Below are 57,671 nucleotides of genomic sequence, written 5' to 3' on the forward strand. Positions count from 1 at the left end.
AGACGGAATTTTCCCATTAAAATTTTTGAATTGATCTTGCTGAGGCTCAATAAAACATAACGCCCGGCTAAGGGGTTGACAACGCACCGCCGAACTTAAAAAACACACTGTAAACACTGAACTTCAATTTTGCACTAAAGTCGCCACGCGTTGGCAATCCCTCTTGAGCCGTTTGTTATATTGGTTTAGCCACCATAATACTGTTTACAAGATGGACACTTGTGACGACCAAAAGTACTGAATGTTCCTGTAACTTTGCTTAATCTAACTTGTTGATTTTTAGTTTCGTAACATGCTGAACAGAAAGGACCATCATCATTTGCACCATAGTACGCAAATTCTCTGAACTCTAACTGGCTTAAATTACTACCCTGAGAGTTTTTAAGCTCATTAACTTCAAGTTTTAGTTGTGAGTTTTGTTCTATTACATCTGCAAGTGCTAGTTTTGTATCCGCCAGTTCTAAGTTCAGATCTGCTAATAAGTTCTTAAACTCGGCATCTTCGATATTTTTACTAATCTCACGTAAACGCTTTGCCAGGCTGATAGCCTGACCAATTGAACTTAATACATCACTCATTTAAAGCTCCAAACTCAATTACCAATATAACGCCCGCTTAAGGGGCTGACAACGCTACTACCAAATTTCCGCATAACACCGTAATCACTTAAGCCAACGCATAATGAAAATGCCGCGCGTTGGAAGTCCCTCTTGAAGCGTTTGTTATGCGCGTTGCGAATATCCATACATTTGCATCACTAATAAGTGCAAACCTTCATCTGTGATTGATAATGTGCCTTTACGAGAGCTAAACTTGGTAGATCCCTCTAAAAATTCCACTCCCGTATGTCCCTCATCCCAATGTGCTATTGCATTACGGATGATAGTAATTGCTGTTACTCTAATGTCATCGTTTTGGTCAATTGAAATCTCTATGTGTTTCCACCACTTACATTTATCATCTTCAATTGGAGGTAGAGTATTTGAACGAACAAAAAAAATCATTCCTGATAGTAATGTTAATGTAGTTTCCTTACATGAGATACAATCTAATATGACGTTTGGTTCAAAAGATTTTCTTTGTGCAAATGAAGTAACTAAATATCTAGCGGCTTCATCCCCTTCTAAAAACTTCTCATCGATATAGTCTAATAGTTGGAAATTGATATAGCTTTTTAAAACACCCATTTGACGTATATTTTCCATTTTCATCTCCTTTAGTGCACCTTTAGCGCATAACGCCCGGTTAAGGGGTGAGCAACGCAACTACCAAATCACCGCACAACACCATAACCACTGAAATCAACGCATAATAAAAATGCCGAGCGTTGCGAATCCCTCTTTAACCGTTTGTTATGTGCGTGGTTGAGAGTGCGATTTGACGTACTTTTTCACCTTTTTCATCGCCATTTGACGCTTTAACGGTGAAAGATAATCAATGAATAAATTACCAGAAAGATGATCAATCTCATGCTGCATCACGATAGCCAGAAAATCATCACTTTCGATCGTGATTCGCTGACCTGTTCGATCTAACGCCGATACTACAACTGATGTATAACGCTCCACCTCTGCATAATAATCTGGAACTGAAAGACACCCCTCTTGACCTAAAGCTTTGTTGCTACCACTCACTACTTCAGGGTTAATCAATATCAATGGCTGATCTCGATTATCTGAAAGATCGATAATAACAACCGCTTCTTTACGACCCACTTGAACTGAAGCTAGACCTATACCATTATCAGTTGAATATAGGGTTTCCAACATATCATCGATTAATTTCTGAACCGATTCAATATCCTGAACTTTCTCTGCTGTAATCTTAAGATCTGGTGCTGTAAGAATTTCTAAAACTGCCATATTTACCTTTATACTTTAAGCACATAACGCCGCGTTAAGGGGTGAGTAACGCAACTACCAACTCACCGCATTGCACTAAAAACCAATAAAATCAACGCATAACGAAAATGCTACGCGTTGCGAATCCCTCTTGAACGCTTTGTTATGTGCGTGTTTCAGATTGACACAGAATCCCTAATTCAGCCTGCTTCTTTTTACTTAAACCACTTGATAGATAATAACGTAACTCATCATCAAGGCGACTTCCCGTTTCAGTTTGCTGAATCCATTTCATTCCTCGATTAGCAAAATATGGTGCTGGTCTGTAACCATCACAATTACTCAGAAAATCAAAGTTCAGGTCTGACACCTTAAAAGTAAATGCCGATTTCCCGTCAGAGCTCCAACCTCCGACCGCAAATACCTTATTGCCTACTTTCCATACATCAGAATTGCCCCATTGAACAACATGACTAGTAGCGGGGAAAGAGCCGCAAAATTCATTAAATTCATCGTAATTCATATTGTTCATCCTTGAAGCACATAACGCTTATTACACTGAAACATGCCGTCTTTTCTTCCACGCTACCGCCGCCTTTTTAGAGCAAAGGTCGAACAATCGTAACATAATAACCATCTGATTCATCATGTTATACACCATCGCAATGAGAAGCAGATCTAAATAAACGGCAAAATGCCACTTAGTTATTGACAGCCTATAAAACCCACATCACTGTATATAAAAACAGCAAAGGACTTATGTATGAAATCTCAATTTCTGCTTAGCGTAAAGGAATATATGCAAGTCAGGTATTATGCTAACAAAACTATAGAATCTTATATACATTGGATAACGCAATATGTGGTCTTTCATAATAAAACTCACCCTAATCTATTAGGCTCTCGTGATGTCGAACATTTTTTAACCTACTTAGCTGTTGAAAAAAAAGTAGCAACAAAAACACAATCATTGGCTTTGAATGCACTGAGTTTTTTGTATAGGGAGATCATCAAAGAGCCATTAACACTGGAAATGAAATTCCAAAAATCTCAATTGGAAAAAAAGCTACCGATCGTCATGACGCGAGAAGAAATAAAACGCTTCTTTAATCATGTTGATCCAAAATATCAGCTTCACATCAAACTACTTTATGGTTCAGGACTAAGATTGATGGAATGCGTTCGCTTACGTATACAAGATATCGATTTTGATTATGGAGCTTTGAGGATATGGCAGGGAAAAGGAGGGAAAAATCGAACAGTAACACTGGCCAAAGAGTTACACCCTTTAATCAAGGAACAAATATCACTCGCAAAACGATACTACGATAAAGATATGGAAACGAAAGGTTATGGTGGCGTATGGTTGCCTAACGCATTAAATAGCAAATATCCGACAGCACCATTCGAATTTCATTGGCATTACTTATTTCCATCTAACGCATTATCGGTTGATAAGGAAAGCAACTTATTACGTCGGCATCATATTAATGAAACCTCATTGCAACGAACCGTAAAAAGAGCAGTAAAAGAAGCTGAAATTAAAAAATCAGTATCTTGCCATACGCTAAGACACTCATTTGCGACCCATCTTCTCGAATCAGGAGCTGATATTCGAACGGTACAAGAGCAGCTTGGTCATTCTGACGTCTCAACGACACAAATTTATACTCATGTATTGGATAGAGGAGCAAACGGGGTATTGAGCCCTTTATCTCGCTTATAAAAAAGGAGAGCCTAAGCCCTCCTTTCGATTAAACAGTTAAAACTCTATTACAGAGCAGCTTTCGCTTTCTCAACAAGAACAGAAAATGCTGCTTTGTCGAATACTGCGATATCTGCGAGGATCTTACGATCGATCTCGATAGATGCTTTCTTAAGACCATTGATGAAACGGCTGTAAGATAGACCATTTTGACGAGATGCAGCGTTAATACGCGCGATCCATAGCTGACGGAACTGGCGCTTTTTAGTGCGACGGTCACGGTAAGCGTATTGGCCTGCTTTAGTAACGGCTTGGAAAGCTACGCGGTAAACACGTGAACGTGCACCATAGTAACCTTTAGCTTGTTTTAGAACTTTCTTATGACGTGCACGAGCTTGTACACCACGTTTTACGCGAGGCATTATGTCTCTCCTAAACTAAACGATAAATAAACTAAAAAGAATTAAGCGTATGGCAACATGCGCATAACACCAGCCACTTCACATTTCGGAAGGATTGAGTTAGGGCGTAGTTGACGCTTGTTCTTAGTAGTACGCTTAGTCAGGATGTGACGTTTAGTAGCGTGCTTGTACTTAATACCACCAGCTGTTTTCTTAAAACGCTTAGCAGCACCTTTGTTGGTTTTCATCTTAGGCATGATGAATAACTCCGCATTGTAGTAGTTTAATAACAATGTAATTAGGGCGAATAAAACCCAGCTTTTAATCACTAGGTTTTATTACTTGCAATGCCGTTAATTACTTCTTTTTAGGGGCAAGCATCATGATCATCTGACGTGCTTCAATTCTGCTCGGGAAAGATTCTACTACCGCGATATCAGCCGTATCTTCTTTCAGACGATTCAAAACATCAACACCGATTTCTTGGTGCGCCATCTCACGGCCACGGAAGCGAATAGTTACTTTCACTTTGTTGCCTTCTTCAAGGAAGCTAGTCAGGTTGCGTAGTTTTACCTGATAGTCTCCGATATCAGTTCCAGGACGGAATTTTATTTCCTTAATCTGGACCTGTTTTTGCTTCTTCTTCTGCTCTTTAGCAGCTTTACTCTTTTCAAAGAGGAATTTGCCATAGTCCATCACACGACAAACAGGTGGCTCGGCGTTAGGGCTGATCTCTACAAGATCCATACCAGCTTCTACGGCCGCTTCTAGTGCTTCGCTGATTGATACAACACCAACGGATTCACCATCTGCGCCAGTTAAACGAACTTCACGAACGCCACGAATTTCACCGTTTAAACGGTGCTGGTTTGGTTTGGCCGGCTGTTGGCCACGTCTTCCGCCTTTAATAGTTTATTCCTCCAGATTGAGCTGACGGCTAGAAACTTCGGCTTGGATGTGAGTTATAAAATCATCCAATTTAAATTTACCTAAGTCCTTGCCCTTTCGAGTACGTACTGCAATTTCACCAGCTTCCATTTCTTGGTCGCCACAAACGAGCATATACGGTACACGTTTTAAAGTATGTTCGCGGATTTTAAAGCCTATCTTCTCATTTCTCAAGTCCGCTTTCGCACGAATGCCACATTTTTGTAGCTTTTGTACGACTTCTTGAGCGTAATCAGCCTGTTTATCGGTGATATTGACTACCACGGCTTGTTCAGGAGCTAACCACGTTGGGAAGAAACCCGCATATTCTTCGATAAGAATACCGATAAAGCGCTCAAGAGAACCTAAAATCGCACGGTGAATCATAACCGGGACTAAGCGCTCATTACTTTCACCAACGTAGGTCGCGCCTAAACGTGATGGAAGATTGAAGTCCAATTGAACTGTGCCACATTGCCATGCTCTATCCAAGCAATCATACAAAGTGAATTCAATTTTAGGACCATAAAAAGCACCTTCACCTTCTTGAATCTCATAGGCAATACCCATTGCGTCAAGCGAGTGTTTCAGGGCCTCTTCAGACTTATCCCAAATCTCGTCACTGCCTACTCGTTTTTCAGGACGGGTAGATAGTTTAACCGCAATATTTTCAAAACCAAAGGTGTTATACGTGTCGTACACCATTTTAATGCACGATGTTACTTCTTGTTGTATTTGATCTTCAGTACAGAAAATATGCGCATCATCTTGAGTGAAACCACGCACACGCATAATACCATGTAATGAACCTGAAGGTTCGTTACGATGGCACGATCCAAATTCAGCCATGCGCAAGGGTAAATCACGATATGATTTCAAACCTTGATTAAAGATTTGTACGTGACCTGGGCAGTTCATCGGTTTAATCGCATATTCACGATTTTCTGATGATGTAGTGAACATCGCGTCCGCGTATTTATCCCAGTGACCAGAACGTTCCCATAGAACGCGATCCATCATCAATGGACCTTTCACTTCTTGGTAATCATATTCCGTTAATTTATGACGAATGAAAACTTCTAAATCACGGAAGATAGACCAGCCATTATGATGCCAGAAAACCATCCCCGGCGCTTCTTGCTGCATATGAAAAAGATCAAGCTGCTTACCAATTTTACGATGGTCACGCTTGGCCGCTTCTTCTAAACGAGTTAAATGAGCTTGTAGTGCTTTCTTATCATGAAAAGCCGTGCCATAAACGCGTTGTAACATTTTGTTGTCACTGTTACCACGCCAATACGCGCCAGCAACACTGAGCAGTTTAAAATGCTGACAAAAACCCATATGAGGTACGTGTGGACCACGACACATATCGATATATTCTTCGTGATGATAAAGACCAGGGCGATCATCACGAGCAACATTTTCGTCTAAGATTTCGATCTTATAAGGTTCACCACGAGATTCAAAAGTATCCCGAGCTTCCTGCCAACTGACTTTATGCTTAACAACCGCGTATTTGGTTTTAACCAAATCTTTCATTCGCTGTTCGATGCGCTCAAGATCTTCTTGTGAGAGCGAATGATCAAGATCGATATCGTAGTAAAAACCACTATCGATGGTTGGACCGATAGCCATTTTTGCTTGCGGATAAAGCTGCTTAAGAGCATGCCCTAATAAATGCGCGCAAGAGTGACGAACGATTTCTAATCCATCAGCCTCATCTTTAACCGTAATAATTTCAAGGCTTGCATCATGTTCAATCAGATCGCAAGCATCAACACGTCGGCCATCGATACGGCCTGCAATGGTTGCTTTAGCAAGACCAGGACCGATAGATTGAGCGACGTCCATGGTAGAGACAGGGTGATCAAATTGACGCTGACTGCCGTCAGGAAGAGTAATAATAGGCATGAATAATCCTTACAGTGGTGTTGCACACCAAGCAACACATGTTTTGTTTTTTATTCTTAAAAATCAATGCTTTATATCAAAAGCTTAATATTTAAAACTGATTTGGTACAAAATTTGGTACAAATACGGATGCACCTGTTCTTTAGTACCGACGCATTCTAACGTATGCGACTTAGATCGCAATATATTTCTTTTGATAAGTTCAACAAGAGCTCGATGCCATATTAAAACATAAAGGTTAGTTTTATCATAACTGATCGAACACTATTCTTTTGGCTGAACTAATGTAGCTATATCAATTAGTACTACTTGTAAAAATCATGACGACAAACAGATAAGCATGCGATTGCGCATAAAAGTTATATATACTTCGCAAAAATAGAACAGAATAAATAGTTAATAGTTGCGCGATATTCTCATAAGCAGTTAACTTGGCATCGACAGCTTTCGCTTGCACTGTCTGGAATTAGAAGCCCTCTGTTTAGTGGAGGGCTTTTCTATAAAAACTAAACCCCAAGTCTGCGTAAGAAGTTTTCTCGCGCTCGATCACTGTCAAACTCCCTGGTCAATGTTCGATGCCTACGCTCTTGCCTAGCCAGCTCATTTCTTCTTGATTTAGTCATCAAGCCTGCTGCGGTCGCTGCCTCAACATAAGCGCGATCCATCTCTATCATTTTCTGATAGTCTGAATCCGTTAAGTTATCTTCCGCCCATTTCAAGAACTCTGCTCGCTCACGAATTGACGGGCTTAAACTTACACGAATTGGCTGCGCTGAACGAATGGCCGATCGCATGCTAGTTAATGCGCTTTGTACTTCACTAGGCGTTTTTAGGCTTTCAAGATGTTTACGCACAATTGCTTTCATTCGCTCTGGTTGGCCGAGCAATGCTGCCTCAATTAATGCACCATTAATCGGTGACATTTCTGTCTTACCATAACGTTCTGGAGCTCTACGCTTACTTTCGAGACCAATATCATTACTGTACCGGCGAATGTAACGACGAATATCATTCCTATCTCGCCGAATGCCTTCCAATCGTGCAACGTCAAACCCCAAACCAACATTATCAGCCGCACCTAAAACACCGCGTTTAGTGGTTCGATAAATAGAAATCGTGTCGGCTAGTTTATCTATGTCTTTCTTTGTGATCGTACCTTGCTCGGCAAGAATTAATCCAAGTTCTGCAAAAGCTTTTACTGGCGCAAGCGCAGGTGGATCAATGGGAGATTTAACTCTTTGTCTATCGGCAACGTCTCTCGCCATTTGAATGTAGTTACCAAAGAAACCAAGTGCGCCGGTTGCCATCATAGAGTTCCAAGCTAGGCTTGCAGATAGCGCAACCGCTTTTGCTGTGTCATCGTTTGCTAGTGCTTTTTCTATCTCATCTAAATTTGGAGATGGATCATCGTAACCAAAAATAGCCGCCCTTAAAGCATTAAGCCCTGCACCGGCTAATATTGCCCCGCCAAAGAAATTCACCATAGGCATAAACGTTTTTACCCTAGCGGAATATTCCTTACCATCTTTGGTGTATTTTATCGTCTCGCCACCTTTGGTAACAGAATCAATAAAGGGTTTTAAATGGTTTATCCAGAACATACGAGACAACTGAGTGCCAAATTTTTGATACTTAAATAAGAACTTACCGATCGGCGAATCCACAAAGATAGGAGTTTGGTCGATTCGATAACTCCCCTGAGTCGTATTAACTACCTTGCGATAAAAGCGATTTGTCTCTGGCCCTTGGCCATTTTCAGCAATCAATGTATCAACATCAAAACCATTTCGTTGATACCACGCCATCTCTTTGAGTGACTTCTTGCTATCAATTTGTTGATTCCATGCAGCCAAACTTTCACGAAGCATATTTTTTGCAATCACATGTGAATGAGTACGGATAAACAGTTCCATTGGCGTATAGCCGCCCCACTTCATCATATTCGTAGCAAACTTCTGCAAGCTTTCGTTTACCCCTGCCTGGGTTGCGTCTTGTTGGAGCATCAAGTAATCATCAATTAAGATCCCAACTTTTCGCGCGTCTTTGATATTGCCAGACAAGTCTTTTAGCTCAGAAATCAATGCCTTGGTCGCCCTAACGGGACCGTAAGCCTGAAAGTTTAGCGCAGTACCACCAATCAGGTTTAGCAATGCCGTTGCCGGGTTACCTAACTGTAAGCCGGTAGCCAAGGTATTTAACGTTGCTGCGCCTCGAATATAACTATCGTTTGGAACAAGGTTATAAATCCTGTCTTGAGTTGCCCTTAAATACTTAAGCGTATTTTGGTCTGTAATACTCTCAGCAGTGGTATCAATCAGATCTTGCCCCGTCACCGCTCTTTGACCTAACGACTGGATACGCGCAGTAGCTTCTGCCCATTTATCCTTATACTGCATGGCGGCATCCCAAGTATAATCATAAAAGAACGCAGGCAGAGCTACGCCACGAGCTTGCTCGGTACCCGCAAAGTAATCGTTATGGCTGTCTTTAGGTAGCTTTGCCTGCTCCTTACCGATGTACTCTGAGGCCTTTTGGTAATCCACGCTATCAATCCGACCATCATCATAAAGTGCTTGGGCCATCGCTCGCCAAGTATCGTGATGATTTGCAGGGTCGGCTAAGGCTTGCTGAATTTCAGGACGCAGCTTACGTGGCCAGAAGTCTTTTGATAAAAAGCCGATGTCTCGCCACTCTTTGGCAACAACGTCATAAACCTTAACGCCAACCTCTTTGTTGATCCGGCCAGTAACATCAGCAACCTGCTCCCACGTTTCCACCAATTCACGAGTCATGTTTGACAGTTTGGCTTTATCGGGTGCATTACCACTCTCTTTAGCATGCATGTAATTCTCAAACTCTTTATCAACCGCTTTTTTGTCAGCTTTGTTAAGTTTTCGATACTTACTAAATGTAGGATCAATAATGGTATTAACAGTGCCCATGTGTTCACGAGTTAAGTCATAAAAGTTATCAATAGCCTCTGCAACGGGTTTAGTTGCATCGTTACGCCGTAACACATCGCTTGCAGAATCCCACCATCCTCTTAGCTTGGCTAACTCTTTCCAGCGAGGCGAAATTGCACCGGGATTGGTCACAAACGGCTGATCTAAGTTCGCAGAATCACCCATTCGTTTAGAAAACTTAATCTTCCCCGTATCATGCTCCTCTGAAACATTATTGACACCACTATCGTGCGTGGTTAATATTTCATCAGCTTCCGCAACTCTGCTAGTATTGTTATCGGGTTCTAGGGGAAGTAGGCGCGACCCTGAATCGTTGCCATCGGAAGCTAAAACATCTTTCTCGAAAGAGTGATCATAGTAAAATTTACCATCCGGCATCTCTCTTACATCAACAACTACATCGTGTACTTGACCTTCTAATTCGTATTTAATTCCGAAGTAATGATGGGCTTTAACATTAGCGTTTCCCTTGGCTTCGGGTTTGCTCCCAATATAAAGTGAATCTTCAATGATTCGATCTATATACTTCATTGATGAAAGCAAATGATCGAACGCCTTTCTCGACGTGGTGTGTTTAACTCCTGTTCGTCCAACCGTGATTTCAAAGCCACTATCTTTGTTAGTATAGATTCCGGCGCGACTAAATCCCTGCTGCTGGGCATAAAGGCGCTTTTCTTTCATTGTTGAGCCCTTAACTGGCTCCCCTTTAATGATGTCAGCATGCTCAGGAACCCGGCTTTTTTGAGAAAACAACGTTTGAGAAAGTCTGGTTTCAGTGTTTTTTGCCTCGGGCCTTGATTTGTCAGCCCACTGGTTGATTGACTTAATTCGATCGCTTAACGTATTGACGATGTTGTACATCTCCGATTTGGTCATATCACCAGGCGACATCAAGCCAACACGACGCAGCGCATGAGCTATTATTTCAACGATGCTATCAAACCAACGTTTAATGGCTGGTCGTTCTATTTCTGCAGCATGCGCTAGCACTTCTTCAACCTGATAAAGAGGCTCAAACCCTTTATAGTTTCTATCCACGGTATCCCAGAGTTCTTTGAGATGTGGTGAGTTTTTACCTTGAGCAATACGCTCCATGATCTTCATGTATTCCATATCACCCACCACAGCCCTAAGGCCGTGATGCACCAACACTTCATGGCGCAACTTTTGGCGTAAATCTTTGGCGTTTTCAATGTTGTCAGCCACGACGACCACAAGCCGTCTTGCATCGCTATACAAGGCGCTAACCACTGAGCCATCAAAGCTTGCGCCCATTATGGCCTCGGCTTCTGGTTGAGTTTTCACCACCTGAATTTTAACTCCTGCGCCACCCTTGTAGTTTTTCAACCATTGATCGGCAGCAAGTTCAGCACCTTTGACGGTCATTCCTTTTACTGGCGCTTGCTGCAAGAAGCTCTCACGGCTGTAAAGCAGGACACCATCACCGTCAGGCTTGTGCTTTAAGGTTTGGAAGAAGTGATCAAATGCTGGTTTAATCGCGTTTAATTCTGACTTGGTTGGATAGGCATAATCTAAGTCGGGATCTCTTCCATAACGAGACTGCCACTGCTCTTCCGAGAGAATATTAGCTAAATAATCGTTAGTAATATCCTTGCCCTTATTTTTATCTATCACATAAGATTCAAATGAACGCGCTAGCATCTCAACCATTGTTGACCAGTATGGCTTGCTTTTCATGGCGTCAAGCTTTGACGACCTATCACTGATGCCCGTTGCGTCAATAGCGTCTCTCAATAAAGAAAACGCTTCTGCCATCTCTTGCCTGATCTCGCCACGAAAATCCGCTGGCCGACGCGCATCGGTGGCAAACTCGCTATAACGAATACCTGCAGTCTTTCCAAAGTAATTATCTAACGCATGGAACCACTCATGCGCCAGTGATCCGGCTCCTTTGGTTTTGGTTAAGTTGATGACAACACTGCCAGGCTCGTAATGCGCTTTTGCTTTACCGCTACCGCGAGCACCAAATGCAAGGCCCAGTTTACCGTTAAGAGAAATGGCTTTAGGTGGGATGTTAACCAATTCGGCCAAGTCCATGAGCGCATCATAAGCATCATTGAGCTCTGTTTGTCGCCTTGCACCTTCAACCCAGTTACCAAATTGTACTCCGCGAAAACCGAAAGCATCAGAAAACTGTTCGGGAGAAACATCCCCTTTTCTACGCTCGATACCCTGACGATCACGATTACTCTTGTTTCGCTGTTCTTGTGATACTTTTTTTCGGATATCGCTAATTTTACTTTCTAGCGCCTCTCGGTTTGACTGCAAATACTCCCTCGCTGCATTACCACTATCAAACCCATCCTTTACTGTGACAACATTCTTGCCAGCCTTAAGGCCAATAAAATACTCAGACTGACCATCCGGTGATCGGCGTCTATAAACATCGATATTGGCTTTTCTTTTCGAGGTTGTTGAGCTGTCGTGATCTGAGGTTAGCAATTCTTTTAGCGCCTCTACTGCCTCGGCCTCACTTTCAAAGCTCTTTCCCGTTATTTTCCGAGATGGGGGACCTACAATATCAAACAGCGTCTTTGGCGGATTGTATCTTTTGCCGTCGGCGAGAGAGTAACTTCCTGAGCGTATTGAATAGCTTGCCAACTTATCTATCTGCTCCGGCGTCAAGTCCTTTGCCAATTTCATGAGTGACTTGATATCCTTTAAGGTGCTAGGGAGATCGGCTTGGGATAAATCGATGTCGCCATTAGCAATCATGCGCGACAAGTCTAAACCCGATTTCACGGCGCTAGACCATCGAGCCAGCTTGTGAGTATTCCTTGGTTTCGCTTGTGCCATTCGACTTCTGATTATGGATAAAGCCGCCACTGTTTCTGGGCTTACTCCCTCCTGGATCATTTTCTTTGCGTCCGGCTTTGGCCAGCTTTTAGAAAGTGGCTGAGATGTAATGTCATCAGTGCTTTGGTTTTTCTCAAGGGCTCCACCTAGCGCCCCCATTATGTGCTTTTTTGCACCGTGAAGAACTTCGCCAAAGTCCTCAATTTTATTCGCTTTCGGAGATCTGCTTGATTCCTGTTTTAATTGCTCAGTTAATTGCTTTTTAATGGCACTCGTTTTTCTTTCTATTCCCTCAAAATCACGAACAGGCTTTTTTCCTTGCTCTCTAAGTTTCATGCTGTTGGGGCGATTAGAAAAGTTTGACTTACCAGCCTGTGGCTCAATACTAACATCGTCTCTGGAAAGCTTTCGATCTTGTTTAAACTGATTTTTAGCCGTCTCAAAATCCTTAGCTCTCAGCCTTTGCTGATCTCTTTCTTGCCGATCGCTTTCAAGTAGGCGTTGCCTAATATCAACGGCAGACTGGTTAACATCGGATGGGCTAACTGGCTGTGCCTGAATAGGTTCCGAGCGCATTTCTAAGTCATCCCTTAACGCAATACCTTGCTGCTCTCGAATTGCTTGCGCTTGTTTCGTTGGCTCATAGTCACGAGGCAAGCCATACTTATCCGCTATTTCTGCTGGTAACGTTTCTGGTTGTAATTCGGTCTGGATTTTCTGCTCTGTTTGCTGACTAGACTCTGATTTAACAGGCCGTTTTTTATTCGCTGCAAGCCTATCTTCAACGATGGCACTCACCGGATCGATATCCATTCGTCGAGCATTTTCAGCAAGATTAAAGTATTCAGCCTCAAGTTGATTCGCCCGTTCCTCGCTAATCGATTCGTCTTTCAACTCTGCTTCTATTTGCGCAGCTCTCTCTGGGTCAAGCGCTCTTGCAAGCTGAATAGTTTCTTGCAAATCATTTTGCTCGGGAAGCACACCCGATTCGACCAAGGACGATCGAGACTCATCAAACCTTGCTTTGATTTGATCGGAAGCTGTCTGACTGACATTCTGGCTAGGAGTAGCTTCATCAACTCGTTCTTCTTGATTAAGCTCAACAGTGTGAGTTTCGGATGGCGGCGTTTGATCTAGAGGCGAATGTTGCTTACTTCCACGGTAACCACCCACCGCGCCCACAGGACCACCCACCATTCCACCAATCACGCCGCCTTCTGCAGCGGCAGATTTAACACCCTGCCACGGATCGGTATCTGTTCCAGCAACGTCATTCAATGTGGTATTCATTGAATAAGCTTGACCACCAGACTCCATAGCCTCTGCAGCCATTTCACCAACCGCACCTTTGGTTGCCCCACCGGCTACTGATTTACCCAACTTTCCGGTTATCGCACCAAATAACATCTTATCACCGAGTGCACCTGCCGCACTTGCAGCAATGGAGATAGGATTAGCCATCATTGACTGACTGGCGTGCTCTGCCGTTTCTTCTCTTGCAAGTTCCATTCTTTGCTTTGGTGATAGGTCTGCATATTTAGGATCGGTCATTATTCGATGCGCATTGTCACGAAAGGTATCTGAGTTTTCCGCTAGCCAGTTAAAATCCATATCCAAAACTGCTGCTTTTGCATCTAAAGCCCCGCCACCTAAAGATCCAGCAAAGCCACCGCCTAAAGCCGCTGCTCCAGCAATGTGGCCAACCGCTTTATCAGCCACTTGCTTTGCAGCTACTTCACTAAGGCCGCGCTTTATCATGTTATTCGTGATGGCTCGACCAAGAGTAACCCTTGCTGCCGCCCCTGCTGCTCCGCCAGGCAATACCGTGCCAGCAAGAGAGCCCAGACCCTGCGCAATCTTCATTGCCCACACGTCAATGTCGCTTGCACCATCACCAAGCGCAAGCCGGCCATTTTCATTTTCGGTAAATAGAGAGCGATTCAACGCGGTCTGACCGTCAGGCGTCATGCTATCGATTAAGCTTTCTGATATAGACTGAGAAATGTCGCGCAATCCAGCGCCAACACCGATGGTTTGATGCCCAAGCTCACCAACACCTGCGAACATGCTTGCTGCACCGCTACCCACAGCCTTTACCGCGTCCATAAACGATACATCAAGGTTTTCTGGCTCTTGCCTTTGCATATACTTCTGCGGATTAAAGTTTTCAGGCAAAAAGCGCTTTGGCTTTTGCGTTGGCTGACTCATATCTACTTGAGCGTTGACGGTCGCATTGGGCAGCAGGCCTTGTCCGAGCATTTGTTTGTCTTGCATCTTTTTCTCCGGGCAACAAAAAAGCCCCACCCAAAAGGGTGAGGCTTTGCATCATGGGTAAATAATACCCTATTTTGAGGCGAATTCTAGAATGGTCTTGGTACAACCTTACCAGTTTCTAGGTTTGCTCGGTTTGCCCCAAATTGAGAGGCTTTCTCCGCAATTGCCTGAGGTAAATCTCTAATGGCATCAGGCGTTCTCTCTAGATATTCGTTACGCCTTGCCTGACTGACCACTTTGGCTTGCTCGTCAGAATCAAGCCCCCTTTCTGCAGCCGCCTTACGAACCTGCTCAACGGTCATGCCCTTGGTCGAGCGTAAGAATTCCTCCAATTCTGAAGCTCGCTTTTCCTGTATAACGTCTTGGTATATTTGCTCAATAGTTTCGATCGGCATGCCATCCAGTGGCATAACTTCACTAAGTTCAGACAAGAAAGCTTGCTTGCTTTCATCGTTCGCCCATTGCTCTATAGGATTGGCCGAGGCCTCCTGCATAACATTGGGCTGACCATGATTGGCACTGCCAGTAGCATATCGTTGAGTGATTCGTTCACGAATACTGTTGTATTGCTGCTGCAGCTCTGCGGTTAACTCGCCAGCCTCAAGCGCTTTTGCCTCGGCTTTATCTATCTCCAATAAAGCCTTTCTCATTTCAGCGTCCATTTGATTTGAGCCATTATCACCAGATCCAAAGCGCTGCTGATAAGCATTGGTAAATGTTACCATCTTGGCGTACTTCATCTGCCCCATCAGATCTTGCATAGCATGCTCAAGCGGGATCACTTTTACAAAATCATCTTGAGCGGATGAGCGATTTTCCGTCACTGGCTTTCGAACCCACTTACCATCGCCATAATCGACATCAATAGACATGACGATACCTGGCTGATCGCCTGGAATATCTGGGCTGATATCTTGAGCAAGATGAACACCACCCAGTTTCGCATTTTTAATCACTCTACCGTCTGCTGATTTTGTTCCTATCACCTGCTTTATGTTGGGTTCATAGAAAGTACCGACCGCCTCAACTGCCTTCGGATCGCTAAAGAAACCCTGTATCCCGTCTGCATTTTGCATCCCTTTCTCAATCACTTCTCTGGCTTTTTGAAGCTTAGGGTCAAGGTATCGGCGAGGATCGTAAGCAGAGCCTTTGATTTCAGGCGCGTCAAATACAGAGAAATCATCACCACCATTAGCCAAGTCTTGCCACTTTGCTTGAATTAATGGCATGTTTTCACTAATAAAAGCGGCTCTTTTTTCGTGCTCAAGCCTGAATTTATGTAAGCTTGTGCTCGCCTCTTTTAAGCCCATATTGGCAGAGTGAGCCTCTTGATTTCTTTTTTCTTGTTGAGTGGCTAGCTTTTGCTGATCATCATAGGCACTCAAGCTATGTTCATACTGACCTTGCGCTCTCTGCTCTTGAGACTCGCGCAATTGCATTTGCTGATCGATACTTTTAAGCCCAACTTCATGACTCTCTTTGCGCATGCGTGCGTCTTCTTCACGAAGGCCCATTGCCCTTTGTCGATTGTAATAGCCATCCGCTGCTTCAAAACCACGAATAAAACCATCGGCAATCCCTCTGGTATCTAACGCCATTAGAAAAGTCCTCCTAACACTAAGCCAACGCCAGCTCCCACCGCAGCACCAACAGGTCCACCTGCCATCATGCCGATCCCCGCACCAGTAGCAGCATTACCCAGTGTTTGTTGCTTGTGCGCCTGCTTTAGTTGTTGGTTCGTTTGATTTCGCCGCTCCTCATTATTCGCTGCATCTCTCAATCCCATTAGTGCATTGTTTTTCGTCCCTTGCGCTAGGCTTAATAAGCTGTAGTTACTCATTGATTCATTCCCATGCCGGAGCCTGATAATACCTGCATGCTTCGCTCGCGTTCGTAATCACGCAGGCCATTTTTTGCAGCCACAGTACCAAGCGCGGCTTTAGCATTGTTAACACCGCCATTAACATCACTTAAACCATAACGTGCCATACGATTAGCGTTACCCAGTTCTGCAGCTTGAATGCTTGATTGCATGTTCTGATCGACTCGACCAAGCTGCTCTTTCAGTAAAGAGCCATCTTGCATTTTGGTCATCAGCTCTTTTTGTTTGGGGTAAAAACGATTCAACCAGTCGTCATATTGCTCTCTTTGAATACGAGCATAAGTGCTTGATGAGTAGCTCATGATTACCTCGGCGTATTTCTATTGAGTGTGTCATTGGTTAATGTGGACGGTACTTGAGGCTGACTTCTTCGCCACTCGTCATAGCCTCTCAAACCTGCGCCGCCTACCGCGCCAACAAATTGCTGATTAGCACTGCGCCGGTTAAACGAGTTGTAGGCATCGTTAGCGGCTTTGTTTTGGCTTAAGCTGGCCACATCTGCAAGTCCTGCCATTGCCGTGGCTTGCTGCCCCATACCGATAGCGGCTACATCCGACAAACCCGCAATGTATTTATCTTGCTGACTAGACTGCGCTCGGTTTACGGTATCTGCCTGTCCTAGCGCTTGATCTTGAGTGATATCGCTCATCGCTTGTTTGAACTTACCGCTACTCGGGTCAACGCCAGCCGCAGCCATACCGGTAGCCGCCTCACCTCTGGATTGGCTAAAAGCTTGGTTGTAACTTAAATCTGCTGAAGCCTTCGCTTTATCTATATTGTTTTTATTGTTCAAGCCATCAACACGCTGAATGAAGTTATCCTCAAAGGGCTTGAGTTCATTTTGATACAAAGCCCACTGCTTACTGGCTATCTCTGCTTGAGCAATTTCTTGGGGTGTTTCTTTCACTTTGTCTTTCTTGCCGCCCATTCAAATCACCTTTTCCCAGCGGTCAATGTGGCCGCTTTCTATCTTTTGAAAGTCATGCGCAACCAGCACGCTATGAAGTTTTTTTACCGCTGTCCAGAACAACAGTTTTTTTGCACCCACCTCTTTAGCTAGCTTTTCCATCACAGGTAAATAGATAGCTGACGAGCCTTTATTAAAGCTGTAAGCAAACAGAACGCACACGGCCATTTCTCCCTCAATAAAAGATGGCTCTAATACAAAAAATCCATCTGCAACCAGAAACAAAGAAGCCCTACCAGATAGCAGGGCTTCATCAACTTGGTTAGCAAACTCGTGATCATTTCGTTGCTCGGTTTGTTCAATGATCGGCAACAGGTGATCGCGCCATTTTGAGTAGGGCTGATTAGTTAAAAGAGGCACCCCTTCGAAATAATTGCACAATTGAGTCAGAAATTGCTTTGATAGAGCTACCATTTGCGTTATGTCCCGCATTTATTTCTATCGCTAGTGAAAATGATTGGTCTGGTTCCACTTCAACAATGACAGGAGGGGCATTAAACTCCCGAGTCCCCGTCGCATAAGGTTTACCACTTATTGATAAATCTGCAGTAGACATAGCCAATACCGAACCATTAAAAATCACTCTACATCTCCCTATAGTCGATGCTTGAGTGGAAGAACCAGAAGAAACACTAACCGAGAATAACGCTGGGATCATAACTAGACTCGCTCTACCACCAAGATTATTTTTCCCTGATATAGAGCCTATTCTGGTCCAGCGTCCATTGAGACCATTTACTACGGATTTTGAAAGACGTACAGGAGCTGCGCCCACGATATCACCAATAATTTTGTCTGCTTGTACCGTTCCTTTAAACGTTCCGCTAGCTCCATCCAGGTGACCCCTTATCGTACAATTCTCAGCAATAGTGACATTTTGGGCAAGAACGTTGTTTATGTAGCCACCATTGGCTTGAAGATGATTGGTTTGCAATAATCCATTACTATGAATGAAGGTTCGATAGCCACTGTATGGCCCCCCTGATCCAAACCCTGCATCACCACCTCTCACCTGACCACCGTTAATTTTAGGCGATGAAATCGCTACGCCAGCTCGAACAAAATCAGCAGTAATTTTTTGGGCTTGAAGTATCTGAATGGTCGCATTCTCGATCAGAGCCTTCGGAATGACCACTCTTCCCTTATCAATCGCGAAGGTAGGAGTAATACTTGCGTTAGGGTTTTTCGGGTCAAAGACAAAAAACTGACTAGCGCTCACCGCGACTTGGCTAGTGCCATCACTCTTCGCAAGAATACCAATACCAGCTGTTATCTGACCCGCTTGAGCCTTTACTGACCACATGGATTTAAAAGCCGTAGTACCATCTTTATTTATCTGCGCTATTGTATTGGTGTTCGTCTGAACGGCGGATTTAGTTCCTTTTAATTCAGATTGCACCGTATTAATCTGCTGAGATAACGAGCGATTGGTTTCTGATATTGCCCGTGAATTTGACTGTACAGCTGAACTCACTTCACCTACTTGAGACTCTACTGTAGATATTTTTTGCGATAAACCTAAATTGATATCGGAAACGACTCTCTGAGTCTCACGGATCTCCGACTTATTTTTATTGGTCTCAACAGAAACGTTTTTTATGGCTTCATTTATTTTTGCTTGTTCACTGAGCCTCTTTTTGGTCTCTTCATTAAGCGATTCATCAACGAGGTTGATCTCTTTTTCCAAATACTTGATTAACACAGACTCACGCATTTGCTCGCCAATCTCATCAATCACATCGCTAATATTTGAGCTGGTTTTTGCAAACGCAGGCGTACTATGTGCGCCTTGAATATTGTTCACGTTGACAAATCGAATCCAATAATAAAACCCGCTTCCTACAGGTACTATATCGCTAAAAACATTCGCGTTAACGGTGGCAATCAGAGTCGCATCTGCAAGTACATTTTCGGAGTTTCTGAACACTTCAGCGTGAGCATGGCCTGCATAAGTCGGGTTCTCCCATTTCACTAAAATAGAGCCAAATCCACCATAGGCTGAAACACCTTGAGGTTGAGTGGGTCTTAATATTCCATGGTTACCACCACCATGATCTGGTTTAGCGATTTCAGGAATAACTTTACCACCCGATCCTCTTCGCAAGGTTAAAACGCCGAGCTTGGCTAGGTCTCGGTACGTTACGGCTTTACTTCCACCATCACCACGTTGTCCAGTCAATAACTCGATGTTTTCTGTAAGGCTGGATTGATCTCTTCCCGCCCTAAACCCGGAACGACTCATTAGCTCAGCTCCAACATCGTGCTAGCCATCATGATCCGCTCTATACGAGAACGACCACCAACTTTAACGCTAACTTTGCTACCTCTGGTTGCTGGCAATCTAAATAGCTCATCTTCAAGATCGCCTTCATTCAAAGAGAGGATCGTTTCTCCATCAACAAACACCTCAACGGAGACTTTCTTAATCTCATCAGCAACGATTCTCATCGATGAGAATACCGAGTGTTTGGGAACAACAAATGTTTTGCTTTGCCATTTATATAAGAGTGGATCAGAGCCTGACTTCCACGCGTACAGCGTTTTATCTTTAGCGATAAACAATTTATCCGATTCTAGATCGGCATAAGCTGCATGCCATATGTTACTAATCTGAGTGAAGTGACCGCCAGTCAAATCAAACACAAATCCACCACCATCATAAAGCGCGATATATTGACCTTCATTAGCCCAAGCTCTAATCGTTTCAGGCTTAAAGGATTGCCATATTTCACGAGCAATGATCTGTTCGGTGATGAGCGTCGCGCCATCTTGAGTCACTGCCACCAAGCCATCAGGTGAGGCATAAACCGCAGAACCATTGATTGCCACCATTGACTCTGCTGATACGCACGCTTGTTCACTATTTAACTTAGTAGCGGTAATGGCCGAAGGGGTCACACCGGTGAATAGATAAGGATTACCTTTGGTACCCACAACCAAAGCGTTGCCAATTGCAACACACGAGACAATCTCAAACTCTGACGTGAGGCTATAAGACTTAGGCCAAGCATACGGTAAATACGCTTCCGAAAAACGAACTTCATTGCCAGCAAAGCCAGCGCATATTCCATTAGCCATTACACAAAGTCCCTGCATCTTCTCATCTGGCAAATCGTAGTCCCACGTTTCTAGGATGGGACCATTAGCATCCTTTGTGCTGTCTTTGTATGTTTGCTGAGAAATAGGCAACTCCGCTACCATGACATATTCAGCGTTACCAGAGTTCGTAACTGAACGATATAAGCGAGTGTGTGTAATATTGTGCGTGTTCACCGTAAGTTGTGATAACTGAATTGTGACCGTCGATCTGGGCTTCTCGATTAAAGCTGCTTTACTGGGTTCACCAGGCTTACCCTCTTCACCAAACCGAGTCACAAAAGTCTGAATGTAGACTCTATCTTCATCATCATAACTGTCGTGCTCACCTTCTGGCGGCTCTTCGCCTGTTGAGTCATCAATATTAGTGACGATGGGAGGTGAATTAGGCGCTGGAACACCTAGATCGTACCAAGCTTGCGGATTGATCCTGTTAGAACCCGTAATGATATCTTTCGATGATACCTTAGGTTTACCTTGCCCTGACCAGTAAATCCGTCCCCATTCATCTTGAGCCATAGGGTTCCTGATCACATTAACTAAACGAGACCATTGCAGCCACTTATCGTGATATTTGAAGAGCGTTACTGGCCTTTGGGGGAGAGAGGCGATTAGCAAATCAGATTTTAATGGTTCGACAACTCCACGCTCAAATTGACAGTCTGTTGCAATTGTTGCTGCTTCATTGGGTAATAAGTGCGGCATAAGACGAGGGATTTCACCGCGCATCATGGAAATATCTATAAGCATACATTGAAACCAAAATTAGCTGCCATAACGGCTATCATCATGATAGGGCCCGCTCACTCGCTTTAAGTCGGGCCGCTTTTTGATAGTCAGAGTCTGATTTTCCGGTTAACGCCATCTGAAATGCTTGGTAATGAGATTGAGCCTTGGCTTGCTGTGACTCTTGCTGTCCCTCTTTTGAATAAGCACGATAAGTCATGTAATGAAAAAGCAATGCTTCATAAACTTCTGGGATTGGCACTGGTTCATCAATATTCGTTATTCTCAACTTCTCTGCATATTCAAACTCAAGGGAAATGGGGATAGTCGGCTTGGGGAATACGAAGAAAGAGGTTTCATCTAACTCATTTCGTGTCCAGTTTGTCGGTTGCTCATCCTCCATCATTCGCCAGCGCTCATAGTTCTGATTGAGCCGATCAATATCAATATATTGTAATGAGTAACCACCACAATGGTTTACAGAGAGAAGCTTATAAGCTTGCTCTGGCAACACCACTCGTATTTGACCTGGGGTTAAATTGATTTCTGTTATCTTCCTTGCCAGATCGGGACGAACCATGATTAATGCAGATAACCCATCATTGAGGCTAGATAAATGATACTCCTTACTCCAAAACTTAAATTTAGTATCGATAACTTCCTCTGCCACTCGATTGATTAGATCCATTGCTTTCATTAGAAGAACTCTCTCTTTCGGTTACGACGATTAGGGATAGTCTCAACGAGGGCCGATTCCATTCTCCAGCGTTTTGCGTGATTTATCGCTTCAACAAAATTGGTCTCGTGATACAGGCTCAACTTAGCAACGTCTTTCGGCGCACCTGGGCATGAACAAATCAGTGCTGCTGCACCGTGACAAATCGCATGAAGCCAATCGGTAAAGAGTTGCTCAGGCAAAAACTTGGTATCAAGGGTAGGCTCAACGATAGAGGTGATCATTACGTTTCGATAGTCTGATAAGAACCTAAGCTCATCCAGCGACACGAGGTGATAATCCGTCGCTGGCTCTAACGACTCGCCATTTGACGTTACGCTGATAATATCGCACGCCTTAATGCCGCCATCAGTGCTCCTGCTCTCAGCCAATTTGCTAACGGCTTTCACTATCTGGCGATCGAAGACAGAATCAAGTTCACTAACAAAAATCAAGATCCGCGTATCACGACAAAAGCGTATAGCCGCAGTAACCAACGCTTCTCTCGCAACCAGTGGAATGTCCACCGGAACCAGCTTTCTTAGGTAAGGAATAAAGTCGGATACCGGAACTTGTTTCATGGCTTACCCTTTTAGTTCAGCGCGAACACGCTTACGATAATCATCAGCGCTTTCACCGGATTGCTGGCCTTTGATATCAAGACCCGCAGCAACGATGTGAGTATGAATTTTCGCGGCCGCTAACTTAGAAATATCAACGTCTTCACCACCAATATTGACTAAGAACGAAACTTGCTCCGCTTCTAGCTTTGCTTGCTTCTTGAGTTCTTCTTCAAGCGCTGCTTTTTTGGCTTCGGCTTCTTCATGCTCTTTAAGCTTGCCGTCGAGCTCATCAACATGCACAAAGGTGTTTTCAAAGCGCAGTAGGATAGCCGCAGCCTCTTCGGTAACTTCAATGGGCTTTAAGCGCGGGAACACTTGGCGACTACCAGTGATGGTGTCTCGCTTGCGCTCTTTGGGCCCGATATAAACAATCTGAACTTTTGACATAGTTTCTCTCCAAAACAAAAAGGCGGACTATGCCGCCTTTCCTTTGACTGGGTTGGTTAGTAACCTTCGGCTAGGTATTCCACACCCAGCGTTACTGTGCCATTTGCGGTGCCGCCTTTAATGACCAGCGATAAAGGCTGCTTGCTTTCTGTGTATTCCGTTGGAATGAGAATGCTCTCAGCTTTGGCAGCGGACAGAGCCACGCCAGCTTTAACTACTTTGCTACCGACTTTAATATCAGCGGTGACGCCAGCGCCAACGCCGGACGTGATCACGCGAAAGCCGGTGATCTTCATACCAATTTCCAGCTCAATCACTTGAACCTCATCATTGGCAGCAATCGCAGCGAGAGCGACATTAACTTGAGCCAGTGAAACGTTGCCATGCGTACCAACATAAATGCGGTCACGCATGCTTGGGGCTTGATGAATAGCCATAGTGTTTACTCCACAGGGGCGACATGCGCCCCATCAATTAAAAGCCAAGCTTGACCGCAGTATCGAGAACGATGATACCGTGATCATTCACGCGACCTGTTTTGTCAGCGAAACGGATTTTCTTAACACCGTTCATCCAACCAATCGTAATTTCGGTCCGGTTCTGCGCATCCGTTTTCTCTTCGACAATCGAGAAAGAGTTGCCGGATTGAGTTTTACCCCAAGCTGTTGCTAAAGCCTGACCACCCATCAGCATGGCGCGATCAACAGTAGTACCGGCTTCTTTTTCAGACACCGTTGCCAACTTGTCGTTATTCGACACTTTGACTTTCGAACCTTGATTGAATCGGACTGGCATGCCTTTGTACTTACGCACAAGAATATTGCCCATCATCGCGCACTCACCGGCAAAGACAGGATGTTTAAAGTTGCGACCGCGATTTAGCGCAGAGGCAACCAATTGCTGCCAATCTTTATAGCTTGATGTTTTCTTCCAACTATCCCATTGGCGCGGTGTTATATTCAGGAGATAGAAAGGCTCATCACCGGCAAGCTCATCAGCCTGAAAACGAATGGGTTGCAGTGGGTTTGCCATCTCTTCAATAAAAAGGTTGAGGTTATCAACTGACTCCATTGAGAACACATCAGCTTCGTCAAGATCTTCAAAACGAGTCGCGTCGCCGCCGAAGAAGTGACGATCGTGGGTTGGCGGTAGTACGTCATTGACCATGATTTCAGCAAACTCTTCATGTGACTCTTGCGGCACAATGCTATCGATAGCAAAGTAATCACCACGAGCGCCAGCGGCATGAATGATAGAAACTTGGTCTTGCAGGTTGTTGAAATAAGGGCCGAGCAATGTACGGGCAGTTTTACGTAAATCATGCGTTGTACGCTGCTGAGACATTTTACCACCGGCATCAACTTGGTGACGGCCTTGGTTAATGCCCAGCTCAAAGTTGGTAAAGTCCAACGACTCACCGCGCCCTGCGATTTTCTTATCGCCCATGGTAGGACGCTTATTCAAGTGGTGAACAATCTGCATATCGACGGTATCGCCGCCGCCTTTTGATAAGTCTGTCACACGCACAATAGGAGCATGAGCACTGGTTTGCTTCTCCATGCCCTTTTTATCCGGCACGGCTGATTTGGGGATTTCTTCCGTCAGCATGTTCACGAAAGAACGAGCGCGAAGGGTTGAGGTAAATAGACCAACCTCTTGGATCTTACGCGCTTGTTGCTTAGTAATTGTTGTCATTTTCTAAACTCCAGACATAAAAAACCCCGCTCTTTCGAACGGGGTAATGGATTACGGCGTCTACACGCCAGCCATTTCAAGCAATGCTTCAATTTCTGCCTGACTCTTACCTTGCATCATCACCATCAAACTTTCTGTATCAGCGTTTGCTAACTGTTCAAGCTCTGATGGTTGATGCTTACTGGTTGAGCCGATGGCACTAGGTGAAGAAGGCAGAGCACTTTTCGCTTTGCGCTCTACCTCTTCGGCTTTAGCTTTAATATCTTGCTCGCTCAGCTCTGGGGCTTTATCCGGAGTTGGCGGTGACATTGCAGCCTTGGTCAGACTCACCACTTCGGCAAAGCGCTCTGCCAGTGGTTTATCTGCCCATTGCGGATCGGCACGTAACTGCTCATCAATCTCTACCGCTTTACTCCAGCTTTCACCACCTTGATCGCGCCATGCGGATAAATCGGCATTTTGCTCAATCACATCAACAACGGGGTTAACATCTGGCTCGGTAGGCTCTGGTTTGACAACTTGATTTGCGCTTGTTTTAGCGACAATGACCTTCAAGATCTTACCAATCTCTGGGTAATCATCCATCAATGCTTCAAGCTGCTCATCAGAAACAGATAAGTTTTCCGGCAAGTCCTCAGGTTCAACACCGAGCTTTTCCAACTGCTTGTTACGAAGCTCAAGTAAACGTTGAGATTGCTCCCAATCGCTCTGCTTTTTCTGCATCGTTTCAAGCTGCTCTTTGAGCTGCTGCTTTTCTTGGCGCTCACGCTCTAACACGTCATAAGGAATAACGTGCTCGCCATCTTTTGCAGCCACGCCCTTTGGCTTTTGCTCTTCTTGCTGTTCCTGCTGCTCTTCATCCTGTGCGGTTGCCGAGTCCGCAGCATCACTATCGGCTGAGTCAGTATCAGAGCGACCATCAGAGTTTTCGTCGTCTAACTCAATATCGTCATCGTCATGCTCTGAATCGTCATCCAAAACACCATCGATGGAATCAAGCAGCGCTTCCAGCTCTTCAGGGGTTTCATTGCCAGTTAAATTATCTAGATTGATTGTCATTCGTGCTTTCTCCTGTGTAGACGTATCGCTGTCTGTGCGGTTAAACACTCTCGAAAGAATGCTTAACGACAGAAACAAAAAAGCCCCGACCAATTAAGGGCGAGGCTTCACATCGTGGATAAAATGTACTCCACTTTTCGGCGGCATTCAATTACAACGTCAGCGCATCCAATTGCTGTTCAATCATGGTGGCCCATTGATTGCGAATTTGCTGCAATTCTTGGTCCATTCGTTCGATCTCTTGCAGTAGCTTGCCTGTTTCCGCTTGCGTTTTCGCGTCACGATAACGCGCTGAATTAGCCGCGGCCTGTTCTTTTTCAGCTACTGCCATGGATTTTTGTACTTCTGCTTCTAGCTTCTGCACTTTCGCCTCCATCTCACGCATAGCCAACTGCATTTGCGCCTCTTGTTGCTGCTGTTGCGCCTCCATGGCTGCAATTTCTTCTTCGCTCATTTCATCTTGCGGTTTCTGAATGCCGATTGCATCACGCACCCTGTCAATGAATTCTGCTTTGTTTGGAATATCGGTAAGCTCAGCGACGAGGTCGATAACAGCGACTTGCACTTCTGGTGGCATCTGCGCCGTGATTTGCATCATGCGATCGGCAAGCTGCTGCTTGTACGCTGCGGTTTGCTGCACTGGCGCAAGGGCAATGTGCGTTCTTAGTTTTGTAATGTCGTTCGTTAACCCTTCTTCGGTCTCTTGATTGACAATGACTTGCTTACGTTTTCGCGGATCATCGCGATTAATGGTGATCGGCACATTACGTTTACCTTTCATGTCTTCAATGAGGTAGCTAAGAATAAGCTCACCCAGTAACTGACACGAGTAGCGGTAGTTATCGTTAATCTCAGCAAGCGTTGTTGCGCCCTGCTCCACCAAGTTAGCAATAGCAACGCCAGACTGACTGGTTTGGCCTTGACCAAGGAATGCCGCATAAACGCCCATGGTGTCTTGTATGAGCTTCATCGACTCTTGCATGACATTAAACTGCTGCTGAGCGATATTAAAATCTTGCTCAACTCTAAAAGCCTCAGCAACAGATTTGTTGTTTTTACGGTCTGGGTTGAGCTCGATATAGCCATCCGCTCGTTCAACTTCATCTAGCACCTTTTCACGGCTCATATTCGTTGCATCTTTATCAGCGATAACGCGCTTCGCTTGCAAAAGCCAGGTGAGTTTAATGCGTCTAAAGTTAACTTCGTCTTGAGCGGGTATGGCGCGAGCGACGAGACCATAAGGCTCACCATTGGCATCTTTGCGATAACCAAAAAATGGAACGAGAGGAAACAGCCCTTGCGGTGCGTCGCAATCTTTATCGCCTAAGTGATGTGGGCCTGCATACCAACTTTCAATGATCCGGCTTACTTGAGCCATACGAACGTTCGCTTTGCCCATAGCCGCTGCCGTGGCATGAAGCAGATTGTTTTTATCAAACTCAATCACGCGCCCATTTTGCAACTCTATTACTGGTTTTCGCTCCATTGTCCGATAGTAGATCACTTGCAATCGGATACGCTTACGGTTTTGAGAGAGCCATTCTGTTTGCTGGCGACTGTACCCTTTAAACTCTTCATAAGCATTGACAAGATTAGCGTCCATCCCCTCAATGAGATTGGTCTCGACAAACCCATGCCAGCCGTTCGCGGCATTTTTAATGATGTCTTTTTTATCTGGGACTATCGTCATTAGCTCATCAACATCAATCCAGCGACAGCGCATTACCCAGCGAGCATCTGACCAGTCCGATTCTTTTGATAACCAGTCCCAATAGATTTCATCGCGAGGTATGTTTTTGATTTTGTATTTGGGACCAAAGAGATTTTCATTGCGATACACTTCAACCGCGCCAAAGCCGCATTTGATTTGTGACGCATAAGCTTCTGATCTTGCTTTATCTAACTTGGCTAACCGACACACATCCTTGAACTGTTCGTTAATAGCCTCAGCCAATTCATCAAACTCTTTACTCGGATCGTCAGCAAGGACAAGCAGATCCGTCCTCGTCTTAGCTTCCATCCCCAAAACCCCATCGACAGTTGGCGCGATTAAGTTGTGCATAGTCATTGGTTGATTGCGCTCTTTAAGTACCGCAACGACTTGCGGCGCTAGCTGATCGCCATCGTAGTACGCGCACGCTTTGTTTGCATGGGTTCGCCAGTTCGGCTGAGCATCAATATCCGACATAATATTGAGTAGCTTTTGTTGTTCGATTTTTTTCATTAGTGCGCCATCCAGTGTTTAGATTTGTCACGTTGAATTGGAGTATCTTGGTAGGTGACGGGCATTCTTGCTCGCATCTCTTGAGCGATGGCATAGCTCATGACCTGATCGTCAAAGCAGCCTTCTTGAGCGCCCATTGAGCCATTTTTTTGATAGACGTAGGTGGTAATTTCACTGATTGTGCCAATCCAGCGGATCCCGGACTGACGATTGCGAAGTAAGGTTTTTAATCCCTCGGTTAAAATTGGCTTGCTGTACTTGGTTGTGAGCCAGCCAAGCTTGACGGTTTCATCTTCATCCGCTCTATCAATATATTGCTCAGAGTAAATACGGCTGATTTTGTAGTGCTTTTTAAACTCAAGGATAAAGGCATGGCCGTGATTATTTCGCTCTGGTCCTGCATAAGCCCAGTTGTAAAGCTTACCGATGTGCGCTGCGAGCTGTGCAAAAAGCTCGACATCGAGATATCCGTACCAATGGGCCACTTGCTCGCCAGTGCTTCGCTTAACAACGTCAAGACTGCAGCGGTCACCGTGCTCAAGGCCTTCTGCAATATCGATACCCATCGCATAATCTTCATCCTTCTCGGGCAGCTCCCAAACCAGCAGCATGTTCATGACTGAGTTTTGCCCTTGTTCGTCCATGGTTTCTGGCTTATTAGCCTTAACCATGTTGCCCGTTACTGGCTCGATATCGTAGATGATGATTGGATTCATCGTATCGCCTTCGGCTTGCATGGTATGAAGTGAATCGAAGACTCTTCGACCAGACGTTAAGAAAGCTTCAAGCGGCGTAGACGGAAACTCTTGCTTCATCTCATCGCGCTGCTCGGCCTCTTTCAACACGTACCACTGGCGCTGCTCATCATCGATGACACAATTCATAGCGTCTTCGACAGCATCAAAGTACTCTCGCTGAGTTTTGCTCATAACAAGCCCAGACTCAGGAACCTTGGCGCGATACTTTGGATCTTGCCACCACGCGAAGAAATGAAACTTCCAATCCAACTGTGTCAGCGGCTTTTCACTGCGACTCATCTCAAGCGACTTCATCGTCATCGTGTAAAAGTCGCCGCCCACACCCTCTGCAGTAGACTCAATAAAAGCGATACAGCCAGGGTGAACCGCGTTAAGCGTACCGGTGCGAACCTCTTTCGCTTTCGCGGGGTATTTAGCACAGATTTTGCCATGCTCTGAAACGTGTAAACGATGAACCGTGCCTGAACGAAAGGATGTAGCCACTTGAATGCTAGAGCCATGCTCAAAGACAATGAAGCCTCCCGTTGTTCCTGAGCGTCGGCTTTTGACTTTGAATCGCGTCTTAAGCCAAGCTGGCAAGTTATCAAACGGCACCTCAATCTTGGTTCGATAAATCTCACCGGACGCGGATTGATCTTGTGCGATGATCCCGCATTTGAGGTTGTTATTAAAAAGTGCTTCATCAAGCAGATAAATATCAATCGCTGTCGAGAAACCAAGTTGCCGCGCTTTTAAAATGATGTTGAGATACCACATCATCTCAAAGAGAAGTCGCTGAGCAGGCCGAAGTCGGAAGCGAACTAACTGCCCTTGCTCATTCTCGATCATGTAGAGATTATCGAGACGCCACCATTTATCTCTGAGCTTTTCTTCTATCTCGAGACGTTCCGCGTCTGAAACATCTTCAAACTGATGTGTCATTGCAGTTTGCTCATCAAACCATCGCTGCCCATGGCGCGAATATCATCAAGAATTTGTGACACCGGTGTATCATCGCCTTTACCTTCGTTGCTTATCTTGTCAGCCTCAAGGCCAAGTTTGCGAGCAGCATTCTCGACGCGTTTTGTGTCAGCGACGATATGAGGAACTTTAACCGTATCTATCCGTAATCCTGAAAGCGTGCGGGTGATAGATTCAATCCGGCTTGTCAGTGATGCCATTCCGTTGTCGATCCGCGCATAAGACTCATAAAGTGACACTCTATCCTCAATTGAGCTGGCGTTTTTGATGTCACTCATACACTGAGCCAGTGCTTCCGCTCCCGACTGCAAACGGACGCGGCACAACTCCAGCTCATCTTGTAAATCAGCAATAGCGGCTGCATCGAACTTTTCCAGCTCTTCTTCTTTGAAGTACTTAGCGTAAATGCCATGCTTTCTTGCTCTCGCATTGCCTGGCTCTGCTGAATTACTGGGATTTGGATTGCCAGCGTTACCGACTGATATTTTATGGCCTGGGCGAAAACGACCGCTTTCATCTCGTTCACCCAATCCCATGTCATGTTCGTTAGCATTCTTTTGAGGTTGCAACGGTGTGTCATTTTGTTTGTGACCATTTTTCCGCGTCACTTTTTTCTGATCTGCTTTTTGCGCACTTTGCGCATTTCTAATTTGCGCAGAGTGTTTTCTTGCGTTTTGCGCAGTGCGCTGCGCAGTTTCATCGTGCGCAGTCTTGCGTACTTTGATGTAGCGACGTGCGGAGTTGTAATTGAGCCCTTGAGTTTCGCACCACTCTTTTGCCGATATGCCAGTTCTCGCGTGGGCAACTTCGAATTTCTTTTGTAATAGTTCCCAGTTGTTTGACATGTCACTCTCTTAGTTCTTTCTTGGCTGCTCGTTAGAGAGCTCTCCCTCTACTACCCAATCCCCTATAACCGGACGATGGGTAGTTGGAATGCAGATACGCTCACCCGACGAGAGTCTTACCCGGGCTGATTGGCCGTTATAGCCAATAACAGCGTTAACTTTGCCTGTGCGCTTTGCTTTCATCAGTTTTGTAGCTCTCGTGTTAAACATAATCGGAGCCACTACCCGAATGGCTCCTGTTATGTCTATTCTTGTGCGCCAATATCATTCAGCCTGGTTTATTCTTGAGGGTTCTCCACTTGAGATACTCATCAGTTTGAGCGGCGCACTCGCTGAGCGCTGATTTCAGTCTCGGAATATCTTCAGTAACGACTTCTGGCCATGTACCAATCACTTGCGGCTTATAGCATGGAAGGATTAATCCTTCTGGCGGGAGAATGTATTCAGTAACCACTATAGGGTCTGGTTTAATAGGGCTCGCGCAAGCGTTCAGTAACAGTGGGAGGGACAACGCAGCGACTATCCGCCATCTCGTCCCTAAGCTGTGTGATTTCATTACGTAGACTCTCTTTTTCTTGCGCATTTCGCTGCGCTCTTTCAGTGAGTAGTTGACTCATGCGCTCGCGATCGTCACTTATTTGCTGATTGATTGTGCGCTGCACATGAAAATTCGCTCTTGCGATCGCGGCTCTTTCGCTGAGCATGATGATTTCCGCTCGTTGCGCTTTGAGCTGTATCCACATAGACACAAGGATTACCCCGAAAATACCGGTGATGATGAGACTAGTGCGCATTGAGCTGTTCGATGATTTCACTATCAAGTGGAAGCTGACCTAGCCTTATGAGCGCATCGTTAATTGATATCTGCCCAAGACAAAGTTGGGTTACGACTTCTCTGCGAGTCACAATCCCTCGGCAGTTCCACTGCGGATCGCGGCAATTGCGAAGCTCACCGTTGATTCGCACATAAACCCAGCGATTAGGCTCCATACAGGCATTTGGGTAGTCAGCGTTCTGCAGGTAGCGATACATCGTGCTGTGGCTAAATGCGCCAGTGCCGAGGTTGTAAGACATATCCAGTGAAGCGAGGTGAACATTGGCGGGTAAGCGTTGGGGAATTTTCTCAAGTGGGGCGTTGTGTTTGTTGAGAGACTGAATAAACATCACCTGACACTGCTCATCCGTAAACTCGTCACCGGATTTGATATTAAGCGTTTCGCCCCAGCACGCGGTCCACACTCCCCCGCTATCTTGGTATGCGATGCGGTTGTAACCCTCAAAACCGCCCGTTATACCGATAGCAGCTCCGATTAACGCCGTAGTCAGCTTGTTATAACGCATTGGCGAGTCGCTTAGTGACGCGGATACGATAGAGCGTAACCACAATACCGAGAGCGCCCATAACGATACCGGCTATCGTAGCGATATCAGAGCCGTAGAGTGTGTAATCACCCGCTAATATCTGTGAAATACTGGAATTTAACAAAGATTGCGCACTTTGCGCAGATTTAGCGGCACTGACTCCGACCGTCGTTCCAGTGCCAGTGGCGATAGCAATCGTGGCTTTATCTAGTGACATTGTCACCCCCAAATGACAGGCATAAAAAAACCCCGCCGAGTGGGCGAGGTTGTGCATCTTGTAAACATTTTGCCTGATTTTTGGGTTCAGTCAATGACGGCTTTCAATACAATAAAAGTTTGTTTTTATTGATCCAACCAAGCCCAATCAACTGCAATGTCTAAGCTGCCTGTGCGGCAGTGAACAGGGATATATGGCTAACGCAGCAACTATAGTTTTTCTAAGCTGCCTGTGCGGCAGTGAACCTGAAACACCGAAGTCAAACATGCTTTTTATCTTTCTAAGCTGCCTGTGCGGCAGTGAACCCACCTCGTTGATTGGATAAATCTGCGCATCATTTCTAAGCTGCCTGTGCGGCAGTGAACCTATGAAACTATAACAGTAACTTATTGTTAATAATGGTAATTACATCAAATTTATCAAAATAACCCTTTATTTTTTATCCAATTTATTACTTATATAAATCAACAGCTTAAATGCAAACAAAAAAAAGAGGGGTAATTTTATTACCAATTCACGCTGTTTTTTAAAGAGCGAACAACGGAATACCGATGCAACCGTGATCACAAAAAAACCAACGCATAGTAAAAATACCGCGCGTTGGTTGTCCCTCTTGAAGCGCTTGTATGCGACTTGCCTTTGAAGCCACTTAATACCATAATTAGGTACTTATTGGTACTTTTGGGGATAAATTTATGGCTAAGAACACAAGTATTACCCTTGGTGAACACTTTGATGGCTTTATTACAAGCCAAATTCAAAGTGGGCGTTATGGCTCTGCAAGTGAAGTTATTCGCTCAGCTTTGCGTTTACTCGAAAACCAAGAGACTAAACTGCAGACTCTCCGTCAACTACTTGTTGAAGGTGAACAAAGTGGTGACGCTGATTATGACCTTGATAGTTTCATCAATGAACTTGATAGTGAAACTAATCGATGAAACCATTTAATCTTACAACTGCAGCCAAAACCGATTTACGTGATATCGCTTTATTTACTCAACGCCGTTGGGGCAAAGAGCAGCGAAACATCTACTTAAAGCAATTTGACGATTCATTTTGGCTTTTGGCTGAAAATCCCGACATCGGCAAATCATGTGATGAAATTCGAGATGGTTACCGTAAATTTCCTCAAGGTAGCCATGTGATTTTTTATCAGCAAACGGGCAGCCAACAGATTAGAGTCGTCCGTATTTTACATAAGAGTATGGATGTTAACCCAATCTTTGGAACTTAACGCCCGGTTCAGGGGCAGACAACGCTACTACCAAGACAACACCGTAACCACAAAAATAAACGCATTAAAAAAATGCAACGCGTTGCGAATCCCTCTTGAACAGTTTGTTATGTGCGTACTCTTTGAGTTAGCAGAGTCTCCAAGGACCAGACTCTACCACCTGAACAACTACACCTTCTTGCTCAAGCTGTCGTAGCAAAGCTACTAGCCAATATTGTTGGTTCGATGTGCTTGCTTTACGCTGCTCTCCCCAACCAAGACCACAACGCCTAAAAATTTCTGCCTGCTTCATTCCAAGGCTGTTTGGGGAGCAGTCAGGATGACTTTGCATAAACTCAACGACTAAACCTTTGGCGTGATTTCGTAACAACTCACCTTTTGACTCGAAACTATCCATACTGAACACCTTTCCACTTTCGGCTTTGACGTAACTTAATCATAGTAAATTTCCTAATTTCTAGGCAAAAGCACATAACGCCGCGTTAAGGGGTGAGCAACGCAACCACTAACTCACCGCATTACACTAAAAACCAATAAAGCAAAACAGTTAACCATTGACAGCCTAACACCTGACCGTGGTAAGCTAAGCTTACCACGGTCAGGTGTTAGGCTCGTTAACTTTTTCTGAATGTGTTGCTCGGCTATACAATAAAGCAAGTCTACTGTATGATTCAGGCATAGTATAAATAATTTGCTTTAAACACCTTGCTCTGGTAGTGTGGTGTTCAGCACCACACTACCAGAGCAAGGTGTAAAGACAGTTGCTTTTGTATAAAGATATTAATCTATACTTAAGGTAGCTACATTTTTTGGGTACACTCATATGACAGAGATGATTGGAGTATTTATGGGAAACATTAATAGAACTCATTATCATGAACTAAATCTGCTTCTTTGGGATATGCACAAGAAATTCATTGCGCCTAAGACTGCATTTGAACTATACGAAAAACGTTGGGGATATGTGGATAAAGAAAAACTTACAACCAAAGAAAAAAATCTAATCAACCTACTTATTAACGAATTTGGTAATGGCTGTTTTATGCCAGCAACACATTGATATGTCTAGATATAACCTACAATATCATAAAATTATAGAATCAGCGTTATACAATTTTGACGCTGATTTTTTTTGCGCAAACAACATAATTTTCGGCGGTGGTACTCGTATAGCTCTTGAGCTTGATGAGTACCGCGAGTCAATTGACATTGATTTTCTTTGTCCAAACAAGGCCTCGTATCGAGCAGTTCGTGGGACTGTAAATAACATTCAACTCAACGAGCTCGTAACCACTGAATTTGAATATGCTCGTGAAATACGTTCTGATCGTGACGCAGTAAGGACTGTCATAAAGCACACTGACACATACATAAAACTCGAATTTGTTAGCTTCGCAGATTATGACCTTGCGTTTGACTTCGATAAGGATAGATTTCCCGTCCCATTTTTGGACAAGCAATCGTGCTTCTACACTAAGCTTCTAGCTAACAGTGATAGGAAACTACAAGAGCCATATAAAGATATTTTTGACATCCTTGCAATGTATGCAGCTTGGGGAAAAATCCCTGAACAAGCAATTGAATCTGCAGAAGAGTACTACAGTAAAAGAGCTATTATTCCTGATTTAATAAAAGCACTACAAGATATTGTTGATAATAAAGATAAATACTTCCGAGCTGCAAATAATGTAAAAATGAAAGCAAATTGGGCAGAGGATATTATTAAGGTACAAGCGCCCAAATTATTAGACGAAATGAAAGAACTACTCGCCTCAAGAGAATGAGGTTTTTCAATACCAAAATCCGCTTAATGCGGATTCTTTCACAGTAGAATGTGCAAACTAACGCCCGCTTAAGGGGCAGACAACGCCACTACCAAGCTTCCGCATAACACCGTAATCACAAAAAACCAACGCATGACATAAATGCCATGCGTTATAAATCTCTATTTTGTTGTATTTATTTTATAAATCTATCCATTTCAGTGTACAGTTTCCATCATCATCTGGATAGTCATCATCAAAACCAACCGTTACCCCACGTGATGAAACCTTTGCAGTAATAGCCACTTGTAACATTCTCTCGTCAGTAACATTGAGTATGACGTGCCCATCTGAGTTAACTTTACAGTTTCCTGCATTTGTAAATTCATGCACCACATGCAACAACAGAAAATTTCTGGTAGGTTCAGACATATGATGAACACGAACCGAATGTATCGCTCCTGAAGCTGTATACAGTTGTGCAACAGAACTAAAAGAAAGTACTGAAAGCAGTACAAAAAGTAATTTTTTCATTTCCACTCCAAAGATTAATTGAATATAACGTCCTGTTAAGATTTGAACAACACAACATCAAGGCCACACTGTTCATCTTAACTAATAAAAACAAACACATAACAAAAATGACATGCCTAGCGAACATCTCAACTATTCACTTGCATTTGGTCTTTCAACTCTGCTTTTGGAGCGTCACAACGTCCCCTTAGCTCTCCTCCCTAAAAGACTCTATTGACCGTAGTGCACTGTTTCATTCGAAGTATCTACAGCCCTCTTATCACAATATTGTTTTCTTGAACTAAAAAACACAAGCTATTGATATATAACATAATTATCAAATAAGCTTACGGACAGAATATTCCATCAGTTGAATTAATTGTGAAACTAGAATATTCAAAATAAGTGCAATAGGTCACATATTAAGCCCAAATACTCCGCTTATATCCCCTAAAGCACCGTCCTTTCTGCCATCAGTCTGTTTTCCAGCGCATCTGCGGCATTTAGCTCGCACTGACAATAAAACGAAACAAGATCGGTGATCACCGGCTGATAGGTTCTAGTAAAATCTTGCTCAGTGATACGCGCTCCCATCTGTCTAAACTCTGAGTAAATACGCTCTCGCGTTGGTTTAAAATAACCAATCCCATCACACGCATCACATCCCTTGTTGGCGCTAATGCCAGTCCCACCGCACTTTGGGCAACTCAGGGACTGACTTGCTTTTAGCTCTGCATAGGATAAAAGCTGCTGCTTTTCTTTTTCGATGTCATCAAGATGCCTATCTATCATGTACTGCAACTTAGCATTACCTGAACGCTCCATAGATTTAATGCGCTCGCGCCATGTTGAAATAAGCTTTTGAGAGCGTCTTGCCCTTCCTCCATATTGCTTATGCAAGGAACGTAATTTAACGCGCTGAGAATGAAGCGGTTTTTGCATTACTAGGCAATAAACGATATGCGCAACAATTGAAGTGTGAGCAACGTGCTCTTGCTTTACCTTATCGAGAATATGCGCAGACAAGGTTTTCTCTGCAGCAAGGTCGTTAAGATAACGCGCTTCAATAATCACCCGTCCTACAGGATACCCATGCAGCTCTGTTGATATCGCCCCAAGTATCACATCTGGCGTTAATCGTGTTCGTCCTGATTTTCTTTCGATGAATATTGGCTTGGGGGAGTGTAACTTGCTCAACAATTCCACGGCATAACTCATAGATCACCTGTCATATACTCAATAATTACTTGTTTTGCTTGCTCAGCACCCTTCGGAAATACGGTGAGATACCCTTGCTTGATGAGTTTTTCGCTCATTGCCTTTTGCGCGTCAGAGATAGTTGAGCGGTAGGGTTCTGGCGCTTTCATTTCGATGCGTAAGCCGTGGTAACCACATCTGGCCACATCAAATACATAATCGGCATAACCGGAAGTGCCGCCCATCTCGATAAAGTCTTTGCGCGCTTTTGGGCCTCTCTTCCCCTCATTGGGAATGTGAGTGAGATAGTCAGCAATCATAATCTTGTCGATCACCGTATTTTGCGCCCATTGATAAAACGCTCGACACTCAGCGGTTTCTATCTCGCGCACTTTACGCTTAGCCTTATCACCAACCATCGTGACATGCTTTCCGGCTATCTTCTCAATATCATAAGGATTCATGAAAATGCCAAAAGCCCCTGTTCAATCATGCTCTCTTGAGTCTCTTCCACCGCTCTTAGCTTGTCTGCGGCATAAGCCTCCCTACCTCGTCGATCAATCTCGGCATGGCAATCAGAGCAAGCGTAAACCACCATGTTGTCACCGGCTTTAATTCCCATACCTCGGCGAACACCAATATGCGCAGCCACTGTAGTTTCAGGATTGAAGTTACAAATACCCACTAAGCGCAAAGTGCATGGCTTACCGCGCGCCGACCGCATGATTTTTTTACTACGAACAAGTGTCATACATACCCCAACATCTGATCCACCACATTTTCCATCTCTGCTTCACTGCCGAGATAACCGCCTGGCCTTACAATTTGATTCCAAATCACATTGAACGAGGCACGGTAAAGCTCGTTAAATTCGTGATCATCCATGTTGGCAAAGCTGATGGATTTCGGCTCTTTGCGAATAGCCCCATTCGGAAGCATGATCACCGAGTAGAAGCCAGCCTCCACAACGACCCAACGTCGATAAGCAAGAAAACTTTTCTCCGTCGCATAGCTAGATCTTTTTTCTCTCAACTTAGTCGTGAATGCTTTTTGGCATTCCTCAAGCACGTCTTCATAACCCAGTAGTTCAGATAAGAAGCAGGTATAGTTATCCAGCAGCTTGTTTTCGCTTGGGCATAACGTGCCACCTATTGGCTCCCAATAGTCAAAACCTAGCTTGAGTAGCGCCATGTATTTACGATGAAATTGCGGATTTCGAACCTTATTAGGTAGCTTGGGAAACTCAATCACATCACCAACGCGGTAGCGTTTTAATATTTCATCATCTTCTGGTGAGAGAGGGGCCAATCCTCCCGTTTTGCTTCGAACAAGAGATAGGCTCATTCGTCATCTTCCCGATCGTTACGCTGAGACTCACCCGAAATGCAATACAGCGTATAAGCAGAAACACATGCGCAAACATAAGAGCCTATTGCTTTCCACCCATCGGACAGTTGAGCGTTGCTAAGCAAGAATCCCGTTGCAATAGCAACAATGGACACAATAAAAAACATCGATAACAAACGAGACTTAATCATACTTCCACCCCGATTTTCTCTGCGACTTGCCAGACGGTCTGTGCCGGAACTAGACGATAGCGCCACACCTGTTTTTTGTTCACCACTTGCAAGTTTTTCTGTTTCACTAACCCGTGTTTTGAGGGACTGACTTCTCGAAGCCTTGCAGAAATGGCCGCTTGGGTATCCCTGTCTGGATAGTGCGCGTGGATCATCTCTTCAATCTCACGCAGCGTATGCCAACCACCACTGGTCACCATGACCGCGACGACTCGACCAAACTGTGAAGAACTGAAATTGATCCGCTCAGCGTACTTGCTACGCTTCCACTGCTCTAAACTCATGCTACCCGCCCCTTTTTCATGCTCGCCGTCCAATGCTGAAAAAGCTGCTTCGAAACGTGTCTGTCCTTGTCGATGTCATAACACCAGTTCAGCCAGTGATTAACCACGGCTCTGGTTGGCAACAGCTGATAACGGTAAATCCGTATATCGTGACTTTTGGCAAGCTCGAGCAGTGTGTTGACGTGTTTACTTGGCGCACCGTTTTGGGTCCATTCTCGAACCGCTCCGTAAGACACATTGCAAACTCGCGAAATGTGGAAGATGGCGTCTCCCCGTTCCATCGGCATCAATCGAATAAGTGAATTTATTGCATTCGCTTTCAGCTCGTTTCGCATGAGCCGATATTCTTCATCGGTAAAATTAATGGTCATTGGTCGTTACCTTTAAAATCAAAACGTTGGTTTTTTCCCTTGCTCAATCAGTTGCTGCCGAAACCGCTCCGAGGGGCTCAGTTTTGGCCAGCGATCGAGTCGAGGCGGTTTTTTAGGTGGCGAGTTCGGCTCTGTCATCGTTGGGGCGATTGGCACAAGGCGTTCAATCCAATCCACTTCAAAGCCTTGCCAGCCTCGTTCAGCGCAAAGGCCCAGTACATCATCGACGCTCATGCCGAGTCGTTGGTGTGCCTCGAAGAGTTTTGATGCCAGTCGGTTGATCACGGTTTGAGTGATGGGCGCTCGTTTTTTGTCACGCATGATTTTCCAGTCACGGAAGATTTGATCGCTCGGAGGTGATGGCCAGCAAGAAAAATCCAATTCTGGTTTTTTTGGTTTACTTTTTTCTTTACTGATCTTGGTACTCTGATCACTGGTATTCTTATATGCGGGATTTTTTTCCCTACCTAGTGGGGATTTTTCTCCCGACCTAGTAGGGATATTTTTCCCGCCTTGGTCGGGATTATTTTCCCCACCTCCTTCATGTTTATTCCACTGTTTTCCTTTGTCTGTTATTCGAACAAGAGGGCGATTTTGATGAGTGATACGTTCAATTAAGCCTGCCTTTTCAAGTGCGGCCATGTGTCTTTTCACCGTATCAGGCTTATCCGTCAGGATAGGAAGCTCACAAATGACTTTATCTTTGCCTGACCACCAAAATGCCTCCCCATTAATGACCGTACATTTCCCCCACGTGGGGAGATCATGTAAGTAGCTAAATAGAATGGCCTGCTGAACATTCAGCCCCCATTCCATTGCTTTAGCTTGATTAATAAATAGGGAAAAGCGCATCAGTGCACTCCTTCAACTTTCCTCGAAAAATCAAAGGGATTATCAGTCCCCGACCCTAGCATTTGTTCAGCCATTCTTGCGCGGATCTGATCGCGGCGTTCGCCAGAATAAATAGCGGCTTGCTCAACGACTAATTCCACAAAATCGCTATGATTAAGAGCAGGCTTTCTCGCCTGCCCTACCGTGTTATTGCTCATGTTGATATTTAACCCCGCGATCGTGTGATGAAGAGATGTGAATGACGGTATAATCACCATTCACGGTATATGGTTTGTGGTTTTCGAGTTGTTCGAAGAAATCCAGCCGTTCACCTCCCATTTTTTCCCATGCACTCATTACCCGATCTTTTAAATCAGGCTCACTGTTTAAAAGCGCGATCACCGCCTCGATCACCAACACATTACAAAGCACCGCTTTCTGAGCGCTGACTTCATTAGCTATCGCGGAAAGAAACGCACTCTCACCATAAGTAAAACGTGTCTTAATTTGTGCAACCCGCACTTTGTCAAACGGCAGTCCTTCCATGCCGACCGTGCGGTTTATCTTTAAGTTCTCGATTTTTTCTAGGATGTTGGTCACTTTCATTGGTCGTTACCTTTTGATAGGGGCCGTCTAGCGGCTTGCTTGTGGTTAAACTATTTTTATGTTTTGGGTTGGGGAATACGTCATCGAATGAACAATGTGCGCCGAGTTGGTTTAGAGCATTAACAATCTTCCAACACTGATTGAAATCCGGAGTCCTTCTATTTGACTCATAGTGATAAACGGCACCTGGCTCAGTTCCAATCATTTCAGCTAGGTCATTAACAGAGATATTTACCTTTTTTCTTATCTCTCTAATTTGCTGCATTTTTCCACCTCCGGTAGCACCAAACCAACAATATACATTATGTACACAACACCATCAACATAATGTACATAGTGTGCGTTGCCTGTTTTTGTACATTTTGTATATTTAAGAGTATGAAAATGAATTGGACAGATCTGGTAAAAGCCAGAATTAAAGAAGTGGGGATAACCCAAGAAAAATTGGCCGAGTTAGTTGAAGTAACTCCTGGTGGGATGGGTCATTGGCTAAATAAAAGGCGCGAGCCTTCCTTAGAACAGATCGCAAAAATACTAAAAGCATTAAAGCTCGATTCATTAACTTTGCACTCTGACGGGACTTTAGAATATCCCGATCAAGTAATAGCCAACGTGTCTAAGGTAGAGATTCAACCTGTATATAAGGCATGCTTTCCTGTACTTAGCTCAGTTCAGGCCGGTGCATGGACAGAAGCTTGTGAACCTTACATCTTGGCAGATATTAGTGAGTGGCATGAAACTACCGAGAGAACCAGCGAGCGCTGTTTTTGGTTAAAGGTGGAAGGCGACTCAATGACATCTGCAACGGGAGTTAGTTTCCCCGAAGGGACGTTAGTATTAGTCGATACTGAGCGTGATCACGAGAATGGCTCTTTAGTGGTAGCGAAGCTAGAAGACGTCAACGAGGCTACTTTCAAAAAGCTAGTCCTTGATGCTGGCCAGCGCTTTCTAAAACCCCTAAATACCAACTACCCTATCATGTCTGTGAATGGTAACTGCCGCATCATCGGTGTGGTTGTGGATGCTAAGTTAAAACTATTTTAAATAGCTCTCAGTTTTATCGATTGAGAATCAACTAGATCCAGCTTCACTTCGTTGAGTATTCGAGAGCCTACTAGCAAGTTTCTGCCCCATTATCAGTTAACGTATTTACTCTAACGTGGTTTTGAATTATCCACTTTGTAATAAAAAAGCTAATGCAAAGTGGATAGGTTATTTTTTCGCACATCTACAATGGTGATACACTGCAATATCACCTCTAACTAAGTGACCAAATTCACCGTACGACTACAAACACACAATTTAATCTCATAGATATGCTAGATTACCAACATAAACAAAATTAGTTAGTTGGCATATATGAGGCGATATGGATATTCCTGATAACTTAATCAATGAGATTAAAAGAGGTAGAGTTGTTCTTTTTTTAGGTGCTGGCGCCTCAATGGGTAGCATTTCAAAATCTGGCAAAGAGATGTTTAGTGCGAATGCATTGCGCGATAAGCTGTGCGAAAGGTTTCTTGGGGACAATGATAAGGATCTCTCCTTAGCCTCAGTAGCAGAGCTTAGTATTTCTGAGTCAGATAAAGTAACGGTTCAGCAATATATCAAAGAGCTTTTTGAAGACTTTGAGCCCTGTGACTTCCACAGGAAGCTTCCGAAGTACAAATGGTCTACGGTTTTTACAACCAATTATGACCTCCTCATCGAAGGTGCTTATGATGTTTTCGAGCAAAAATCTCAGCGTCTAGTTCCAATTATTCGAACGACCGACCGAATGGACTCTATGGTTAAACCAGATGAAGATCTTGCGTATATTAAATTGCATGGATGTATTTCTAGAATTAATGAAACCGATCCCGAGTTGATTTTAACAGCAGATCAATACGCAACACATCAGAAGAAAAGAAATACACTATTTGAGCGTCTTAAATCACTGGGAACGAGCCATACAGTACTTTTTATTGGGCATAGCTTAGAAGATTCGGATATCCGGGCTGCCTTATCTGAAATTCAAGATTTAACGGATAGTAGGCCTAGGTATTATGCTTTAATGCTTGGGGGGTCAGATAGACAGAAAAGGTTGTGGGAAAGTAAACGAATAACCATTTTAAACGGAACCTTTAAAGCATTTATGGACTCTTTGGATTCTCAAGTTACGGATATCGAGAGAGCCTTGATATCAATCTCTGATAAACAGCACCCAATAGAAAGAAAGTTTGTTAATAACGATTTTTCTCTTACACCTCAAGCTTTATCTGAATTGAACAACTCGCTTAGATTTGTAGATGGAGCGATGCCTTCTGACACCGTAGACCCAAAAATGTTTTATAAGGGGTATTCTCAAAGCTGGACACCAATAAGCCAAGAATTGGATGTTCGTAGGAAAATCTCAGACGAAATAGTATCTGACATTATTTTGATAGATGAGAATGAGCGAAACTCACAATCTTTTGAACTGTATCATCTGAGTGGATTCGCTGGTTCTGGTAAGTCAGTAATTTTGCGGCGGGTAGCTTGGGATGCAGCAACTGATTACGATAAGATCTGCTTATACTGGGATTCCAATGAACGGCTGCCTTTTAAAGCTTTGCTCGAAATCGCTGAAAAAGTGGGTGAGCGAATTTTCTTATTTGTAGACAATGCTTCAAGCCATGTGTCTGATATTTTGGCCTTGAATCATAAATTTAATCAGGCTTCGTTACCTTTGACCTGCATAGCCGCTGAAAGAACTAATGAGTGGAATATCGAATGCTCTCCACTTCAATCTCTATTATCAGATAAGCTTGAAGTTGGATACCTCTCAATAAAAGAGATCGATAGACTTTTAGAGCTACTTGAAAGGCACAATGCTCTTGGAGAACTAAAGAAGTTGTCTCCTGAAAAAAGGCGAGAAGCATTTTCTGAAAAAGCTGGACGTCAATTACTTGTGGCGTTGCATGAAGTTACTATGTCAAAGTCATTTGAGCAGATTATTCGCAACGAGTACGACAACATTGTTCCAAGGAAAGCTCAACTCATTTATAGGACTATCTGTATTATGAATAGGTTTGATGTTTTGGTTCGAGCCGGAATCATAAATCGAGTCCATGGTGTAAGTTTTACGGATTTTACCGACCGATTTTTCTCTCCTTTAGAATCAGTAGTCAAAGTTATCAAATATGACGTAGCACAAGACCAAGCTTACGTTTCTCGCCACCCAATCATAGCAGAGATGGTGTTTGAATACTCTATGGGTTCAGAGGAAGAGCGGTTTGATACTTACTTGTTATTACTAAAAAACTTAGATATTGGCTATAGCCCCGACAGAACGGCATTTCGTGAAATGATTAAATATAGAAATTTATCGGGAGTTTTTAGCTTACACGAAAACATAGAAACCATTTACAAACAAATAGAAGATGTTTGTGGTGATGATGATTTCTATTATCAGCAAGTGGGCATATTTTATATGCGAAGTAAGGCACCTAATTTTGTAAAATCTGAGGAGTATTTGAACCTTGCAGAGAAATTTGGTGAATTTAATCCATCAATTCAACACTCTCTTGCTGAACTAGAGCTAGCTAGAGCTAAAAGAGCTACGGGCTTGGACAAAGATAGGCTCCTAAATAAAGCAGACCGTTTAGCGAAAGAGATATCAAACAAAGATAAAGTTACTTCGCATTCATTTGATACTCAGTGCAAAATTGCACTTCAAAGACTTGAAGATGTAATTCAATTAGATGATGAAGAGCTGTTGACTGATGCTATAAAAAATACAGAAGCTGTCATTCAAAACGCCTTGAAGAAGTTTCCTGATGATGAGGTGATTTTGTCGGAAGAAGCTGCTTTTGCCCAGTTAATTTCAGATGACCAGCGCTCAATGAGGGCGTTGGAAGCAGCACACAAGATAAATCCTGCGAATGGAGCTTTATCTAACAGGCTTAGTAAAATATACCTATCTTGTTCACCTCCTGATATAGAAAAAGCAAAAGAAATTTTGAATAGAACACTAGATGCAAGCCCCCTAGATAAAAATGCTCATGCTGGAATTGCTAGTATATTTTCGATTTACGAACCTAGTGAAAAACAGAGTGCGGAACATCATTGGAGAAGGTCATTCACAGATGGGGATAGCAATGTGTTAAATCAGTTATGGTATTGTAGGCAGTTGTATATAAACGCTAAGTACGACGATTATCTTGACCAGCTCAGTAAACTTAAATTGATTCGATTACCACCGAAAACTAAACATGCTATCAGAGGATTGTTGTCAGGGAACAACGATGAGCCATTACTTATATCAGGAAAGATCGTCAACAAAACATATTCTTTCTGTTTATTAGAAGCGACTGGCTACTCCGGAGTTCACTTTTTACATCAATCTAATTGTCCATCTGATATATGGAATAATCTGAGCTGTGGTGACACATTAGAATACAACCTTGGTTTTACATTCTCTGGTGCTGCTGCCGTCATTAAACAGAAGTCGCAAAAAGAGGAAAAAGCTGTATTGGAAGCAATTTTAGAACCGTGAATTTACTGTGTGAATGACAACTTTTGTCTAAAAGCTTTCACTTTGTAACATGCACATCCATGCTAAAGAACCTGAAATGGTTCCACGATAAGATAAGCTCATACATTTCATGTCGAAGCAAATATGCATACAAGCATTTAAGGTTTTAATATACTTTTTCTTATACAAGTCAACCAAGTTAGAATTGGTACTCTAACTTGGTTTTGTCCGTGCGACCTGAAGTCGTATGAAGCGTTGTTCACCACGACAAGAGTGAACCATCTGTATCACCAGATGACCCTAGGATCCTGAATAAAGCAGCGGATCCGACAATGTAACGAAACTCAGCCGTTAGGCTGAGTGGGAATGGAATCGTGAGAGGACGTTCCTCCTGATAACCACAAATTGGGTAAGTGCTAGGGTGTCAGTATGATGAACGTAAGTGAATCCACGTAAGGCGCGTTATACGATGAAGCAGCGGAAGTGGTTAATACGCTGTGGCCAAAACGGCAATGAGAGTCGGAAAGAAGTTGGACAGTACTCTTTCGTGATCGATGTACTCTCCGCACTATAGTGGGCATCTAAGCTGATATTTTGCGCGACATACGGAACAGGGTAAGCCTGTATATCTCCCATTGGGAAAGCAGTCTGCGAAGATTGCCGATAGGTGTGCAGGTAAAGGAGGTTAGAAAAAGCAAAGGCCGCTTTGTAATGAAGTGGATACAGGTTTATATCTGGCGCGAAAGCGAGCTGACTTCTAACTGGTCTCCCGTTGCAAGATGATTTGAAGAACTTTATTCAAGGAGAAACGCAAATGGTGGCTTCATCAGAAGTTAGTGCCTCTCCTAATGGCACTCAATGGCAATCCATCGACTGGAAGGCCGTAGAGTCGCACGTGTTAAAGCTTCAAATGCGCATTGCAAAAGCAACCCGAGAGGGAAAACACAGTAAAGCGAAAGCTTTGCAGTGGGTCTTAACGCACTCGAGGTCAGCTAAATTACTAGCTGTGAAGCGAGTGTCCCAAAACAAAGGCAGTAACACTCCTGGAGTCGATGGTGTTATCTGGAATACGGATGCTCGTCGAATGACCGCAGTTAATCAATTGAACCGTAAAGGCTATCGAGCCAAACCCCTCAGACGTATCTATATCCCGAAAAAGAATGGCAAACTTAGACCCCTCGGCATTCCATGCATGATAGACCGAGCGCAACAAGCGCTTTATCTGCTTGCTTTAGAACCGATATCGGAAACGATAGCAGATCCAAATAGCTACGGTTTTCGCCCTAATCGCAGTACGGCTGACACAATAGCACAATGCTTCAAATGCTTGTGTCTTAAGCGCTCAGGTCGCTGGGTTTTGGAGGGGGATATTAAAGCTTGCTTTGACAAGATTGGGCATGAATGGCTACTTGAACATGTTCAAATAGACAAAAGGATGCTGAAGCAGTGGTTAGGCTCTGGCTATATCGATAAGGGCTTGTTCTACCGAACGTCGGAGGGAACTCCGCAAGGAGGAATTATCTCTCCAACGCTTATGTTACTGACGCTTGCGGGCCTAGAAAAGCTCGTGAAAGAAGTCGCTAAGAAATCGGGAGAACGAGTTAACTTTATCGGTTATGCGGATGATTTTGTGATAACAGGTTCGTCAAAAGATGTTCTTGTTAACGAAGTCAAACCACGGGTGATTGATTTTCTAAAAGAAAGAGGGTTGACACTCTCTGAAGAGAAAACACACATTACTCATATAGATGATGGCTTTGATTTTCTGGGCTTTAACCTCAGGAAGTACAAAGGCAAACTACTCATCAAACCGAGTAAGAGCAACGTTCTCTCTTTCTTGGGTAACTTGCGTGAACTCATCAAGAAGCACGCAACAATGCCAGTCAATGATCTCATTAGATTACTGAACCCTAAGCTGAAAGGTTGGGCGAACTATTATCGCCACTGCGTTGCAAAGCGCACTTTCGGTTATCTCGGTCATCAAATCTTCTGGTTACTGTGGCGATGGGCGGTTAGACGTCATCCCACTAAACCAAAAGACTGGGTAAGGCGAAAATACTACATGAACAGAAGTGGTGGATGGCAATTTCACGGTTGGCAGAAAATCGCCAATATGGACTGTCACTACAACCTAATTCAAATAGCGAAAACGCCGATCAAAAGGCATGTGAAAATTAGAAGAGCAGCAACCCCATTCGATCCGCTTTACCAAGATTACTTGGCAAAGAGGAAGCCGAAAAAGGAAAGTCGTTACTCTTGGTTTGACCCTGCCTTAACTGCTATCTAGGTTGCTGGGTAACGTAATACGCCTTAGCGGAGGCTTGAGCCGTATGCAGTGAAAGTTGCACGTACGGTTCTTAGGAGGGCGGCACTTGGTAACAAGTGTCGCCTATCCGACAGATACGTGTTAGGGCGACTAGCGCTAACTCGCCTTTGCCCCAAAGTTGTTTATCTAACAATTCCTGACTACTTTCTTATATCAGTTCTTGACCTACTTTTCTTAATAGCAGATTATGAGTCTAGTTGAACACTCACGATTATACAGACATGTTCTGCAATTTATGAGTGGAAGGAAGAATAAAATCTATAGAACAATATGTTACTTCTATGGCAGGGCGAACGCATGAGTTGAATTGATTTTACATTTTCTTAACAACGATATGTTTTCTCGGAGACGGTTTCCGCTTAACTATGCTTGTTTTTTGAGGGCTTAGATTAGGGTACATATATCGCCATGCTGGAAAAATTAACAAAGAGAGCCGTTACCGTTTACAAAAAATCTGCTCATGCGGTAGCCCTGACTTCTATGGCGACTGTATTTTCTGAAAATATTATAAAGACAATGTCTGCTGACAAGACACTGTTACATTGCTTTCGGTTATTCGATGATTTAGAGGTCAATTATGGTAGATCTAAGTAAAAGAGAAAATTTTGGTTTGCTGATGTCATCGAAAGCACTTAGCCAGAGTTTTAAAATGGAGACTACAATTGATAATTCAGTCAGTGAATTAGAGCTAATATTACTTTCAATAATATCTTATCATGAACGTGAAAGTACTAAGCTGATGTCATGGGTATATAGTTATCTAGCAAAAAATAAAAAGCAGAGAACGTTATGTAAGAAGTATAGCCATATAACAGCAAGATCTGAGCGCCTTTGGCTGTGGAAAAAAGTACTAAATAAGAAGTATAGACCAACAAAAGCATCATATGCAAAATCACTAAGTTATATTTGTAAAATACTGATAGCTTCGAACGATAATTATGTTAGGGACTTTAAGTTTGAAAGTGAATTGTCAAGTATCTCAATTGCTCAATATCGAGATAATTACTTCATGCAGTTTGTTAGATCATATTACACTTTTTTAAATTCTGATCTATTAGAAAGTTACAGGGAAGTTTTTAAGAGTAAGTATGGTTTTAGTTTAAAAGACTATTTATATGTAATTTATATGACTGTTTATAGATGTTACGAATTTCCAGAGATTGATTATTTTAATCATTATGATGTTTCAGCGTGGAAAATAAGAATAAATGATAGGATTTATATTAATGTAAAGCCTGAGCTTGTAAGAAACGTTCTAGATAGTATTTCTATTTCGTTAAATGATACCTCTGACTTAGATGATGATTCACGTGATTTTTTGGACTTCTGTAATCATCCTTTATTAAAATTAAATGATGGAACATACATACCAATAGATGGAAAGTTATTTGAAGATACACTATTTAATAACCTTTTCCACAAGATATCAGATATAGCACCAAAGAAGTTTATGTCTGATTTTGGTGAATGCTTTGAAAGTTATGTAACAAAGTTGATAACGAAGAGCTGTGCGTTGAATACACGTTACGAATTTATACCTGAGTTTAAATATAATAAAAATCAGAATAAGTCTCCTGATGCGATTATATACAATTCAGATTCAAATACAGCACTAGTCATCGAGGTTAAATCAGCAAGAGTTTTATACTCTTTGACAGTTAGAGATGATAATAATAAGTCGTTTGATCTTACTGTGGAAAAATTATTAATGAAACCGTGGAAACAGGCTCTTAAATCTATTTCAGGAGTAGTAGGTAAAAGTCTTAATTCTAGGTTGAATTCTAAGACTAACTTTTACTTTTTGAGCGTTACAATGAACGATATCTCAATGTATCCTATCAACATTTTAATAGATTGTAATGGTACTGATGTACGCGAACGATTTTTTTCTATGAACATAGAGGCTTTTGAATTGTTTATAGAAATTCTATCGAAAGAGTCTGATTATTGTTTTAGTTACATTCTAGAAGGTTTTCTAAAGGTAAAAGATAGAATGTCCATTAAAACTTATTTATCAAGAATTAGGAAAGGAACCTATGGTGATAAGGCCTATAAAAATGAGCACTTTAGGAGTCAACTTACAGAAGGTGTTGATGATTTAATGAGTTATTTACGGGCGTAAGTATGCAATGTAACAAACGCCCAAGGAATCAAGATACTTTTCCTAATCTGACAGAAACACTGTAGAGCATCAGTTCTAAGGCGTTTCTGTCCAGAGGTGTGTCTGAGCCGATAACGGCAAACACACCTTTGCCCCAAAATTACTTAGAGTAAATACTCATTCATAATTTATTCATGTACGCTTTCCCCTACCTAAATTTATCCGACGTTAAGTAGTTCAAGCCCTGAAAATCTCAGGGTAGATCATGTTAGCTACATCTCAAGTTTGTTACTATGTGGTCCAAGAAAACGGTCACCGTTGAAATGAATCATATGATCTGGATTATCGGCGATCCAAACTTCCGTTTCCCACGCAATATCAGCAGCATTTTTTCTAAATTCGGCTCGATGAGGAAAAGCTGTAATATAAACAAGCCCAACAGAACAGCCTTTCAACGCATCTTCAAGTTCAATCCATCGCTTAGGGCTAACGGGGCCGTGACTCGTAACTGCTTCAATCAAGAATAACCACTTGCGTTTTTCATCATAAACAACAACGTCAGGTAACTTGTCGTGAGACATAGGAGGAACGTTCAATGATTTGAGATACTCAGTCTCAAGAACCATATGTTTACCACCTTCATTACGGCTACTCGCTGTATCACCGATATAGAGGACTTTACCACCTTCACCTACGAATCTAGGGCAAAATTCGTGAATAATATCAGCGTGAAGTTTGTTATGAGCACCTGGGGACAGTGTAATTTCATTACCGTCAGGTAAGCGAACAGGAATTTTCTCTTTATTAAGAGTGCGAGCATACGTCTCTTGTAGTGTAGGAACATCATCAAGGAACTTTTTCACAAACTCTATCCAATTTCCATTTGGGTATGCGTGAAGAATCTCAATAATTGGTTCATTTAAAGAGTAGTTATTATCCTTGCTATTTGTGGCTCTAGCAGGTTTATCACGGTTTCTATCAACGATTCGGGCTTGTTCAAACTGATGTAGGGTTTGTCTTCTAATCGTTTCACGAGAGTTTGGTTTGTAATCTTTACCATACTCTGAGCGTATAAAATCCATAATATCAACAGTTGGCAGTAGTGGCCTAGTAGCAGCGCACCAATCGTCATTTGGTTTAATATTAGCAAGTGCTAAAAATACCCAAGCCGATCTATCGTTGCATTGCTGCTTAGGTAATCCTAAAGCCTTGAGAATCACCTTTGCTTGTTCTAACTTTTCTTCTCTCATTTTCTTTAATTATCAGCCATTAAACTAACAGGTCCCACAATGTAACCTATGTGCAGGTTTTATTCTTCCTATTGTGCAGGTTTTTTGCGATACTTCCCATTAAATAAATTACTGTGTAAAAAACATGCATGACTGAATTGGCTAATAATTTACCACTTAACTTAAATGACATTGCAGATGTGAATCGAGTTGAGGCAAACGGCAAACTCGATGAAAATCTTAGAGGGAAGTTTGGCCAGTTTATGTCATCTTCTGCTGTATCTAAGCTTCTTGCTGATATGTTTGAAAATGTACACGGTGAACACCGTCTACTCGATGCAGGAGCAGGAGTAGGATCATTAACGGCTGCGTTTGTTGAGCGAGTTAAGAATGATGCAACAAGTATTGACTCAACTTGTTTCGAACTATCAAGCGTAATGAATCATTACCTGTCTGATACATTAAAGAATTGTTCAAATACTTGTGAATTTTATGGTGTCCAGTGGGATCAAACTGTATTTGAAGAAGATTTTATTCAACATTCAGTAGAACAGCTCTCAAGCGACAATTTCAAACCTTTATACAACAAAGCTATTCTAAACCCACCTTACTTAAAAATTGCTGCAAGTGGTCCAGAACGAGCAGCACTAAGAAAGGTTAGTTTTGAAACCAGCAATCTCTACTCAGCGTTTGTAGGATTGACGATAAAGTTATTAGAAGAAGGCGGTGAGCTTGTCGCAATCACTCCTCGTTCATTCTGTAACGGTCCATACTTCAACGATTATCGTAGATTGTTATTAGATTCTTGCTCAATCAATAAGATTCATGTTTTTAATAGCCGTAAATCAGCATTCAAGGTTGATAACGTGCTGCAAGAGAACGTTATTTACCACTTGACAAAAGGTGAGCCGCAAAGAAGCACCGTCATTGTAACTTCTAGCTCTTGTGCAGAAGATCCAACCCCATTTGTCTATGAAGTACCTTTTGACAGGGTAGTGAGTGAGAGCAATCCAGATCGTTTTATTCATATCATCACCGATGAAGAAGAGCTGAAGGTAGCAACTAGAGTCGGTGGTTTACCGTGTTCACTTGAAGAGCTTGGTATTCAGGCAAGTACAGGTAAAGTTGTAGACTTTCGAACCAGAGAAAATTTAAGCACAAATTTTGTTGATGGTTCTGTGCCTTTGATCTTCCCTCAGCATTTACAAAAATGTGAAATTGAATGGCCAGTAGAAAATGCGAAAAAGCCTAACGCATTAATGAACAACGAAAGCACCGCTAACCTTATGGTTAAAAACGGAACTTACGTTTTGACTCGTAGACTTACAGCAAAAGAAGAAAAACGTAGAATTGTTGCTTCAATCTACACGGCTGATATTGCTGATGTAGAAGTAGTCGGTTTTGATAACAAAACTAACTACTTTCATGCATTGGGTGAACCATTAGATGACAGCTTAGCAAAAGGTCTCTGGGTATTTCTGAATAGTACCTTAGTCGATAAGTATTTCCGTCAAATGAACGGTCATACTCAAGTTAACGCTACAGACCTTAGAACATTACGTTACCCAACCAGAGGACAGCTTATTACTATGGGTGGAATGGTTGATTTTGAAGAGTTTAATCAAGAAGCTGTAGATCAAATTATTGAGGATTTACTTTAAGTTGCATTGGTAGCGAATGATTAATAACTTGCCCCGTTTTCAATCGGAAATGGGGATTTTTTGGATTTCCAATATAAAAACTAATCTAACTAAACTTCATCAACACTTCGAACGAAAATAATTTTTTGTCCAGAACCTTCACAGTGGGCACTTCGTAACTCATGATCGTAGCCAGCTCAAGTTTTATCCAAATTTAAACGCCACCTAAAACCGCCATATTCAGGCGGTTTTTTATTAACTTCATTTTGCGAAACCGATCACATTTCAAATCAAAACAAAAATAAATGTACATTTTGTATTGATAAGATTGTGTACGTTTTGTATATTTAATTTATCCCAAGGCACATCACCTTAGCTCTTTAACAATTTGGACCATGAACGATAACTGCCCTCTTTAGCAAACATGAGGGTAGAGGTCAGCCCAAGCTCCACGAATGGGCGACACAAATTTCGTGAAATAGACTTATGCGCCTCTATCGGCGACCGGATGTTAGCCCCTATAGATAACGGATAAAAAAGCTTGGAAGAACCAAGTTGCTAACAGTGCTGGAATGGCTTAACCGAGAGGATGACCCGATAAGCGCATAACCCCGCCTAGTTTCGGCGGTGAGGTAGAAACACAAATCGGCTTTGGTAACAGAGCCAATTTGAAAGCTCTTTAATGTTCGGACAGTGGACTAAGGAAAAGCCGAAAAGCCTAATGAAACTGCGTTAAAGAGCTTTCAAATCACAAGGAGGGTTTATGTCAGTGTTTATTAGAAAAGGACTGATTTTCCCAAACTATCGGCCTTCACTTAGCTATAACGAGGCATACAACGTTTTCAACGTTTTGCGCGATGAATGCTGTAAAGGCCGTTATCCAAATCAAAACTTTGTTGTCATGCTCAGTTTCATCTGCCGATTCAAAGATTTTACGTTGGGAGCCAACGTCAGCTTTATGCAAGCCGGAAACGAGGTTCGCACCGATTGCTCTCAGGTTGGTCTCTTTGTTCACGGAGTTGTCCCAGATGGAATATATAAAACTAAAGACTGGGAAAACACTTTAACCTTAGAGCTCGTTGGTATTGATTCCCTTATAACCACGCGCAAGAGTAATCTTGCCGAGCTATTTAAAGCGTTTTGGGAATCAAACGAAAGCTTCTATCACCTTACAGGCGACATCAATAAAAACCTGATGCCACCCAATAGTGAGTTCGAACAATGGCTGAATGGAAAACTTATCTCATTTTCTCAGGAAACGCACTTTTCGCTCCAATCTCTCGAAGATAATCAAGGGAAACATCCACAGGCGTTAATTCGTAGCCTTTTAGAAAGTCTGGATACCCTATAACACCAGTAGTCAGTTTTGTGTCTTAAGAAAGCTATATAGATCAAGCTGTTGGAAGCAATGAAAAAACCAGAAACTTAGAGTGCTTTGAGTGAGTGATTGTAAATTCCTTTGAATCATTGGTTTTTTAATATAGGCCTTCACTCACATCAAAGCATTCTCTTGATTAGTAACCGTTATGATCATCGGGAAAAATTGACGAGTAACTATCGAAAGTAGTCATTTTGAAAGCAACCTCAGATAGCTGCCATTTACTGCAAAAGCGGGGGCTGGGGAACGAGAGGTTGTTTTCAAAATGCGTGCATTAGCTTAAACGGCCCCTTTATCTAACCACTAACCTACCTATACCAAAAACCCCGCATAAGCGGGGCTATCGGGGAGCGGATAACGACCAAGAAACCCACTCCAACCGCCTAGGCGGTTTGAAGGTAACGACCAATGAACACTGTCCACTGGCGATTGGAGCAACGACCAAGAAGCCCCAACGCAAAGGAGAATAACATCGTGAAAACTCTAAATCTAGTACCCGAAGAGCAAGAACAAGAACTCAATCATTTCATTGATGACGGCTTAACCAGACTTAAATCTAACCGTGAGTTTTGTGGACTCTCGTTAAGTGGTTTTGTGGATTGGATGTACGAGCAAGATCTTCCCCGAAAAATGATGTATGGGCTTACTCGTAACATCCTAACCGTCCAGTTCGAACCCATGATGAGTAGCCATAAGCTCATTGCACTTGAAACGTACCAAGAGCATTTCAACGAACTGCTTGAGAAGTACATAGAAATCAATAAGCAAAAAGTTATCCATACCTACCGTGAAAAAATCAACGACCAAATCGCAGAGCAACAAATCGCTCAGTTTGAGCTACGTCAGATAGCTAATTTAAATTGAAGGTAAAGACCAATGAATGACTTACAAGTTTCGCAGGAAAACCACGGCGTTTCTGTTCGCCCTGACTCATGGATGAACGGCGATACACTCACCCATTTATGCCGATTGGCAGAAATGATGGCCAGCTCAAAAGTGACCGTTCCTAGACACTTGGCTGGCAATGTGGGCGACTGTCTTGCTGTATCAATGCAGGCCATGCAATGGGGAATGAACCCATACGCGGTGGCGCAAAAAACGCATATTGTGCATGGAAATTTAGGTTACGAAGGCCAGCTAGTAAATGCCGTGGTGACCTCTATTGCCCCGACTGAAGATCGCCTAGAGTTCGAGTTTTTCGGGCCATGGGAAAACGTTATTGGCAAATTTAACGTTGTCGATGGGCCAAATGGCAAATACACCAAGCCTTCTTGGAGTCCGCAAGATGAAGATGGTATTGGTGTTAAAGTCTACGCAACAATGAAAGGTGAAAGCAAACCAAGAAGTATTGATGTACTTCTAAAGCAATGCTGGCCTAGAAACTCTACGCAATGGGCTACTGACCCACAGCAACAAATCACTTATGTTGCCGTTAAAAAATGGGCAAGACGCTACTGCCCTGACGTCATTCTCGGTGTTTATACGCCTGACGAGCTAGAGCCCGTTGATAGCAGGCCGACTGAGCGTGATGTTACCCCTGAAAAACAACCATCATTTTACTCACAGGAAGATTTCGACAAAAACTTCCCAAAATGGAAATCCATGATCGAGGCGGGACGCAATACGCCTGAACGCATCATTTCAATGGTGGAATCAAAAGCCATTCTTACCGATGAGATGAAGCAACAAATCCAACAAGTTGTGGGAGAGTAACCATGCAAGTCACTAATATCCAATTTCATAACGTTCAACAAGGCACCGATGCCTGGCATGCTCTTCGTGACACGGTTGATTTCACTGCATCAGAAGTCTCTGCAGCCCTTGGTTGCTCACCATACAAAACTCGCGATCAACTGATGCATGAGAAAGCCACCGGCATTAAGCCTGAAATCAGTAGTTATCAAGAGAAAATCTTTGCCGATGGTCACCGCTTTGAAGAAATGGCCCGTCCAATTCTCGAAGGCAAACTCGGTGAGGAGCTTTATCCAGCGACCATTACCGGTGAGTGTGAAGGGCTTACCCTACTCGCTTCACTGGATGGCTTAACCATGGATGGCGATGTAGCTTTCGAGCATAAATCCCCAAACAGCAAGCTGATCGCCAAGATTGCAGAGCAAAGCCTAGATACACACTATGTTGTTCAAATGGAGCAGCAGTTAATTTTATCTGGCGCAGCGCTTTGCAAATTCATTGCCAGTGATGGTACCGAGCAAAATTGGCACGAAATGGATTACCGACCTGACGAAGCAGTACAAAGCTGGATGATTTCAGGTTTAAAGCAGTTCAAGGCTGACTTAGTAGAGTACAAGCAAAAGCTAGCAAGCGGTGAAATCACTCAGGAAAGCAAGCCAGTGGTCACCGCTGAGGTTATTCAAGATTTACCCGCCGTCACCTATAAAATGAACGGCCTTGCGATCATCAGTAACCTAGATGAGTACAAAGCTAAAGCGCTAGAACTGGTCGAACAGTCTAAGAAAAAGCTAGAGACAGACCAAGACTTTGCCAACGCAGAAAGCATGGTTAAGGTCTTTAAGTCGGCAGAAGATAAACTTGGGCTAATGTCTCAGCAGGTTCTCGGTGAAGTAGAAAGCATTGATAGCTTCGTAAAAGACCTTGGCTTTATCAGTGAGAACATTCGCCAAGCTCGTTTAGCGCTCGATAAACAAGTTAAGTCTCGCAAAGAGGAAATCAAAACTGAGTTGGTTCTCAGTGCAAAAAACGAAGTTCAGCAACTTATTAATGAAGCATCAACAAAGTACAACGCGCCATTTAACGTTAAGTTTGACTTTGCTGCGGCCATTAAAGGTAAGCGCAACATAGAAAGCATGCAGAGCGCCATCAATGACGAGCTAGCCAAAGCAAAAGTTGCACTGTCTGAACTAAAAGATGGGGTTCAAGCTAACTTGGATATCATCAATCAACATGGTGAGCACCGCTTCTTGTTTAACGACTGGGCGCAAATTGCCTTTAAAGCACCGGAAGACTTTGCAACGCTCGTTAAATTGCGTATCGCTGAGCACAAAGATGCCGAAGAAAAACGTCTTCAAGCAGAACGCGATCGCATCCGTAAAGAAGAGGAAGCCAAAGCGAAAGCAGAGGCCGAGCAAAAAGCGGAAGCGCTGCGCAAAGAGCGAGAAGCGGAAGAGCGCCAAAAGGCCCAAGCCCTTGCTCAGCAGCAAGCGAAAGACTCTGCCGTTGATAAAGCAATAGCTGAGGTTCCGCAAGCTCCATCAGAAAATCGACTAGAAGCGGCTAGAAAAGTGTTAGCCGAAGCCGAAAGCGCAGAGGTAAAGCCTTTCAAATCAACGATGAGTATTCTACTTGATGAGAAAGCAAACCCAGAAGCAACCATCACTATCACAACCGGTGAATATGACGAGCTTGTACGTAAGTCAGATTTACTCGATGCCCTATTCGCTGCCGGTGTTGATAACTGGGATGGATACAGCGAAGCAATGGAAATGCTTGAAGCTTCCTAGTCAAACCAAGCCACTTTTTTTAGTGGCTTTCTTTTTAAATCAACTTAGGGGCTAGCCCCTGAGTGGAGGTAACGACCAATGATCACCGCAAAAGAAGCCTATGCCCTTAGCGGCCCAGATACGTCCGATTATCTTTCTTTTCTTGAAGATAAAATCTTATCCGCAGCAAACAATAAGGCCAAGCAAATTACGATTCGCGAACTGCCTTATGCCCAGTGGCTTTACGATGAAAATTCACTGTCACAAGCCGAGAAAGATGCCTTGCGAGTTCTTCGAGAAAACGGATTCA

General features: G+C 43.3%; 57 protein-coding genes (1 of these 57 running past the window's edge). 15 read left to right on the forward strand and 42 right to left on the reverse strand.

Annotated features, from left to right (window positions below):
• Positions 1-185: 185 nt before the first annotated feature.
• The 4 genes from CAG58_RS00640 to CAG58_RS00655 form a co-directional block, all read right to left on the reverse strand.
• Positions 186-578: a hypothetical protein gene (locus CAG58_RS00640; RefSeq protein WP_161429719.1), complete on the reverse strand. Its 393-nt coding sequence runs from the start codon at positions 576-578 to the stop codon at positions 186-188.
• A gap of 144 nt (positions 579-722) precedes the next feature.
• On the reverse strand, positions 723-1,205 hold the full coding sequence (locus tag CAG58_RS00645) for a hypothetical protein (protein WP_161429720.1): 483 nt from the start codon (positions 1,203-1,205) through the stop codon (positions 723-725).
• Positions 1,206-1,352: 147 nt separating this feature from the next.
• Positions 1,353-1,862 (reverse strand): peptide deformylase, encoded by a 510-nt coding sequence (gene def, locus CAG58_RS00650; protein WP_161429721.1) that lies wholly within the window; start codon positions 1,860-1,862, stop codon positions 1,353-1,355.
• Between the two features lie 142 nt (positions 1,863-2,004).
• Entirely contained in the window at positions 2,005-2,364 is a 360-nt protein-coding gene (locus CAG58_RS00655; RefSeq protein WP_161429722.1) for an MmcQ/YjbR family DNA-binding protein, read from the reverse strand.
• 240 nt (positions 2,365-2,604) lie between these two features.
• Between CAG58_RS00655 and CAG58_RS00660 the strand changes: the two genes are divergently transcribed.
• Positions 2,605-3,567, forward strand: a complete 963-nt coding sequence (locus tag CAG58_RS00660; protein ID WP_161426240.1) for an integron integrase — start codon at positions 2,605-2,607, stop codon at positions 3,565-3,567.
• Positions 3,568-3,614: 47 nt separating this feature from the next.
• Here CAG58_RS00660 and rplT read toward each other — a convergent pair whose 3' ends face one another.
• From rplT to CAG58_RS00780, 25 genes are all read right to left on the reverse strand, one after another.
• Entirely contained in the window at positions 3,615-3,968 is a 354-nt protein-coding gene (gene rplT / locus CAG58_RS00665) for a 50S ribosomal protein L20 (RefSeq protein ID WP_004397165.1), read from the reverse strand.
• A gap of 41 nt (positions 3,969-4,009) precedes the next feature.
• The gene (rpmI, locus tag CAG58_RS00670; protein WP_004397162.1) at positions 4,010-4,204 is read right to left on the reverse strand and encodes a 50S ribosomal protein L35; all 195 of its coding nucleotides are present in this window, start codon (positions 4,202-4,204) and stop codon (positions 4,010-4,012) included.
• A gap of 100 nt (positions 4,205-4,304) precedes the next feature.
• Positions 4,305-4,856 carry a translation initiation factor IF-3 gene (gene infC, locus CAG58_RS00675; protein WP_083797783.1) on the reverse strand — a complete coding sequence of 184 codons (552 nt, stop codon included), beginning with the start codon at positions 4,854-4,856 and terminating at the stop codon, positions 4,305-4,307.
• Positions 4,857-4,859: 3 nt separating this feature from the next.
• Complete coding sequence (gene thrS, locus CAG58_RS00680) at positions 4,860-6,788, reverse strand: threonine--tRNA ligase (protein ID WP_004397152.1); 1,929 nt, start codon at positions 6,786-6,788, stop codon at positions 4,860-4,862.
• Positions 6,789-7,294: 506 nt separating this feature from the next.
• Positions 7,295-14,842 carry an LPD5 domain-containing protein gene (locus CAG58_RS00685; RefSeq protein WP_161439684.1) on the reverse strand — a complete coding sequence of 2,516 codons (7,548 nt, stop codon included), beginning with the start codon at positions 14,840-14,842 and terminating at the stop codon, positions 7,295-7,297.
• 86 nt (positions 14,843-14,928) lie between these two features.
• Positions 14,929-16,440 carry a hypothetical protein gene (locus CAG58_RS00690; protein ID WP_161425777.1) on the reverse strand — a complete coding sequence of 504 codons (1,512 nt, stop codon included), beginning with the start codon at positions 16,438-16,440 and terminating at the stop codon, positions 14,929-14,931.
• Positions 16,440-16,682 (reverse strand): bacteriocin, encoded by a 243-nt coding sequence (locus tag CAG58_RS00695; protein ID WP_161425778.1) that lies wholly within the window; start codon positions 16,680-16,682, stop codon positions 16,440-16,442. Before CAG58_RS00695 ends, CAG58_RS00690 begins: the two co-directional genes overlap by 1 nt.
• Positions 16,679-17,026, reverse strand: a complete 348-nt coding sequence (locus CAG58_RS00700; protein ID WP_110167294.1) for a hypothetical protein — start codon at positions 17,024-17,026, stop codon at positions 16,679-16,681. Before CAG58_RS00700 ends, CAG58_RS00695 begins: the two co-directional genes overlap by 4 nt.
• Positions 17,027-17,028: 2 nt before the next feature.
• Positions 17,029-17,652 (reverse strand): hypothetical protein, encoded by a 624-nt coding sequence (locus CAG58_RS00705; RefSeq protein WP_161425779.1) that lies wholly within the window; start codon positions 17,650-17,652, stop codon positions 17,029-17,031.
• On the reverse strand, positions 17,653-18,051 hold the full coding sequence (locus CAG58_RS00710) for a hypothetical protein (RefSeq protein ID WP_337247263.1): 399 nt from the start codon (positions 18,049-18,051) through the stop codon (positions 17,653-17,655).
• Complete coding sequence (locus tag CAG58_RS00715; RefSeq protein WP_161425780.1) at positions 18,035-19,933, reverse strand: phage tail tip fiber protein; 1,899 nt, start codon at positions 19,931-19,933, stop codon at positions 18,035-18,037. Before CAG58_RS00715 ends, CAG58_RS00710 begins: the two co-directional genes overlap by 17 nt.
• Complete coding sequence (locus tag CAG58_RS00720) at positions 19,933-21,537, reverse strand: hypothetical protein (RefSeq protein ID WP_161425781.1); 1,605 nt, start codon at positions 21,535-21,537, stop codon at positions 19,933-19,935. Before CAG58_RS00720 ends, CAG58_RS00715 begins: the two co-directional genes overlap by 1 nt.
• Positions 21,538-21,574: 37 nt before the next feature.
• The gene (locus CAG58_RS00725; protein WP_161425782.1) at positions 21,575-22,201 is read right to left on the reverse strand and encodes a phage adaptor protein; all 627 of its coding nucleotides are present in this window, start codon (positions 22,199-22,201) and stop codon (positions 21,575-21,577) included.
• A gap of 8 nt (positions 22,202-22,209) precedes the next feature.
• Entirely contained in the window at positions 22,210-22,809 is a 600-nt protein-coding gene (locus tag CAG58_RS00730) for a hypothetical protein (RefSeq protein WP_161425783.1), read from the reverse strand.
• A gap of 3 nt (positions 22,810-22,812) precedes the next feature.
• Positions 22,813-23,238, reverse strand: coding sequence for a hypothetical protein (locus tag CAG58_RS00735; protein WP_161425784.1), 426 nt, complete (start codon positions 23,236-23,238; stop codon positions 22,813-22,815).
• Between the two features lie 56 nt (positions 23,239-23,294).
• Positions 23,295-23,675, reverse strand: a complete 381-nt coding sequence (locus tag CAG58_RS00740) for a hypothetical protein (protein WP_161425785.1) — start codon at positions 23,673-23,675, stop codon at positions 23,295-23,297.
• Between the two features lie 37 nt (positions 23,676-23,712).
• Entirely contained in the window at positions 23,713-24,933 is a 1,221-nt protein-coding gene (locus tag CAG58_RS00745; RefSeq protein ID WP_161425786.1) for a phage capsid family protein, read from the reverse strand.
• A 60-nt stretch (positions 24,934-24,993) separates the two neighbouring features.
• Positions 24,994-25,992 carry a hypothetical protein gene (locus tag CAG58_RS00750; RefSeq protein WP_161425787.1) on the reverse strand — a complete coding sequence of 333 codons (999 nt, stop codon included), beginning with the start codon at positions 25,990-25,992 and terminating at the stop codon, positions 24,994-24,996.
• 151 nt (positions 25,993-26,143) lie between these two features.
• Positions 26,144-28,216, reverse strand: coding sequence for a portal protein (locus CAG58_RS00755; protein ID WP_161425788.1), 2,073 nt, complete (start codon positions 28,214-28,216; stop codon positions 26,144-26,146).
• Positions 28,216-29,895 (reverse strand): terminase, encoded by a 1,680-nt coding sequence (locus CAG58_RS00760; protein WP_161425789.1) that lies wholly within the window; start codon positions 29,893-29,895, stop codon positions 28,216-28,218. Before CAG58_RS00760 ends, CAG58_RS00755 begins: the two co-directional genes overlap by 1 nt.
• Complete coding sequence (locus tag CAG58_RS00765) at positions 29,892-30,779, reverse strand: terminase (RefSeq protein ID WP_161425790.1); 888 nt, start codon at positions 30,777-30,779, stop codon at positions 29,892-29,894. The genes CAG58_RS00760 and CAG58_RS00765 overlap by 4 nt, the downstream gene beginning before the upstream one ends.
• A gap of 268 nt (positions 30,780-31,047) precedes the next feature.
• On the reverse strand, positions 31,048-31,362 hold the full coding sequence (lysC, locus tag CAG58_RS17115; RefSeq protein ID WP_443084103.1) for an Rz1-like lysis system protein LysC: 315 nt from the start codon (positions 31,360-31,362) through the stop codon (positions 31,048-31,050).
• A complete protein-coding gene (locus CAG58_RS00770) occupies positions 31,247-31,528 on the reverse strand; it encodes a hypothetical protein (RefSeq protein WP_161429724.1) in 282 nt (93 codons plus the stop codon). Before CAG58_RS00770 ends, lysC begins: the two co-directional genes overlap by 116 nt.
• Before the next feature lie 34 nt (positions 31,529-31,562).
• Positions 31,563-32,120: a glycoside hydrolase family protein gene (locus CAG58_RS00775; RefSeq protein ID WP_161425793.1), complete on the reverse strand. Its 558-nt coding sequence runs from the start codon at positions 32,118-32,120 to the stop codon at positions 31,563-31,565.
• Entirely contained in the window at positions 32,110-32,358 is a 249-nt protein-coding gene (locus CAG58_RS00780) for a hypothetical protein (protein ID WP_110167310.1), read from the reverse strand. Before CAG58_RS00780 ends, CAG58_RS00775 begins: the two co-directional genes overlap by 11 nt.
• 695 nt (positions 32,359-33,053) lie before the next feature.
• Here CAG58_RS00780 and CAG58_RS00785 point away from each other — a divergent pair.
• Both CAG58_RS00785 and CAG58_RS00790 read left to right on the forward strand, forming a co-directional pair.
• Entirely contained in the window at positions 33,054-33,296 is a 243-nt protein-coding gene (locus CAG58_RS00785; protein ID WP_161429756.1) for a type II toxin-antitoxin system ParD family antitoxin, read from the forward strand.
• A complete protein-coding gene (locus tag CAG58_RS00790; protein WP_161429757.1) occupies positions 33,293-33,592 on the forward strand; it encodes a type II toxin-antitoxin system RelE/ParE family toxin in 300 nt (99 codons plus the stop codon). The genes CAG58_RS00785 and CAG58_RS00790 overlap by 4 nt, the downstream gene beginning before the upstream one ends.
• 127 nt (positions 33,593-33,719) lie before the next feature.
• Here CAG58_RS00790 and CAG58_RS00795 read toward each other — a convergent pair whose 3' ends face one another.
• On the reverse strand, positions 33,720-33,989 hold the full coding sequence (locus CAG58_RS00795; protein ID WP_161429758.1) for a hypothetical protein: 270 nt from the start codon (positions 33,987-33,989) through the stop codon (positions 33,720-33,722).
• A 426-nt stretch (positions 33,990-34,415) separates the two neighbouring features.
• Between CAG58_RS00795 and CAG58_RS00800 the strand changes: the two genes are divergently transcribed.
• Together CAG58_RS00800 and CAG58_RS00805 are read left to right on the forward strand one after the other, a co-directional pair.
• Entirely contained in the window at positions 34,416-34,652 is a 237-nt protein-coding gene (locus CAG58_RS00800) for a hypothetical protein (protein WP_237665948.1), read from the forward strand.
• On the forward strand, positions 34,624-35,376 hold the full coding sequence (locus CAG58_RS00805) for a nucleotidyl transferase AbiEii/AbiGii toxin family protein (RefSeq protein WP_161429759.1): 753 nt from the start codon (positions 34,624-34,626) through the stop codon (positions 35,374-35,376). The genes CAG58_RS00800 and CAG58_RS00805 overlap by 29 nt, the downstream gene beginning before the upstream one ends.
• A gap of 180 nt (positions 35,377-35,556) precedes the next feature.
• Here CAG58_RS00805 and CAG58_RS00810 read toward each other — a convergent pair whose 3' ends face one another.
• The 11 genes from CAG58_RS00810 to CAG58_RS00855 all read right to left on the reverse strand — a co-directional run bounded on the left by CAG58_RS00810 (position 35,557) and on the right by CAG58_RS00855 (position 40,999).
• Positions 35,557-35,889: a hypothetical protein gene (locus tag CAG58_RS00810; protein ID WP_161429731.1), complete on the reverse strand. Its 333-nt coding sequence runs from the start codon at positions 35,887-35,889 to the stop codon at positions 35,557-35,559.
• A gap of 429 nt (positions 35,890-36,318) precedes the next feature.
• Positions 36,319-37,086 carry a TIGR02642 family protein gene (locus CAG58_RS00815; RefSeq protein WP_161426197.1) on the reverse strand — a complete coding sequence of 256 codons (768 nt, stop codon included), beginning with the start codon at positions 37,084-37,086 and terminating at the stop codon, positions 36,319-36,321.
• The gene (locus tag CAG58_RS00820) at positions 37,083-37,529 is read right to left on the reverse strand and encodes a VRR-NUC domain-containing protein (RefSeq protein WP_161426198.1); all 447 of its coding nucleotides are present in this window, start codon (positions 37,527-37,529) and stop codon (positions 37,083-37,085) included. Before CAG58_RS00820 ends, CAG58_RS00815 begins: the two co-directional genes overlap by 4 nt.
• Complete coding sequence (locus CAG58_RS00825; RefSeq protein ID WP_161426199.1) at positions 37,526-37,816, reverse strand: nuclease domain-containing protein; 291 nt, start codon at positions 37,814-37,816, stop codon at positions 37,526-37,528. The genes CAG58_RS00820 and CAG58_RS00825 overlap by 4 nt, the downstream gene beginning before the upstream one ends.
• Positions 37,813-38,409, reverse strand: a complete 597-nt coding sequence (locus tag CAG58_RS00830; RefSeq protein WP_161426200.1) for a DUF1367 family protein — start codon at positions 38,407-38,409, stop codon at positions 37,813-37,815. The genes CAG58_RS00825 and CAG58_RS00830 overlap by 4 nt, the downstream gene beginning before the upstream one ends.
• 190 nt (positions 38,410-38,599) lie before the next feature.
• Complete coding sequence (locus tag CAG58_RS00835) at positions 38,600-38,926, reverse strand: hypothetical protein (RefSeq protein ID WP_161426201.1); 327 nt, start codon at positions 38,924-38,926, stop codon at positions 38,600-38,602.
• Complete coding sequence (locus tag CAG58_RS00840) at positions 38,923-39,297, reverse strand: hypothetical protein (protein ID WP_161426202.1); 375 nt, start codon at positions 39,295-39,297, stop codon at positions 38,923-38,925. The genes CAG58_RS00835 and CAG58_RS00840 overlap by 4 nt, the downstream gene beginning before the upstream one ends.
• Before the next feature lie 18 nt (positions 39,298-39,315).
• Positions 39,316-40,149, reverse strand: coding sequence for a hypothetical protein (locus CAG58_RS16780; protein ID WP_202598159.1), 834 nt, complete (start codon positions 40,147-40,149; stop codon positions 39,316-39,318).
• Positions 40,149-40,346: a hypothetical protein gene (locus CAG58_RS00845; RefSeq protein ID WP_161426203.1), complete on the reverse strand. Its 198-nt coding sequence runs from the start codon at positions 40,344-40,346 to the stop codon at positions 40,149-40,151. The genes CAG58_RS16780 and CAG58_RS00845 overlap by 1 nt, the downstream gene beginning before the upstream one ends.
• Positions 40,336-40,734: a hypothetical protein gene (locus CAG58_RS00850; RefSeq protein WP_161426204.1), complete on the reverse strand. Its 399-nt coding sequence runs from the start codon at positions 40,732-40,734 to the stop codon at positions 40,336-40,338. Before CAG58_RS00850 ends, CAG58_RS00845 begins: the two co-directional genes overlap by 11 nt.
• Entirely contained in the window at positions 40,655-40,999 is a 345-nt protein-coding gene (locus CAG58_RS00855; protein ID WP_110167330.1) for a helix-turn-helix transcriptional regulator, read from the reverse strand. The genes CAG58_RS00850 and CAG58_RS00855 overlap by 80 nt, the downstream gene beginning before the upstream one ends.
• A gap of 119 nt (positions 41,000-41,118) precedes the next feature.
• Here CAG58_RS00855 and CAG58_RS00860 point away from each other — a divergent pair, with 119 nt between their 5' ends.
• The 4 genes from CAG58_RS00860 to CAG58_RS00875 all read left to right on the forward strand — a co-directional run bounded on the left by CAG58_RS00860 (position 41,119) and on the right by CAG58_RS00875 (position 49,677).
• Complete coding sequence (locus tag CAG58_RS00860; RefSeq protein ID WP_337247267.1) at positions 41,119-41,778, forward strand: LexA family protein; 660 nt, start codon at positions 41,119-41,121, stop codon at positions 41,776-41,778.
• A 325-nt stretch (positions 41,779-42,103) separates the two neighbouring features.
• The gene (locus CAG58_RS00865; RefSeq protein WP_161429732.1) at positions 42,104-45,250 is read left to right on the forward strand and encodes a P-loop NTPase; all 3,147 of its coding nucleotides are present in this window, start codon (positions 42,104-42,106) and stop codon (positions 45,248-45,250) included.
• A 793-nt stretch (positions 45,251-46,043) separates the two neighbouring features.
• Positions 46,044-47,516 (forward strand): group II intron reverse transcriptase/maturase, encoded by a 1,473-nt coding sequence (ltrA, locus tag CAG58_RS00870; protein WP_161426563.1) that lies wholly within the window; start codon positions 46,044-46,046, stop codon positions 47,514-47,516.
• Between the two features lie 616 nt (positions 47,517-48,132).
• Positions 48,133-49,677: a hypothetical protein gene (locus CAG58_RS00875; protein WP_161429733.1), complete on the forward strand. Its 1,545-nt coding sequence runs from the start codon at positions 48,133-48,135 to the stop codon at positions 49,675-49,677.
• Positions 49,678-49,928: 251 nt separating this feature from the next.
• Here the strand turns inward: CAG58_RS00875 and CAG58_RS00880 are convergent, their stop codons facing one another.
• Positions 49,929-50,906: a BsuBI/PstI family type II restriction endonuclease gene (locus CAG58_RS00880; protein ID WP_161426400.1), complete on the reverse strand. Its 978-nt coding sequence runs from the start codon at positions 50,904-50,906 to the stop codon at positions 49,929-49,931.
• Positions 50,907-51,034: 128 nt separating this feature from the next.
• On the opposite strand from CAG58_RS00880, the gene CAG58_RS00885 reads away from it, so the two are divergent.
• The 6 genes from CAG58_RS00885 to CAG58_RS00910 all read left to right on the forward strand — a co-directional run.
• Positions 51,035-52,546 (forward strand): Eco57I restriction-modification methylase domain-containing protein, encoded by a 1,512-nt coding sequence (locus CAG58_RS00885; RefSeq protein ID WP_161426401.1) that lies wholly within the window; start codon positions 51,035-51,037, stop codon positions 52,544-52,546.
• A gap of 742 nt (positions 52,547-53,288) precedes the next feature.
• Positions 53,289-53,876 carry a hypothetical protein gene (locus CAG58_RS00890; RefSeq protein WP_161426219.1) on the forward strand — a complete coding sequence of 196 codons (588 nt, stop codon included), beginning with the start codon at positions 53,289-53,291 and terminating at the stop codon, positions 53,874-53,876.
• Positions 53,877-54,377: 501 nt separating this feature from the next.
• Positions 54,378-54,767 carry a hypothetical protein gene (locus CAG58_RS00895; protein ID WP_161426220.1) on the forward strand — a complete coding sequence of 130 codons (390 nt, stop codon included), beginning with the start codon at positions 54,378-54,380 and terminating at the stop codon, positions 54,765-54,767.
• A 12-nt stretch (positions 54,768-54,779) separates the two neighbouring features.
• Positions 54,780-55,616, forward strand: a complete 837-nt coding sequence (locus CAG58_RS00900; protein WP_161426221.1) for a RecT family recombinase — start codon at positions 54,780-54,782, stop codon at positions 55,614-55,616.
• Between the two features lie 2 nt (positions 55,617-55,618).
• A complete protein-coding gene (locus tag CAG58_RS00905) occupies positions 55,619-57,382 on the forward strand; it encodes a lambda-exonuclease family protein (RefSeq protein ID WP_161426222.1) in 1,764 nt (587 codons plus the stop codon).
• A 78-nt stretch (positions 57,383-57,460) separates the two neighbouring features.
• On the forward strand, positions 57,461-57,671 hold the 5' portion of the coding sequence (locus tag CAG58_RS00910; RefSeq protein WP_110167340.1) for a hypothetical protein. The gene runs 65 nt beyond the window's last position; the window shows 211 of its 276 coding nt (coding positions 1-211); its start codon is at positions 57,461-57,463; the stop codon falls past the right edge of the window.

The sequence above is a fragment of the Vibrio sp. V31_P5A7T61 genome (assembly GCF_009904895.1).
GTDB lineage: Bacteria > Pseudomonadota > Gammaproteobacteria > Enterobacterales > Vibrionaceae > Vibrio > Vibrio metschnikovii.

Coding starts and splice junctions, on each gene's coding strand:
- CAG58_RS00865 (WP_161429732.1), top strand. CDS start 42,104: ATGGATATTCCTGATAACTTAATCAATGAGATTAAAAGAGGTAGAGTT.
- ltrA (WP_161426563.1), top strand. CDS start 46,044: ATGGTGGCTTCATCAGAAGTTAGTGCCTCTCCTAATGGCACTCAATGG.
- CAG58_RS00765 (WP_161425790.1), bottom strand. CDS start 30,779: ATGTCAAACAACTGGGAACTATTACAAAAGAAATTCGAAGTTGCCCAC.
- CAG58_RS00810 (WP_161429731.1), bottom strand. CDS start 35,889: ATGAAAAAATTACTTTTTGTACTGCTTTCAGTACTTTCTTTTAGTTCT.
- CAG58_RS00735 (WP_161425784.1), bottom strand. CDS start 23,238: ATGTCAAAAGTTCAGATTGTTTATATCGGGCCCAAAGAGCGCAAGCGA.
- CAG58_RS00805 (WP_161429759.1), top strand. CDS start 34,624: ATGGCTGTTTTATGCCAGCAACACATTGATATGTCTAGATATAACCTA.
- CAG58_RS00685 (WP_161439684.1), bottom strand. CDS start 14,842: ATGCAAGACAAACAAATGCTCGGACAAGGCCTGCTGCCCAATGCGACC.
- rpmI (WP_004397162.1), bottom strand. CDS start 4,204: ATGCCTAAGATGAAAACCAACAAAGGTGCTGCTAAGCGTTTTAAGAAA.
- CAG58_RS00655 (WP_161429722.1), bottom strand. CDS start 2,364: ATGAATTACGATGAATTTAATGAATTTTGCGGCTCTTTCCCCGCTACT.
- CAG58_RS00695 (WP_161425778.1), bottom strand. CDS start 16,682: ATGAGTAACTACAGCTTATTAAGCCTAGCGCAAGGGACGAAAAACAAT.
- CAG58_RS00700 (WP_110167294.1), bottom strand. CDS start 17,026: ATGAGCTACTCATCAAGCACTTATGCTCGTATTCAAAGAGAGCAATAT.
- CAG58_RS00850 (WP_161426204.1), bottom strand. CDS start 40,734: ATGAAAGTGACCAACATCCTAGAAAAAATCGAGAACTTAAAGATAAAC.
- CAG58_RS00830 (WP_161426200.1), bottom strand. CDS start 38,409: ATGAGCCTATCTCTTGTTCGAAGCAAAACGGGAGGATTGGCCCCTCTC.
- CAG58_RS16780 (WP_202598159.1), bottom strand. CDS start 40,149: ATGCGCTTTTCCCTATTTATTAATCAAGCTAAAGCAATGGAATGGGGG.
- CAG58_RS00715 (WP_161425780.1), bottom strand. CDS start 19,933: ATGAGTCGTTCCGGGTTTAGGGCGGGAAGAGATCAATCCAGCCTTACA.
- CAG58_RS00815 (WP_161426197.1), bottom strand. CDS start 37,086: ATGAGTTATGCCGTGGAATTGTTGAGCAAGTTACACTCCCCCAAGCCA.
- CAG58_RS00860 (WP_337247267.1), top strand. CDS start 41,119: ATGAATTGGACAGATCTGGTAAAAGCCAGAATTAAAGAAGTGGGGATA.
- CAG58_RS00790 (WP_161429757.1), top strand. CDS start 33,293: ATGAAACCATTTAATCTTACAACTGCAGCCAAAACCGATTTACGTGAT.
- CAG58_RS00705 (WP_161425779.1), bottom strand. CDS start 17,652: ATGGGCGGCAAGAAAGACAAAGTGAAAGAAACACCCCAAGAAATTGCT.
- rplT (WP_004397165.1), bottom strand. CDS start 3,968: ATGCCTCGCGTAAAACGTGGTGTACAAGCTCGTGCACGTCATAAGAAA.
- CAG58_RS00825 (WP_161426199.1), bottom strand. CDS start 37,816: ATGACACTTGTTCGTAGTAAAAAAATCATGCGGTCGGCGCGCGGTAAG.
- CAG58_RS00880 (WP_161426400.1), bottom strand. CDS start 50,906: ATGAGAGAAGAAAAGTTAGAACAAGCAAAGGTGATTCTCAAGGCTTTA.
- CAG58_RS00800 (WP_237665948.1), top strand. CDS start 34,416: ATGACAGAGATGATTGGAGTATTTATGGGAAACATTAATAGAACTCAT.
- CAG58_RS00640 (WP_161429719.1), bottom strand. CDS start 578: ATGAGTGATGTATTAAGTTCAATTGGTCAGGCTATCAGCCTGGCAAAG.
- def (WP_161429721.1), bottom strand. CDS start 1,862: ATGGCAGTTTTAGAAATTCTTACAGCACCAGATCTTAAGATTACAGCA.
- CAG58_RS00725 (WP_161425782.1), bottom strand. CDS start 22,201: ATGGATCTAATCAATCGAGTGGCAGAGGAAGTTATCGATACTAAATTT.
- CAG58_RS00845 (WP_161426203.1), bottom strand. CDS start 40,346: ATGAGCAATAACACGGTAGGGCAGGCGAGAAAGCCTGCTCTTAATCAT.
- thrS (WP_004397152.1), bottom strand. CDS start 6,788: ATGCCTATTATTACTCTTCCTGACGGCAGTCAGCGTCAATTTGATCAC.
- CAG58_RS00905 (WP_161426222.1), top strand. CDS start 55,619: ATGCAAGTCACTAATATCCAATTTCATAACGTTCAACAAGGCACCGAT.
- CAG58_RS00775 (WP_161425793.1), bottom strand. CDS start 32,120: ATGCGTTATAACAAGCTGACTACGGCGTTAATCGGAGCTGCTATCGGT.
- CAG58_RS00760 (WP_161425789.1), bottom strand. CDS start 29,895: ATGACACATCAGTTTGAAGATGTTTCAGACGCGGAACGTCTCGAGATA.
- CAG58_RS00795 (WP_161429758.1), bottom strand. CDS start 33,989: ATGGATAGTTTCGAGTCAAAAGGTGAGTTGTTACGAAATCACGCCAAA.
- lysC (WP_443084103.1), bottom strand. CDS start 31,362: ATGCGCAAGAAAAAGAGAGTCTACGTAATGAAATCACACAGCTTAGGG.
- CAG58_RS00875 (WP_161429733.1), top strand. CDS start 48,133: ATGGTAGATCTAAGTAAAAGAGAAAATTTTGGTTTGCTGATGTCATCG.
- CAG58_RS00885 (WP_161426401.1), top strand. CDS start 51,035: ATGACTGAATTGGCTAATAATTTACCACTTAACTTAAATGACATTGCA.
- CAG58_RS00745 (WP_161425786.1), bottom strand. CDS start 24,933: ATGACAACAATTACTAAGCAACAAGCGCGTAAGATCCAAGAGGTTGGT.
- CAG58_RS00660 (WP_161426240.1), top strand. CDS start 2,605: ATGAAATCTCAATTTCTGCTTAGCGTAAAGGAATATATGCAAGTCAGG.
- CAG58_RS00855 (WP_110167330.1), bottom strand. CDS start 40,999: ATGCAGCAAATTAGAGAGATAAGAAAAAAGGTAAATATCTCTGTTAAT.
- CAG58_RS00690 (WP_161425777.1), bottom strand. CDS start 16,440: ATGGCGTTAGATACCAGAGGGATTGCCGATGGTTTTATTCGTGGTTTT.
- CAG58_RS00840 (WP_161426202.1), bottom strand. CDS start 39,297: ATGACCATTAATTTTACCGATGAAGAATATCGGCTCATGCGAAACGAG.
- CAG58_RS00785 (WP_161429756.1), top strand. CDS start 33,054: ATGGCTAAGAACACAAGTATTACCCTTGGTGAACACTTTGATGGCTTT.
- CAG58_RS00835 (WP_161426201.1), bottom strand. CDS start 38,926: ATGAGTTTAGAGCAGTGGAAGCGTAGCAAGTACGCTGAGCGGATCAAT.
- CAG58_RS00750 (WP_161425787.1), bottom strand. CDS start 25,992: ATGACAATCAATCTAGATAATTTAACTGGCAATGAAACCCCTGAAGAG.
- CAG58_RS00730 (WP_161425783.1), bottom strand. CDS start 22,809: ATGAAACAAGTTCCGGTATCCGACTTTATTCCTTACCTAAGAAAGCTG.
- CAG58_RS00645 (WP_161429720.1), bottom strand. CDS start 1,205: ATGGAAAATATACGTCAAATGGGTGTTTTAAAAAGCTATATCAATTTC.
- CAG58_RS00900 (WP_161426221.1), top strand. CDS start 54,780: ATGAATGACTTACAAGTTTCGCAGGAAAACCACGGCGTTTCTGTTCGC.
- CAG58_RS00755 (WP_161425788.1), bottom strand. CDS start 28,216: ATGAAAAAAATCGAACAACAAAAGCTACTCAATATTATGTCGGATATT.
- CAG58_RS00740 (WP_161425785.1), bottom strand. CDS start 23,675: ATGGCTATTCATCAAGCCCCAAGCATGCGTGACCGCATTTATGTTGGT.
- CAG58_RS00780 (WP_110167310.1), bottom strand. CDS start 32,358: ATGTCACTAGATAAAGCCACGATTGCTATCGCCACTGGCACTGGAACG.
- CAG58_RS00890 (WP_161426219.1), top strand. CDS start 53,289: ATGTCAGTGTTTATTAGAAAAGGACTGATTTTCCCAAACTATCGGCCT.
- CAG58_RS00720 (WP_161425781.1), bottom strand. CDS start 21,537: ATGCTTATAGATATTTCCATGATGCGCGGTGAAATCCCTCGTCTTATG.
- CAG58_RS00820 (WP_161426198.1), bottom strand. CDS start 37,529: ATGAATCCTTATGATATTGAGAAGATAGCCGGAAAGCATGTCACGATG.